The organism is Streptomyces flaveolus (genome assembly GCF_000716535.1).
Taxonomy (GTDB): Bacteria; Actinomycetota; Actinomycetes; order Streptomycetales; family Streptomycetaceae; genus Streptomyces; species Streptomyces flaveolus_A.
The window spans coordinates 1-57,151 of the sequence record NZ_JNWV01000045.1 but is presented as its reverse complement, the minus strand read 5'-3'; the positions used below and the strand labels follow the sequence as shown (position 1 = coordinate 57,151).

General features: G+C 70.0%; 49 protein-coding genes and 4 pseudogenes (1 of these 53 cut by a window edge). 28 read left to right on the top strand and 25 right to left on the bottom strand.

What is annotated here, in order from left to right; genetic code table 11:
- Positions 1-2,345, bottom strand: the 5' portion of a protein-coding gene (locus OO52_RS38820; RefSeq protein WP_030654532.1) for a helix-turn-helix transcriptional regulator. Its footprint begins 469 nt before the window's first position; 2,345 of the gene's 2,814 nt are visible here — the first part of the coding sequence; its start codon is at positions 2,343-2,345; its stop codon lies off the left edge, out of view.
- Positions 2,346-2,560: 215 nt separating this feature from the next.
- On the opposite strand from OO52_RS38820, the gene OO52_RS38815 reads away from it, so the two are divergent.
- Positions 2,561-4,291 carry an FAD-binding protein gene (locus OO52_RS38815; RefSeq protein WP_030654535.1) on the top strand — a complete coding sequence of 577 codons (1,731 nt, stop codon included), beginning with the start codon at positions 2,561-2,563 and terminating at the stop codon, positions 4,289-4,291.
- Positions 4,292-4,368: 77 nt separating this feature from the next.
- On the opposite strand, the gene OO52_RS38810 is transcribed toward OO52_RS38815, so the two are convergent.
- From OO52_RS38810 to OO52_RS38795, 4 genes are all read right to left on the bottom strand, one after another.
- Entirely contained in the window at positions 4,369-5,226 is an 858-nt protein-coding gene (locus OO52_RS38810; protein ID WP_030654538.1) for a helix-turn-helix transcriptional regulator, read from the bottom strand.
- A gap of 273 nt (positions 5,227-5,499) precedes the next feature.
- Positions 5,500-6,966: an aldehyde dehydrogenase family protein gene (locus OO52_RS38805; protein WP_030654541.1), complete on the bottom strand. Its 1,467-nt coding sequence runs from the start codon at positions 6,964-6,966 to the stop codon at positions 5,500-5,502.
- A gap of 320 nt (positions 6,967-7,286) precedes the next feature.
- A complete protein-coding gene (locus OO52_RS38800) occupies positions 7,287-7,679 on the bottom strand; it encodes a hypothetical protein (RefSeq protein ID WP_030654544.1) in 393 nt (130 codons plus the stop codon).
- A 799-nt stretch (positions 7,680-8,478) separates the two neighbouring features.
- Positions 8,479-9,237 carry an SDR family oxidoreductase gene (locus OO52_RS38795; RefSeq protein WP_030654546.1) on the bottom strand — a complete coding sequence of 253 codons (759 nt, stop codon included), beginning with the start codon at positions 9,235-9,237 and terminating at the stop codon, positions 8,479-8,481.
- Between the two features lie 379 nt (positions 9,238-9,616).
- Between OO52_RS38795 and OO52_RS38790 the strand changes: the two genes are divergently transcribed.
- Positions 9,617-10,039 carry an OsmC family protein gene (locus OO52_RS38790; protein WP_030654549.1) on the top strand — a complete coding sequence of 141 codons (423 nt, stop codon included), beginning with the start codon at positions 9,617-9,619 and terminating at the stop codon, positions 10,037-10,039.
- A 27-nt stretch (positions 10,040-10,066) separates the two neighbouring features.
- Here OO52_RS38790 and OO52_RS53325 read toward each other — a convergent pair whose 3' ends face one another.
- The 7 genes and pseudogenes from OO52_RS53325 to OO52_RS38760 all read right to left on the bottom strand — a co-directional run bounded on the left by OO52_RS53325 (position 10,067) and on the right by OO52_RS38760 (position 14,404).
- A complete protein-coding gene (locus tag OO52_RS53325; RefSeq protein WP_030939689.1) occupies positions 10,067-10,363 on the bottom strand; it encodes a helix-turn-helix domain-containing protein in 297 nt (98 codons plus the stop codon).
- A gap of 166 nt (positions 10,364-10,529) precedes the next feature.
- Entirely contained in the window at positions 10,530-10,880 is a 351-nt protein-coding gene (locus tag OO52_RS53320; RefSeq protein ID WP_030654554.1) for a hypothetical protein, read from the bottom strand.
- Positions 10,881-10,923: 43 nt separating this feature from the next.
- Positions 10,924-11,058: pseudogene (locus tag OO52_RS52270) on the bottom strand (hypothetical protein); the annotation flags it as partial.
- An 88-nt stretch (positions 11,059-11,146) separates the two neighbouring features.
- A complete protein-coding gene (locus OO52_RS38775; protein ID WP_030654555.1) occupies positions 11,147-11,488 on the bottom strand; it encodes a hypothetical protein in 342 nt (113 codons plus the stop codon).
- 156 nt (positions 11,489-11,644) lie between these two features.
- Positions 11,645-12,364, bottom strand: a complete 720-nt coding sequence (locus OO52_RS38770; RefSeq protein ID WP_030654560.1) for an alpha/beta fold hydrolase — start codon at positions 12,362-12,364, stop codon at positions 11,645-11,647.
- Between the two features lie 150 nt (positions 12,365-12,514).
- On the bottom strand, positions 12,515-13,465 hold the full coding sequence (locus OO52_RS38765; protein WP_030654562.1) for an alpha/beta hydrolase: 951 nt from the start codon (positions 13,463-13,465) through the stop codon (positions 12,515-12,517).
- A gap of 147 nt (positions 13,466-13,612) precedes the next feature.
- On the bottom strand, positions 13,613-14,404 hold the full coding sequence (locus tag OO52_RS38760) for a DUF427 domain-containing protein (RefSeq protein WP_030654564.1): 792 nt from the start codon (positions 14,402-14,404) through the stop codon (positions 13,613-13,615).
- A 241-nt stretch (positions 14,405-14,645) separates the two neighbouring features.
- On the opposite strand from OO52_RS38760, the gene OO52_RS38755 reads away from it, so the two are divergent.
- The 4 genes from OO52_RS38755 (at position 14,646) to OO52_RS38740 (ending at position 18,394) form a co-directional block, all read left to right on the top strand.
- Positions 14,646-15,116 carry a carboxymuconolactone decarboxylase family protein gene (locus OO52_RS38755; RefSeq protein WP_030654567.1) on the top strand — a complete coding sequence of 157 codons (471 nt, stop codon included), beginning with the start codon at positions 14,646-14,648 and terminating at the stop codon, positions 15,114-15,116.
- Between the two features lie 160 nt (positions 15,117-15,276).
- Entirely contained in the window at positions 15,277-16,242 is a 966-nt protein-coding gene (locus OO52_RS38750; RefSeq protein WP_051818904.1) for an alpha/beta fold hydrolase, read from the top strand.
- Complete coding sequence (locus OO52_RS38745) at positions 16,239-17,774, top strand: MFS transporter (RefSeq protein WP_030654573.1); 1,536 nt, start codon at positions 16,239-16,241, stop codon at positions 17,772-17,774. The genes OO52_RS38750 and OO52_RS38745 overlap by 4 nt, the downstream gene beginning before the upstream one ends.
- A 125-nt stretch (positions 17,775-17,899) precedes the next feature.
- Positions 17,900-18,394 (top strand): cupin domain-containing protein, encoded by a 495-nt coding sequence (locus OO52_RS38740; protein WP_030654576.1) that lies wholly within the window; start codon positions 17,900-17,902, stop codon positions 18,392-18,394.
- A gap of 195 nt (positions 18,395-18,589) precedes the next feature.
- Here OO52_RS38740 and OO52_RS38735 read toward each other — a convergent pair whose 3' ends face one another.
- Positions 18,590-19,057, bottom strand: a complete 468-nt coding sequence (locus OO52_RS38735) for a cupin domain-containing protein (protein WP_030654579.1) — start codon at positions 19,055-19,057, stop codon at positions 18,590-18,592.
- Positions 19,058-19,344: 287 nt separating this feature from the next.
- Between OO52_RS38735 and OO52_RS38730 the strand changes: the two genes are divergently transcribed.
- From OO52_RS38730 to OO52_RS38720, 3 genes are all read left to right on the top strand, one after another.
- Complete coding sequence (locus OO52_RS38730; RefSeq protein ID WP_030654582.1) at positions 19,345-20,085, top strand: SDR family oxidoreductase; 741 nt, start codon at positions 19,345-19,347, stop codon at positions 20,083-20,085.
- 111 nt (positions 20,086-20,196) lie between these two features.
- Entirely contained in the window at positions 20,197-22,884 is a 2,688-nt protein-coding gene (gene aceE, locus OO52_RS38725) for a pyruvate dehydrogenase (acetyl-transferring), homodimeric type (RefSeq protein WP_030654585.1), read from the top strand.
- A 100-nt stretch (positions 22,885-22,984) separates the two neighbouring features.
- Positions 22,985-24,151 carry a 2-oxo acid dehydrogenase subunit E2 gene (locus OO52_RS38720; RefSeq protein ID WP_051847931.1) on the top strand — a complete coding sequence of 389 codons (1,167 nt, stop codon included), beginning with the start codon at positions 22,985-22,987 and terminating at the stop codon, positions 24,149-24,151.
- Between the two features lie 51 nt (positions 24,152-24,202).
- Here the strand turns inward: OO52_RS38720 and OO52_RS38715 are convergent, their stop codons facing one another.
- The 3 genes from OO52_RS38715 to qcrB form a co-directional block, all read right to left on the bottom strand.
- Positions 24,203-24,715 carry a GNAT family N-acetyltransferase gene (locus OO52_RS38715; protein ID WP_030654591.1) on the bottom strand — a complete coding sequence of 171 codons (513 nt, stop codon included), beginning with the start codon at positions 24,713-24,715 and terminating at the stop codon, positions 24,203-24,205.
- A gap of 155 nt (positions 24,716-24,870) precedes the next feature.
- The gene (locus OO52_RS38710) at positions 24,871-25,713 is read right to left on the bottom strand and encodes an alpha/beta fold hydrolase (protein ID WP_030654595.1); all 843 of its coding nucleotides are present in this window, start codon (positions 25,711-25,713) and stop codon (positions 24,871-24,873) included.
- Positions 25,714-25,911: 198 nt separating this feature from the next.
- Positions 25,912-27,531 carry a cytochrome bc1 complex cytochrome b subunit gene (gene qcrB / locus OO52_RS38705; RefSeq protein WP_030654609.1) on the bottom strand — a complete coding sequence of 540 codons (1,620 nt, stop codon included), beginning with the start codon at positions 27,529-27,531 and terminating at the stop codon, positions 25,912-25,914.
- A 501-nt stretch (positions 27,532-28,032) separates the two neighbouring features.
- On the opposite strand from qcrB, the gene OO52_RS38700 reads away from it, so the two are divergent.
- The 5 genes from OO52_RS38700 to OO52_RS38680 all read left to right on the top strand — a co-directional run bounded on the left by OO52_RS38700 (position 28,033) and on the right by OO52_RS38680 (position 33,571).
- The gene (locus tag OO52_RS38700; RefSeq protein WP_037630503.1) at positions 28,033-28,785 is read left to right on the top strand and encodes a class I SAM-dependent methyltransferase; all 753 of its coding nucleotides are present in this window, start codon (positions 28,033-28,035) and stop codon (positions 28,783-28,785) included.
- 139 nt (positions 28,786-28,924) lie between these two features.
- Positions 28,925-30,037: an NAD(P)/FAD-dependent oxidoreductase gene (locus OO52_RS38695; protein ID WP_030654615.1), complete on the top strand. Its 1,113-nt coding sequence runs from the start codon at positions 28,925-28,927 to the stop codon at positions 30,035-30,037.
- Between the two features lie 222 nt (positions 30,038-30,259).
- Complete coding sequence (locus tag OO52_RS38690; protein WP_030654618.1) at positions 30,260-31,003, top strand: PIG-L deacetylase family protein; 744 nt, start codon at positions 30,260-30,262, stop codon at positions 31,001-31,003.
- 76 nt (positions 31,004-31,079) lie between these two features.
- Positions 31,080-32,180, top strand: coding sequence for a phenazine antibiotic biosynthesis protein (locus OO52_RS38685; RefSeq protein WP_030654625.1), 1,101 nt, complete (start codon positions 31,080-31,082; stop codon positions 32,178-32,180).
- A complete protein-coding gene (locus tag OO52_RS38680; protein ID WP_030654628.1) occupies positions 32,180-33,571 on the top strand; it encodes an aldehyde dehydrogenase family protein in 1,392 nt (463 codons plus the stop codon). The genes OO52_RS38685 and OO52_RS38680 overlap by 1 nt, the downstream gene beginning before the upstream one ends.
- A gap of 7 nt (positions 33,572-33,578) precedes the next feature.
- Here the strand turns inward: OO52_RS38680 and OO52_RS38675 are convergent, their stop codons facing one another.
- On the bottom strand, positions 33,579-34,208 hold the full coding sequence (locus OO52_RS38675; protein ID WP_030654631.1) for a DUF5134 domain-containing protein: 630 nt from the start codon (positions 34,206-34,208) through the stop codon (positions 33,579-33,581).
- A 357-nt stretch (positions 34,209-34,565) separates the two neighbouring features.
- Here OO52_RS38675 and OO52_RS38670 point away from each other — a divergent pair, with 357 nt between their 5' ends.
- A complete protein-coding gene (locus OO52_RS38670) occupies positions 34,566-35,462 on the top strand; it encodes an RNA polymerase sigma-70 factor (RefSeq protein WP_030654632.1) in 897 nt (298 codons plus the stop codon).
- Positions 35,463-35,616: 154 nt separating this feature from the next.
- Complete coding sequence (locus OO52_RS38665) at positions 35,617-36,114, top strand: Ohr family peroxiredoxin (protein WP_030654635.1); 498 nt, start codon at positions 35,617-35,619, stop codon at positions 36,112-36,114.
- A gap of 138 nt (positions 36,115-36,252) precedes the next feature.
- On the opposite strand, the pseudogene fdxA reads toward OO52_RS38665, so the two are convergent.
- A pseudogene (fdxA, locus tag OO52_RS48480) lies at positions 36,253-36,561 on the bottom strand (ferredoxin); the annotation flags it as partial.
- Positions 36,562-36,795: 234 nt separating this feature from the next.
- Here fdxA and OO52_RS38655 point away from each other — a divergent pair.
- The 3 genes from OO52_RS38655 (at position 36,796) to OO52_RS38645 (ending at position 40,135) form a co-directional block, all read left to right on the top strand.
- On the top strand, positions 36,796-38,496 hold the full coding sequence (locus OO52_RS38655; protein WP_030654639.1) for an L-aspartate oxidase: 1,701 nt from the start codon (positions 36,796-36,798) through the stop codon (positions 38,494-38,496).
- Positions 38,497-38,621: 125 nt separating this feature from the next.
- A complete protein-coding gene (locus OO52_RS38650) occupies positions 38,622-39,368 on the top strand; it encodes an SDR family oxidoreductase (RefSeq protein ID WP_030654641.1) in 747 nt (248 codons plus the stop codon).
- Positions 39,369-39,538: 170 nt separating this feature from the next.
- Positions 39,539-40,135 (top strand): YceI family protein, encoded by a 597-nt coding sequence (locus OO52_RS38645; RefSeq protein WP_030654643.1) that lies wholly within the window; start codon positions 39,539-39,541, stop codon positions 40,133-40,135.
- Between the two features lie 48 nt (positions 40,136-40,183).
- Here the strand turns inward: OO52_RS38645 and OO52_RS48475 are convergent.
- Positions 40,184-40,448, bottom strand: a pseudogene (locus tag OO52_RS48475) (WhiB family transcriptional regulator).
- A 112-nt stretch (positions 40,449-40,560) separates the two neighbouring features.
- Between OO52_RS48475 and OO52_RS52265 the strand changes: the two are divergent.
- The gene (locus OO52_RS52265; RefSeq protein WP_158965154.1) at positions 40,561-40,995 is read left to right on the top strand and encodes a hypothetical protein; all 435 of its coding nucleotides are present in this window, start codon (positions 40,561-40,563) and stop codon (positions 40,993-40,995) included.
- On the opposite strand, the gene OO52_RS38635 is transcribed toward OO52_RS52265, so the two are convergent.
- Positions 40,952-41,815 (bottom strand): RNA polymerase sigma factor, encoded by an 864-nt coding sequence (locus OO52_RS38635; protein ID WP_030654652.1) that lies wholly within the window; start codon positions 41,813-41,815, stop codon positions 40,952-40,954. The genes OO52_RS52265 and OO52_RS38635 overlap by 44 nt on opposite strands.
- Before the next feature lie 441 nt (positions 41,816-42,256).
- Here OO52_RS38635 and OO52_RS38630 point away from each other — a divergent pair, with 441 nt between their 5' ends.
- The gene (locus OO52_RS38630) at positions 42,257-42,508 is read left to right on the top strand and encodes a hypothetical protein (protein ID WP_030939674.1); all 252 of its coding nucleotides are present in this window, start codon (positions 42,257-42,259) and stop codon (positions 42,506-42,508) included.
- Between the two features lie 193 nt (positions 42,509-42,701).
- Complete coding sequence (locus OO52_RS38625) at positions 42,702-43,253, top strand: hypothetical protein (RefSeq protein ID WP_030654658.1); 552 nt, start codon at positions 42,702-42,704, stop codon at positions 43,251-43,253.
- A gap of 99 nt (positions 43,254-43,352) precedes the next feature.
- On the opposite strand, the gene OO52_RS38620 is transcribed toward OO52_RS38625, so the two are convergent.
- The gene (locus OO52_RS38620; RefSeq protein ID WP_030654661.1) at positions 43,353-44,702 is read right to left on the bottom strand and encodes an NAD(P)/FAD-dependent oxidoreductase; all 1,350 of its coding nucleotides are present in this window, start codon (positions 44,700-44,702) and stop codon (positions 43,353-43,355) included.
- Positions 44,703-45,065: 363 nt separating this feature from the next.
- Positions 45,066-45,800 (bottom strand): alpha/beta fold hydrolase, encoded by a 735-nt coding sequence (locus OO52_RS38615; RefSeq protein ID WP_030654663.1) that lies wholly within the window; start codon positions 45,798-45,800, stop codon positions 45,066-45,068.
- 281 nt (positions 45,801-46,081) lie between these two features.
- Between OO52_RS38615 and OO52_RS38610 the strand changes: the two genes are divergently transcribed.
- From OO52_RS38610 to OO52_RS38595, 4 genes and pseudogenes are all read left to right on the top strand, one after another.
- On the top strand, positions 46,082-46,984 hold the full coding sequence (locus tag OO52_RS38610; RefSeq protein ID WP_030654666.1) for a sigma factor-like helix-turn-helix DNA-binding protein: 903 nt from the start codon (positions 46,082-46,084) through the stop codon (positions 46,982-46,984).
- Positions 46,985-47,237: 253 nt separating this feature from the next.
- A pseudogene (locus OO52_RS38605) lies at positions 47,238-47,897 on the top strand (sigma-70 family RNA polymerase sigma factor); the annotation flags it as partial.
- Between the two features lie 424 nt (positions 47,898-48,321).
- On the top strand, positions 48,322-48,903 hold the full coding sequence (locus OO52_RS38600; protein WP_030654671.1) for a hypothetical protein: 582 nt from the start codon (positions 48,322-48,324) through the stop codon (positions 48,901-48,903).
- 393 nt (positions 48,904-49,296) lie between these two features.
- The gene (locus OO52_RS38595) at positions 49,297-50,253 is read left to right on the top strand and encodes an alpha/beta fold hydrolase (RefSeq protein WP_030654674.1); all 957 of its coding nucleotides are present in this window, start codon (positions 49,297-49,299) and stop codon (positions 50,251-50,253) included.
- 421 nt (positions 50,254-50,674) lie between these two features.
- Here the strand turns inward: OO52_RS38595 and OO52_RS38590 are convergent, their stop codons facing one another.
- Positions 50,675-52,636 (bottom strand): ABC transporter permease, encoded by a 1,962-nt coding sequence (locus OO52_RS38590; RefSeq protein ID WP_158712617.1) that lies wholly within the window; start codon positions 52,634-52,636, stop codon positions 50,675-50,677.
- A 768-nt stretch (positions 52,637-53,404) separates the two neighbouring features.
- Between OO52_RS38590 and OO52_RS50205 the strand changes: the two genes are divergently transcribed.
- Positions 53,405-53,902 carry an MFS transporter gene (locus OO52_RS50205; RefSeq protein ID WP_199820027.1) on the top strand — a complete coding sequence of 166 codons (498 nt, stop codon included), beginning with the start codon at positions 53,405-53,407 and terminating at the stop codon, positions 53,900-53,902.
- Between the two features lie 246 nt (positions 53,903-54,148).
- Entirely contained in the window at positions 54,149-54,901 is a 753-nt protein-coding gene (locus OO52_RS38580; RefSeq protein WP_030654683.1) for an SDR family NAD(P)-dependent oxidoreductase, read from the top strand.
- Between the two features lie 52 nt (positions 54,902-54,953).
- On the opposite strand, the gene OO52_RS38575 is transcribed toward OO52_RS38580, so the two are convergent.
- Together OO52_RS38575 and OO52_RS38570 are read right to left on the bottom strand one after the other, a co-directional pair.
- Complete coding sequence (locus OO52_RS38575) at positions 54,954-56,309, bottom strand: phosphatase PAP2 family protein (RefSeq protein ID WP_051818913.1); 1,356 nt, start codon at positions 56,307-56,309, stop codon at positions 54,954-54,956.
- 315 nt (positions 56,310-56,624) lie between these two features.
- The gene (locus OO52_RS38570; RefSeq protein WP_030654681.1) at positions 56,625-56,954 is read right to left on the bottom strand and encodes a WhiB family transcriptional regulator; all 330 of its coding nucleotides are present in this window, start codon (positions 56,952-56,954) and stop codon (positions 56,625-56,627) included.
- Positions 56,955-57,151: the final 197 nt, after the last annotated feature.

Sequence of the window (57,151 nt, the reverse complement as noted above, 5' to 3'; positions counted from 1 at the left end):
TCGGCCTCGTCGCCGTCGGTGAGGAGGGCCTGGCTGCGGGCGCTCGCGCCGCGGGCCCATCCGGAATCGGCGGCGCGCGTGAGTTCGAGCAGCCGGGCCAGCGAGGCGCGGGCCTGGTCGAGCTCACCGCACCGGGTGGCGGCCTCGATGTATTCGACCAGCGACAGGCCGGTGAAGTTGAAGCCGTCGTGCTCGATGGCCGTCCGAGCGGCCTCCAGGGCCTCCTCGTAGCGTGCCAGGCCGTTGAACAGCACGCCTTGGATGTAGCCCATGGCGCCCAGCAGGGACACCTCGCCGCGCTGTTCGGCCCTCTGCCGGGCTTCCTCGATGATGCCGGCGGCGACGTCCGCCTCGCCTCGCCACGCGGCCAGGACGAGCGTCGCGTACTTGTGCGGGGCGTGGCCCGTCGCGGCGGCGAGCGCGTCGGCTTCGTCGATCATCCGGGCCGCCTCGGCGAAGTCACCGTAGTGGATGTGCACCCCGCCGGCGTAGATGAGGGCCGGTTGCAGCACGCCGAGCGCCCCGATGTCGCGGGCCAGGCGCACCGCACGGCTCGACAGCGTGTCCCAGGCGTGCAGGTCCCAGGCGTAGTGAATGAACGACTCCAGCGCGACCGGTGCCAGCAGGAGCCAGCGCACGGTCGCCTCACGGGTGCCGAGCTCCTCGTGCGTGAGCAGATCCAGCGCGCCGTACAGTGCCGGGACACCGGCCTCGCAACCGTCCGCGAGGAGCGCGGCCACACCGTCCAGGAGCAGGTCGGCGGCCTTGGAGCCCGAAGAGGGCGCCCCGGACCCGCGGGCCGCGATCGCGGCGGCGCGGGCGCCGGTCGGACCGTGGACCCGGCCCGCGAAGATGGTCGCGCTGATCGCCTCCAGGTACGTCTCCCGCGCCAGTGGCGACCCGGCGGCGGTGAACTGTGCGGCGGCCTCGAGGAGCAGGGGTGCCGCCTCGTCGCTGCGGCTTCGGGCGAACAGGATCCTGGCCCGCAGGCGCGCCAAACGGGCGCGATCCAGAGCGCTCAGGGGACACAGTTCGGCCACGGTCGCGAGCTCCGTGGCCCGATCGGGCGCGGCGGCCGAGAAGTGGGCCTCGGCGGCCGCGAGAGCCCGGCGCCCCCGCTGCCAGGGGTCCGGTGTCACCTCGGCCGCGCGCTCCAGCAGTACCGCCTCGGCCGCGATGCCACCGCGCTGCCGAGCACGGTCGGCGGCCTGCTCCAGCCCTGCGGCGACCTCCTCGTCCGGTCCGTCGGCGGCCTGGGCGGCGTGCCAGGCGCGCCGATCGGGGTCCAGCACCGGGTCCGTGGCCTCGGCCAACGCCCGGTGCACCGCCCGGCGTTCCTCGGGGTCGGCTCCGTGGTAGACCGCCGATCGGACCAGCGGATGCCTGAACCGTACGGACTCACCGAACTCGATCAGTCCGGCCGCCTTGGCCGGTGCTGGATTGGGGGTGATCTCGAGAGAGGCGGCTGCGCGCACCAACAGGCGCGCGTCACCGACCGGTTCCGCCGCGGCGATCAGCAACAGGGTCCGGGTCGCCGCCGGCAGCGAACCGAGCCGGCCGGCGAAGTCCCGTTCGACACGGTTGGCCACCGGCCCCTGGACGCTCCGGAAAGTCGACGAGTCCAGGCCGTACGCCAGCTCGGCGGCGCTGCGGCCGCGGGAGAATTCGAGCAACGCGAGCGGGTTGCCGCGCATCTCGGCCGCGAACCGGTCCCGGACCCGTTTCTCCAGCCGCCCGCCGACGGCGGTCTCCAGGAGCTCTCCCGCCGCGACGGCGTCGAGGCCGCCGATCCGCAGTGCCGGCAGGCCGTTGAGTGCCTCCTGTCCCTCGGGGTCGCGTACCGCGAACGCCATCGCGACCGCTTCGGCCAGCAGCCGCCGGGACACGAATTCCAGAGTCTGCAAAGACACCTGGTCCAGCCACTGAGCGTCGTCGACCAGGACGAGCACCGGTCGGCTCTCCGAGGCCCGGGTGAGTAGAGTGAGCACGGCGAGGCCGACCAAGAAGCGGTCGGGCGGGTCTCCGGCCGCCATCCCGAACGCCACACGGAGGGCGTCACGCTGGGGTTCCGGCAACTCGTCGAGCTCGTCCAGGAACGGCGCACACAGTTGGTGCAGGCTCGCGTAGGGCAGCTCCATGTCGGCCTCGATGCCGTGCGCCCAGGCCACTCTCACTCGTGACGCCTGCGCGGCCACGTACTTCAGGAGTACCGACTTCCCGATTCCGGCCTCGCCACGGACCACCAGTACCCGGGACCCGCCTTCGCGCAGCCCGGCCAGCAGGTCGTCGAGCGCCGCGCACTCGCGATGCCTGCCGACCAGGTGGGGAAGCGGGCTGGCGATCATGCGACGCGGCTCCTTGGAGGCATCCGGGGGTGTGAAGCTCCCACGACGGGTTGTCGGAGCGATTCCCAAAACGATACCTGGGACATTCCCACACCTTGTGTCGAATTGTTGTGACGGAGTCCACTTCAAAAGTTGCTCCGACGCTGTCACAAACGAAGCCGCTGTCCGGTCGACCACTGCCTATGATCTCGCCGTCCGCCCTCGCAGGAGGTCCCATGTCTTCGCTCGGACACCAGCTCGCCACGTCCGTCCTCGTGGTGGGAGCCGGTGGATCAGGCCTCCGAGCGGCCATCGAAGTCGCCGAGGCCGGCATCGCGGTCATCGCGGTGGCCAAACGCACGGCTGACGATGTCCACACCGTCACGACGTCCGGATGCCTCGCTGAGGCACCGCCCGCCACCGGACCCGAGGACACGTGGGAACGGCACGCGGCCGACACATTGCGGGAGGGACACCTGCTGGCCGACCCGCGCACCGCGCAGATCGTGGCCCGTCACGCCGCGCAGGGATTCCACGACGTGAGGCGCTACGGCGTGCGTCTGGACCGCCAGGGCCGCGGCGGGACCGCACGGCACGGGTTCGGCGACCACCCGTACCGGCGTACCGCCTTCACCGGCGAGCACGCCGGCCTGGAGGTGCGGCGGGCGCTCCGTGAACGCGCCGAACAGCTCGCCGTTCCCGTCCTGTCGAACGTGTACGTCACCCGGTTGCTGGTCGACGACGGGACGGTCTTCGGCGCCTACGGATTCGATCTCGTCGACGGCTCGCGCTACCTCGTGCACGCCGACTCCGTGATCCTCGCGACCGGAGGGCACACGCGCATATGGCGGCGTACGTCGTCGCGTCGAGGCGAGAACACCGGCGACACGTTCCGCCTCGCCGTCGAGGCCGGCGCCCGGTTGCGTGACCCCGAGCTGGTGCAGTTTCACCCCTTCGGGCTGATCAGGCCGGAGACCGCGGCCGGCATCCCCGTCAGCGAGGCGGCACGCGGCGTGGGCGGGGTCCTCCTCAACAACCTCGGTGAGCGGTTCATGACGCGCTACGACGCCGAGCGAATGGAGCTCTGCGGCCGGGACAGGGTCGCGCTGGCCTCGTACACGGAGATCAAGGAGGGCCGCGGCACCCAGGCCGGCGGTGTGTGGCTCGACCTGTCCCACCTGCCGCGTGAGACGGTCCTGACGCGGCTGCCCCGGGTGCACAAGGCGCTGTTGGACCTGCAGATGCTCGACATCACCCGTGACCCGGTCGAGGTGGCGCCGACCGCCCAGTACTCCATGGGCGGTGTCTGGGTCCGGCCCGAGGACCACAGCACCGATGTCGACGGGCTCTTCGTGGCCGGGGAGGCGGCCAGTGGTCTGCACGGTGCGAACCGGCTGGAGGAGAACGCACTGATCGAACTACTCGTCTACGGCCGAATCGCCGGCCGGGCCGCGGCGGAGTACTCGGCCCGGCTCACCTCCCAGCATCGGTCGCCGGCGGCGGTTCGCGCCGCGGAGGCGGACGTGGATCGGCTCGCGGCCGCCGACGGAGACCAGAACGTCCGCGCGCTGCACCGGTCGGTGCGCCACCTGATGACGGAGCGCGCCGGTGTGGTGCGGGACGAGGCCGGGCTCGCCGCCGGGCTCGCCGAGCTCGACGCGATCGAGGCCCGCATGGCGTGCTTGGGCGTGCACGTCGACATCGCCGGCTTCGAGGACCTCGCGTACGCCTTCGACCTCAGGTCCGCCGTGCTCGCCGCTCGGGCGACGCTCTTGTGCGCGTTGGAGCGGCGGGAGACACGGGGGTGCCACAACCGGTCCGACCACCCCGACGTCGACCCCGACCTGCACGTCAATCTGGTGTGGTCCCCGACGTCCGGGGTGCGCCGCGAACCCGTCCCGCCCGTCCCTACCCACATCGCCGAGTTGATGCACGCCGTCCCGGCCGACGCGCGGTCGATCGAGTAGCGCGTCCAGGGAGCCGACGGGTGGGTCTCGGAGCACGGCGAAGGACGGCTCCACGGCAACCGCCCCGCCCCGTTTCCTCACGGCCTGCCCGGTACGGACTGTCCCTCCGCGTTCGGCAGGAGGGACAGCAGACGGAGGTTGGTGTGGCTCTCGGTGCCCGGTGTCGCGGTGTAGACCACGAGCCGCTGGGACTGGTCGGGGTCGACCAGCGTCTGGCAGTGCAGTTCCAGCGTCCCGACCTCGGGGTGCCGGAAGCGTTTGGAGGCGCAGTAGGGTCCCAGCACGGGGCGCTCGCGCCAGATACCGGCGAACTCGGGGCTTTCCCTGTTCAGTGCGTCCACGAGCTCGGCGGCACGCGAGTCGCCGCCGTCGCGGGTGTAGGCGCCATGGAGGTCCGCCACCATCAGACGGCTCTGCTCGGCGTGGTCGCCCTCGGGGTGGACCAGGCGGGAGACCGGGTCGGTGAACCAGCGGTAGTGGGCACTGCGTGCCAGTCCGGTGTGGCCCGTCTCGTCACCCAGCAGCATCACCGCCGGGCGCGTCTGTCTCAGTGTCTCGCCCAGGTGGTTCATCACCTGGGCGGGGGTGTCCTCCAATCGGTCAAGGATGCGCAGCATCCCCGGGTTGATGTGGTCGCCGCGCCGCACCCGGTGCGGCAGTGCGTGACCGGCGAGCTGGAAGAGGAGGTCGCGCTCCTCCAGTGACAGGTGCAGTCCGCGGGCCATCGCGGCGAGCATCTGTTCCGAGGGGTGGGGGCCTCGGGGCTGCTCCAGCCGGCTGTAGTAGTCCACCGACATGTCGCAGAGTGCCGCGACCTCCTCACGGCGCAGCCCTCCGGTACGTCTGCGGCGCCCGCGGGGCAGCCCGACGTCCTCCGGCTGGAGGGCCTCGCGGCGCGCCCGTAGAAAGGCCGCCAGTGCTGCCCGGTCCGCCATGGCTGTCCTTTCTCACGGGACGGTGCCGTCCCGACGGGATGGCCGGTCCGGATGTGTCCGGACCGGGCTTGCCGGTTCGTGGACGGCCGGGACGGGTTTGCGGGAGGTTGTGCCGCCTCGACCGTGACCTTCACGATGTACTCCGACCATGTGAGCAACGCGGTCAGGATCAGTCATTCCCCGCAACAGTGTGCCGTCCCGCACCCTGGCGGACGGTGGGACGGCATCCCTGACAGCGTTGTTCCGCCACGGGAACGACGGTGCAGCGTCGTGTCAGCGGGTGATCGCCTTGGTCTCGAGGAACTCCTCGAGACCGGCACGGCCCATCTCCCGGCCGTTGCCGGACTGCTTGTACCCGCCGAACGGGGCCTGGAAGTTGTGCTGTCCACCGTTGACGTCGACCTGGCCGACGCGCAGGCGCCGGGCGATCGCCATGGCGTGGTCCTCGTCACCGGTCACCGCACCGTTGAGTCCGTAGATCGTGCCGTTGGCGATCTCGACGGCGTGGTCGTCGTCGACGTAGGGGATGACGACGAGGACGGGGCCGAAGATCTCCTCCTGGGCGATGACGGACTCGGGGTCGACGTCGGAGAAGATCGTGGGCTTGACGTAGGCGCCGGTCTCGAAGCCCTCCGGCCGTCCGGGGCCGCCGGCCACGAGCGTGGCGCCGTCGGCGATGCCGCGCCGGATGTAGCCGTCGACGCGCCGGCGCTGGGCCTCGGAGGCGAGCGGGCCGATCCGTGTGCCCTCGTCCGCCGGATCACCGACGACGTATTCCTCGGCCGCGTCCCGGAGCTTCTCGACCACGGTCTGCTGAAGGCTGTCGGGCACGAGCATGCGCGTGTAGGCGCCGCAGGCCTGACCGCCGTTGGCCCAGGCATAAGCCAGTCCGCGATGGACGGCGAAGTCGAGGTCGGCCTCGGGGAGGACGATGTGGGCCGCCTTGCCACCCAGTTCGAGCGCGACGCGTTTGACCGTGCCGGAAGCGGCCACGGAGACGCTTCTGCCGGCGCGGGTCGACCCGGTGAAGGAGATCATGTCGATCTTCGGATGGCGGGAGAGTGCCTCGCCGACGACCGGCCCGGTGCCCTGCACCACGTTGAACACACCGTCCGGGAGGCCCGCCTCGGTGGCGATCTCCGCGAACATCCGGGCGCTGAGCGGGGAGTTCTCCGAGGGCTTGAGGACGACGGTGTTACCCGCCAGCATCGCGGGGACGACCTTGGTCACCAGTTGCTGAAGCGGAAAGTTCCACGGGGTGATGGCCCCCACCACGCCGATGGGTTCGCGGACGACGAGCGAGTTCTCGACCGCCTCCGTCCACTCGAACCGCTCGGCCGTCGTGATCGCGGCCAGGGTCGAAGCGACCGGGAACCCCACCTGCGCCTGTCGGGAGAAACCGATCGGGGCACCCATCTCCAGGGTGATGGTGGCGGCGAGTTCCTCGGAGTGCTGCTGAAGGCCCTCGGCCAGGCGCCGCATGACGGCCGCACGGTGCCGTGGAGTGGTCGACGCCCATCCTGGGAGGGCGGCCAGCGCGGCGTCCACCGCCCGGTCCACGTCGTCGGCCGTGCCCTCGCGCACCGTGGCGATCACCGATTCGTCGGCGGGATTCACCACGTCGATCAACGGCCCGGAACCCCGGAGAGGGCGGCCGTCGATCCAGTGAGAGGGCGTGGGGAAGGGAACCGCGGTGTTTTCGTTCATGCGGCCAAGACAACATCGGTCGTCGCGAGGCATCCATGCCTTCCCATGCCCATGATCTGCGTCACTTGCATGCCACGCCACGGCGGTCCAGGTCGGAAAGGGTGTTTGCTGCATGCCGGTGCGAATCGGCCTACCCTCCCTGAAGGCGCTGCGTATGGTGGGTGAGGATTGTCGGGGCAGCTACGCGGGCGGCGCAGCGAGTGCGAGGTGCTCGACCGGCTGTGCTCCGCGGTGAAGGCCGGGCACAGCGCCGTCACGCCGGCCTAGGCGGGCGGGACGTGCCTATGACGACCCACCCGGGCTCTTCGCCGTCCTGCGACCTGACCGGCGTCCATCACGGAGACGCCACCAGGTCACCGGCGGCCGTCCAGGCTCGTGCGTCCCAGGGCATCCCGCAGGATCCTCCGCACCTCGATGTGCTCTGCCGTCACGGGCATACCGCCTCGCGCGCGCCGCTCCCGGGCGCTGTTGGCGCGCTCCATGGCCTCGCGCACGGCGTCGGCGACGTCGTGGGCTCCGTCGACCACGTAGTACATCCAGATCACACGGGTCCCGCTGGGCCGGAACGGCACGCCGATCAGCCATTTCACGGGCTGCGTGAGCACGGAGCGCAGGGAGGACCGAGGATCGGGCGCCGTCCGGTCGGCCTCACGGAGATCGGAGCCGGCGACCAGGGCGCCCTCCCCCGCGGTGAGCCCTGCACCGCCGTTCTCCCGAAGGCTGGGATGGTCCATCTCGAGCAGCATGTGATCTCCTCTCCGCGTCCGATGTCACGCCGGTTGACCCCGAGCCGGAACATCAGCGCGAATGCCCGAAAATGCCGGTTCCACCTTTTGACTGAACAGCGCCGCTCCGTGTGACAAGCCGCCCCGGACCGCGAACGGCAGCGGCCCCTCAACATCGGGGTGCGCTCGTCCACGGAGCGTCCGAGCGGAATGCGTCGCCGATCCACCACCCGGGGTATGGGTGCGGTGGCGGGGAACGGACCGGACGCTCGTGCGCAACCCGTAGGCACTGCTCAGGACGACGACGATCCGGCCGGCCGGCCGGCCGTCAGGGTCGTCCAGTCGGCTCGCAGACGCCAGGAGACCTGCGCCGGCGCCTGGCTGCCGAAGCCGACGGACGCCAGGCGTCGCCCCCGGCCCGTGGCCCCGGACGCACATCAACGGCTCGTGAGAACCTGCTTCACAGCGGCCCAGTCGGGCAACCTCATGCCCTTGGCGAGGGTGCTAGCCACCGACGGCGTCCACCGGTCCGCGCCGGCACCGCTGCTGCGTGGGACGAGCGAGTAGAGATGCACTGTTGAGGAGCAGGGAAGAGGGCCGCCCCCCGGCCGCAACCACCCGAGCCGCTCTGGACGTTGTTCTGTTCCCCCGCGTGCGGCTGTGGGGTCGGCGCCGTGAACTTCAAGATCGGCGCCCGTTGTTCCTCACGGGCTTCGCGGAACGGGCGGTCCGGGGGCTGCTCGTCGCCGGCGGACGCCGGGTCCTGCGCCCGCGCACGACGGCGTCTCCTGGACCATAGGGAGCCCACCGTCGTCGTCGGTCACCGGCCGTTTGCCGTGGCCCGTCCCAAGGACGCGAGGTGCTCGTCGAACGTCCGGCGGCACTGGACGTACTCCCCGCGCGGCAGCAGGCCGCCTCCTGACATGGCCTTGCCCACCTTGCCGGGAAGCGTCACCGGCACGACGAGCCGCCGCCGGCCCTGAGCGCGCAGGATGCGACGCGTCATGTCCACCATGTCCAGCCGGTCGGGGCCCGCGATCTCCGGCGCCATTCCGGAAGGGCCCCGTACCGCGTGCTCGACGAGCTTCTCGGCGACGTCCTGGGCGGCGACGGGTTGGGTGAGCATTCTCGGCATCATGACCACCGGTGACCGGTTGGCCAGCAGCGGCTCCGGGAATTCGAAGAACTGGGTGGCGCGGAGCACCGTCCACGGCACGCCTCCGTCGCGGACCAGTTCTTCCTGCACGCGCTTGCCGAAGTAGTAACCGAGATCCACCTCTTCACTGCCGACGATCGACAAGGTCACCAGATGCCCGATGCCCATCGACCGGGCGGCGGAGAGCAGGTGGCCGGTGGTCCGGGAGAAGAAGTCGACCGCGGGCTTCTTCCTCGTCGTGACGATGTTCGTCACATCGATCACCGCGTCACTGCCGGACAACCGCTCTTCCAGGCCGACGCCGGTGGTCAGGTCAACGCCGTGCGAACGGGCGAGAACCAGGGGTCGATGTCCTGCGGCCCGCAGCTCCGCCACTACGAACTTCCCCACCAGGCCGGTCCCTCCGGCCACGGCCACCTGCATGTGATTGCCTCCTCGTACCGACAACGGTTTCCGACTCCCCCTACAGACAAGGCAGGTACTCCTCCTGTGACACGGGGCCAGTCCCGGGACCTGGGCCGGCATCCCGCCCACCGCACCGCACGGCACAGCCGTCGCGTAGTGGGGCAGGCCTCCGGCGCGGGCCGGGCCCGCAGGTACACGTCGGCACTTCCGCCGGCGTGGGTCAGCGGCCTCGGAACACCGCTCGACCAATCTCGCGCGGCAGCGCGGCGACCGCCATTCGACTCGGCGGGCACTGCCCTCCCCGAGCCGGCCTGTCACACGCGCCTGTGCCGCTCGGTCTCTGCGGAAGAGGGATGAGCTACCCCTGGTCCCCGCACCTCGGTCGAGAGGAAGACCCATGATCACGCGCATCGTGTCCATTGCCGAAGGCAGACGGCTCACCCGCTCCATCGCGATCGGGCCTCACACGCTGACGGCCGACGAACCCGAGCCCATCAGCACCGACGCGGGTCCCACCCCGGGTGAGCTGCTCCTGGCCGCGCTGGGGTCCTGCACGTCCATGGCCGTGCGGGCCCTGGCGGACCGACACGGCTGGGCGCTCGACCGTGTCGACGTGGCCGTACGGTTCGGCGATCAGGGGCGCATCGTCAAGAACGTCGGGTTGACCGGCGACCTGGAGCCGGCTCAGCGGGAGCAGTTGCTGGCAGCTGCCGGGCGCTGTCCCGTTCACCGCCTGCTGACCAGGGAGGTCACGATCGTCACCGTACCGGCTCTGCTGGCGGAACCGGACGAGTCCCACGCCCAGTCGCTCCCGCGGTGAGCGGGTCCCGCCCGGAACCCGGGCGGGTCAGGACGTGGTCGGCATGCCTTCGAGTGGCATCGAGCCGATCTCCTCGCGGGAGGAGGTTCCCAGCTTCGCGAAGACCTTGCGCAGATGCCATTCGACCGTGTGAGGGCTGAGGAACAGTCGGGCACCGATCTCCGGGTTCGTGAAGCCGCTCTGGGCAAGTCGCGCGATCTCGACTTCCTTCGCAGTGAGAACCACCGGCGTGACCGAGGCGCGTTTGCGGACCTTCGCTCCCACGGCCTGCAGCTCCCGTCGCGCGCGCTCCGCGAAGGCCTCGGCCCCGGCTTCGCCGAGCATCTCGTGTGCCTCGCTGAGCTGGGAACGGGCCTCCGTCCGTCGCTGTTCCCGGCGTAGCCACTCACCGTAGCGAAGCCGTGCCCGTGCACCGTCCATCCGGGCCTGCACCGTGTCGAGTTGCTCGATCGCTTCCGGTGCAGGTCGTCGGTGGCCTGCCCCTCGCTCATCAGGGCACGAGTGGCGGCGGAGATGCCGAGCGCCAGGCGGTTCCGCTGACCTGGGCCATCTCCTCGATCGTCCGCACAGTCTCGGCCGCATGCGCGGTCCGCCCCAGTCGTACGGCCGCTTCGACGAGTTCGACCCGGGACTGGAGGGACAGTCCCAGTTCCTGCGGGTTCTCGCGGCCACGTTCGGCGGAGGCGTAGGCCTCCTCGTATCGGCCGAGGCCGTTGTAGAGGACCGCCGCCGCCCACTGGGTCGCCGTCGTCGCCTTGCCCTCGTCCCGCAGGAGACGGTCGTGCGTGACGGCTTCGATGGCCTGCCGGGTCGCGGACTCCCGTCCCTTGAAGGGCTCCACCGCTTCCGGTGGCCCGGTCGAGCAGGTGGTTCAGCAGCTCGGTCTTCCCGATGCCCGCCTCACCGCGCACCACCAGGACTCCGCTTCGCCCGGTCCTGGCCGGCGCGAGGAGGTCGTCGAGAAAGCCGCGCTCGTTCCGCCGCCCGAGGAGCCCGGTCCGTGCTCCGTCTCCCGTCATGACAGCCTCCCGGCCGTCACGGTACCTTGGCGTCCAAGGGCGTCGAGTCTGTCCCGAGAGCACCGCTCTCCGTCTCATGTCGCGTGGATCAGGCCACCGATCCCACGACGACCGCCGTGCACACGAACGTCACCAGGGTGATCACGGCCATGGCGATCAGTGTTCCGCGCAGCCATCGCCCGAACCGGACGTTGTTCGCCGCCTCGGCCGCGCCGACACTGTCGGCGATGTACTTCGTCACCATGCGGGCCACGTACTTCTGTTCCTGGAGATACCACAGCTCGATATCCCTCTTCTGCTCGTGGGTCAGCCCGTCCGTCCTCGCGGTGAAGGCGGTCACACGCCGGCGAGCGGCGCTGAGATGAGCCTCGCGGTACAGATAGGCCTCTATGTCGACCAGGCCACGAGCGGCCTGCTTGTTCATGTTCATGATGCGTTCCTCCCAGAGTCGGTGGTGCCGGAGAGGAGACCGTCAGGCACCCGGCGGGCATCGGCCGTCGGTGCGTGCTCCCTCGACGCGTCTCCGGGCGGCCGACCGCTCGTTCGATCGGCCACCCGGCGGTCCGGTGCGCTGGGTGCCGGCCGCTCAGCCGGTCGCCTGCGCCGCCTCGTTGATCAGGCGTGCGACGTCACCGGGACGCGAGACGCCGACCGCGTGGGAGGCGGAGACGCTCACCACGGTGGCCTTCGCGCGCTCGGCCATGAAGACCTGTGCCTCCGCCGGGATGTTCCGGTCCTCGGTGGCCACCAGAACCCAGGACGGGACGCTCTTCCAGGCCGGGGCGGAGGCTCCCTCCGCCAGCGCGGCATCGGCCACGGGTCGCTGGGTGGCAGCCATGACCGCCGCGGTCTCCTCCGGGACGTCGGCGGCGAACTGCTGGTGGAACTTGCTCTTCTCGATGTAGAGATCGGTGACCTGGCTACCGTCCGGCACGGTGACCGGCACCGGGTGGAGCGCCTCCCCGAGGGTGCTGCCCGGGAACTTGCCGGAGAGGGTGACCGCGCTCTCGCCCTCGTCCGGCAGGAAGGCCGCGACGAAGACGAGTGCCTTGACGTTGTCGAGTCCGCCGGCGGCGTTGCTGATGACCGAACCACCGTAGGAGTGGCCCGCGAGGACCACCGGGCCGTCGATGGAGGCCACGAGTTGTCTGACGTACTCGCTGTCTCCGGCCAGTCCGCGCAGCGGATTGCTCGCGGCCACCACCGGGTAGCCGTGCGACTGGAGCCTTTCGACGACTCCGTTCCAACTGGAGGAGTCCGCGAACGCGCCGTGGACGAGGACGATGGTCGGTTTCTGTGCACTCATGAGAGTGGCCTTTCAATTTGCCGGTGAAATACGCCGGTGAAGACGCCGGTGACGTACGCGCCCCATCCGGGCGTGAGGCCGTGCTGAATCGCGGCACGTTCCGATGCATGGGATTTCCCGCGGCATGTCCGCGGGAGAGGGACTAGTCGATCAGTCGGTGCCCAGCGCCTTGCGCAGGACATGGATGGCCTGCTCGATCGCCGCGGTCGAGGCCTGGGTTCCGCGAACCGGGTTCAGCATCATGAAGTCGTGCAGGCTGGCGTTGTAGCGGACGCTGGTGGTCGGCACGCCGGCCTGGATCAGCTTGCGGGCGTACGCCTCGCCCTCGTCGCGCAGTACGTCGTTCTCGTCGACCACGACGAACGCCGGCGGCAGTCCCTTCAGGTCTTCCTGGGTCGCACGCAGGGGGGAGGCCGTGATCTGGTTCCGCTCGGCCGGGTCGGTGGTGTAGGCGTTCCAGAACCACTCCATGGCCTTCGCCGTCAGGTGCGGACCGTGGGCGAAGGTCCGGTAGCTCTCGGTGTCCTGTCCCGCGTCGGTGACGGGGTAGTACAGCGACTGGTGCAGGAAGGTCACGTCGCCGCGCCGCTTGGCCAGGTGGGTCAGGGCGGCGCTCATGTTGCCGCCGACGGAGTCACCGGCGACGACCATACGGGAACCGTCCAGCCCCTCTTCGGCGCCCTTGGTGGAGACCCACTGGGCGGTGGCGTACGCCTGCTCGATGGCGACGGGGTACTTCGCCTCCGGGGAGCGGTCGTACTCGACGAAGACCAGGGCCGCCTCCGCGCCCACGGCCAGTTCACGCACCAGGCGGTCGTGGGTGCCGGCGTTGCCGAGGATCCAGCCGCCGCCGTGCACGTAGAGGATCACGGGCAGGACGCCGGTGCTGCCGACGGGCTTGACGATGCGCACCCTCACGTCACCGACCTCGGCGGGAACGGTGATCCACTTCTCGTCCACGTCGAGCTTTTCGACCGGTCCGGACTGAACGTCGTCGAGCAGCTTCCGGGCGCCCTCGACACCGAGTTCGTACAGCAGCGGCGGCTTGGCGGCCGCGTCGGCGAATTCCTGGGCGGCGGGCTCGAGAACGAAGTCGCTCACGGCATCTCCTTGTGGGTGGTGGGTTTCGGAAGGCTTTACACCCCATGAGACCAGGCCGGGAGCCGATGTGTGACGCACCGGGGAAAGCGACGCGGAAATCGCTCACCGGCCACGGTATTTCCCGAGCGGATCCTGCTGGCCCGGCCGTTACTGGTCGGAGGCCGGCCGGGTGGGGTCGGTGGGCCTCGGCAGCAGGAATCCGTCGACGTACAGATCGACGTGCTCGTTGTAGAAGGCGGTCAGTCCGGCGATGCGGTTGGCGTGGATGGTCGGGAAGTCGTACGTCCAGGCGATGTCCTCGTGGGAGGCGGTGTCGCTGTCGAACGACCAGTAGCTGCTCGTCGTCCCCTTGTAGGGGCATCGGGTCACCGTGTCCGAGTGCCGCAGCCGGGTCCAGTCGATGGTCGTACGGTCGAGGTAGTAGCGGGTCGGGAGGCCGGTCTCGAACAGCTTCACGCAGGTGGGGGCCTCCGCCAGCACGACACCGTCCAACTCGACCCTGACGCCGCTGCTGGAACGGAGGGCGTCCACGCGGGAGTATGGGCTCCTGGGATGGACGAAGACCGGCTCGTCCTCCTCGAACCAGGAGTCCAGCGCCTCCCACTCGAAGCGCACGGTGCCGTGCAGGGGTGCCGGGGCGCCTTCTCCCCAGACCCACGCCGCTCCGGCCCGGACCTGCGAGCCGACGTGCAGAGTGTGACGGTGTGCCGGGCCGGCACCGAGGTGCTCCGTGTGCTTGTCGTCGTGGAGCACACCTTCCACCAGGTCCTCGACCGGGATGCTGAACTGGGGGTAGGCCTGCCACTCCCAGACGTACAGTGCGCGGCGGGTGTCGAAGGCGACACGTCCGCCGATCATGCCCCGGATGCGGCGCGGTACGGGCTCGACGTGCCCGACCGGGACGATGAGGCTCGGGTGCAGAACACTCTCGGTTGCCATGGTGATCACCTTGGATTCGCTGATGGTGCGCTCGCCGTGCCCGGTGTCCACGGTCCCAGGATGACCGCTCTCGGGCCGACGGGCCTCACATGCTTGTCGTCACACGGTGCCGAGGATCGTGTTGCACCGATCCGGACCGTGTCCTGGTCCGACGGGAGGGAATCGACGACCGACGTTGTCACAGATCGAAGGGGCTCCCGGTCAGTCAGCTGTAACTGTTCCACACTTGAGGAGATCCGTCATGGACGCGCGTATCAACTACTTCGGCAACGCCCTTGCCGGCAAGGTCATGAAGCACCTGAACTCGGCCGGCGCGGCGGTGCACGCGGCTCTCCCGGTCGCCACTCAGGAGCTGGTGAAGATCCGCGCCAGCCAGATCAACGGCTGCGGTTTCTGCACCGACATGCACACCAAGGACGCCACCGCCGCGGGTGAGGAGCAGCAGCGTCTGAACCTGGTGGCCGTGTGGCGCGAGGCCACGGTCTTCACGGACGCCGAGCGCGCCGCGCTGGAGCTGGCCGAGCAGGGCACGCGCATCGCGGACGGCGCGGCCGGCGTGTCGGACGAGGCGTGGGAGAACGCCACGAAGCACTACGACGAGGACCAGCTCGTCGCGCTGATGTCGCTGATCGCCGTCATCAACGCCTACAACCGCATCAACGTCATCAACCGGCAGCCCGCCGGTGACTACAAGCCCGGCATGTTCGGCTGAGTCAGCCGCCCCCGGCTCGGCCGGTCGCGGACCGTCCCTCGCCTGGTCGCCCCGACCCTCGACCAGGCGACGGACGCCACCCTGCCCGGCCGAACGGTGTCCGCCCGGCTGCCCGCCGACCGGAGCGACCGCCGCGGGCAACGGAATCCAGAGGACTCTCATGTCAGAACACCACGCACTCGCCCCTCTGCGACGAGTCAGCACCGACGTGCTGGAAGTCGCGTACTACGAGACGGGTTCCGCCGGTGACGACACCGTGCTGCTCCTGCACGGTTTCCCCTACGACATCCACAGCTACGCGGAGGTGGCCCCGCTGCTCGCCGAGAGCGGGTTCCGCGTCGTCGTCCCCTATCTGCGGGGCCACGGGCCCACCACGTTCCGGTCCGCGTCGACTCCGCGCTCGGGTCAGCAGGCCGCTCTGGGCGCCGACGTCGTCGCCTTCATGGACGCCCTGGGCGTGGAGCGGGCCTACCTCGCCGGATACGACTGGGGCGGGCGCGCCGCCAACGTCGCCGCGGTCCTGTGGCCGGAGCGCGTTCTGGGCCTGGTCTCGGTCAACAGCTACCTCGTCCAGGACATCGGCGCGGCGATGGAGCCCGTCGCACCCGAACGGGAAGCGGGCTTCTGGTACTTCTACTACTTCCTCACCGAGCGGGGCCGGGCCGGTCTGGCCGCCGATCCCCGGGGGATCGCGCGGGTCATCTGGAAGCGGAATTCCCCCAAGTGGCCGTTCCGCGAGCAGGACCTGGAGCGGGCCGCGGAGGCCTTCGCCAATCCCGACTACACCGACGTCGTGATCCATTCGTACCGGCACCGGCTCGGTTTCGCGCCAGGTGCCGAGGCGTACGCGGACCTTGAGGCACGTCTCGCCGAACAGCCCGCGATCACCGTTCCCGCCGTCACCCTCGACGGCCTGGCCGACGGCAACTTCCCGGCGGCGGACGGCTCCTCGACCGCCCGACACTTCACCGGCCCCCGACTCCACCGCAAAGTGGCGGACGCCGGCCACAACCTTCCGCAGGAATGCGCCGAGGCGTTCGCGGCGGCCGTGCGGGACGTGCGCGTCCTACGGCAGGAGTACGCCGACCACGACGGCCTCGCCGGGTCGGGCAAGGACACGACATGACGCACTCCCCCACTCCGGACGACTCCGCCCCGCTCCGTCTCGCCAGTGCCCGGGGACGGTGGACCCTGCTGGCCACCGTTCTGGGGTCCAGTGTCGTGCTGCTCGGCTCGACAGTCACCAACGTCGCGCTGCCGCGCATCGGCGACGACTTCGACGCCGACCTCGCCGTGCTCCAGTGGACGGTGAACGCCTACATGCTGACCCTGGCGGGTCTGATCCTGCTGGGCGGGTCCCTGGGCGACCGTTTCGGGCGGCGCCGCGTCTTCGTCCTGGGCGTGGTGTGGTTCGCGGTGGCCTCCCTGCTGTGCGGTCTGGCTCCGGACACCAACACGCTGATCGCCGCCCGAGCGCTGCAGGGCGTCGGCGGTGCTCTGCTCACGCCCGGCTCACTGGCGATCATCGAGGCCTCCTTCCACCCGGACGACCGGCCCCGCGCGATCGGTCTGTGGTCGGGCTTCGGCGGTATCGGCGCGGCCCTCGGGCCGTTCGTGGGCGGGTGGCTGGTGGACGGCCCCGGCTGGCGCTGGACCTTCCTGCTGAGCATCCTCCCGGCGCTGCTGTGCGTGCCCGTCGCGCTGCGCCACGTCCCGGAGTCCGTGAGCAAGCACCGGGCGGCCGGGGACGTCACGGCCGGCACGGAGGGCCGGCGGCGCACCGGTTTCGACGTCCCAGGCGCCGTCCTGGGCGCTCTGGCGCTCGCCCTGGTCACCTACGCGCTGACCGAGGCCCGGGACGGCGGACCGGCGGCCGTCGGCGCGGCCGTCGCCGGTGTCGTGGCGGGTGCCGTGTTCCTCCGCGTGGAGCGGCGCAGCAGCGACCCGATGATGCCGTTGTCGATCTTCTCGTCCCGGCAGTTCACCGCTGTCAACCTGATCACGCTGTGCGTCTACGCGGGCACGGGCGGGTTCTTCTTCCTGACCGCCCTGCAACTCCAGATCGTCGTCGGGTACTCGGCACTGGCAGCCGGAGCGGCCATGCTGCCCAACACCGTGCTGATGCTGCTGTTCTCGTCCCACTCCGGGATGCTCGCCCGGCGGCTGGGGCCGCGGACTCCGCTCACCGTCGGCCCGCTGGTGTGCGGAGCGGGCATGCTGATGATGCTGCGAGTGGGTCCGGGCGCGTCATACGTCCACGATGTCCTCCCCGCCCTGCTGGTGATGGGAGCCGGCATGGTCGTCATGGTCGCTCCGCTGACCGTGACCTTGCTGTCCTCGGTGGATGCCTCGAACGCCGGGCTGGCCAGCGGCATCAACAACGCCGCGGCCCGTGCGGCCGGGCTGGTGTCCGTGGCGGCGCTGCCCCTGCTGGTGGGGATGGGACCGGACACCTACCGGTCGGACGCGGCCTTCGACACGTCGTTCAGCCGCGCCATGCCGCTGTGCGCGGGGCTGCTGGCCGTCGGTGCGGCCGTGGCCTTCGGCACGCTGCGGCAGACCGCCGCGGCTTCTCATCCGCTGCACGGGCGGACACACGGCTGGCTGATGGAGCCGCCGCTGGTGTCCCGCTTCGCCCATCACCGGGCCGCCGAATGACAACCTGCCGGGACCCCCGGCTGTCACACCGGCGGATGTCCGCCGGTCTCGTTGTAGAGAGGACCGCTGCTCAGCGGTTCGCGCCGGCGCGTCGTCACGCGTCGGCCGCAGGAAAGGAGCGAGATATGTCGTACCCGTACCCGGAGCAGAAGTACTGGGGAGAAGACGGTGAGGTCAGCGCTGTCTTCCGGCCGGCCACCACGCCGCCGGACCTCGGTGAGAGCGGTACCGGGAAGGACGCCACCCACTATCTGGCGACCACTGGTACCACGCGGGGTGAGTTCGGGCTGTACCGGGTGGAGATGCGGCCCAGGGCGGGCGGCCCCAAGACGCACTTCCACAAGCGGATCTCGGAGTCGTTCTACATCCTGGACGGCACGGTGCGCCTGTTCAACGGTGTGGAGTGGGTCGACGCGCGCAAGGGAGACTTCCTGCACGTGCCCCAGGGCGGGCTGCACGCCTTCCGGAACGACTCCGACGCCCCGGCCGACATGCTTCTCCTGTTCACCCCGGGCGCCCCGCGCGAGGAGTACTTCGAGCAGGTGTCGCAGCTGGCGCACGCCTCGGAGGAGGAGCGTGCCGCGTTCTTCGACAAGCACGACTCGTACTTCGTGGAGTAGGGGACACCGACGGGCGGGGCCCCGCGACCGTGACACCGGTTAACCACCGGGGTGTCACGGTCGCGGGGCCCCACTTGTTGTGTTGGCGGCCGACACTTCGTGTCACGGAGCACGGTGATCCGGCCCCTGGCACACAGCGCGGGCGTGCCGCCGTCCGCCGCCCCACGGCGGCGGACGGCGGCCGGACCTCCGGGGTCAGGCGGTGGGCCGCGGCGCGCGCAAGTGGGCGCGCTCCTTGAGCTCCTGCTCGTCGACCAGCTCCAGCATGGGCTTGCCGGGGGCGCACATCATGGTGACGACGAATTCGGTCCTCTCATCGGTGAGGGCGTTGCCGTCCTGGTAGTGGATGGCGTCGCCACCCGGCTCCCAGAAGGTGCCGCCGGCCTCGATGACGCGCTCGGGCTCGCCCTCGAGTTCGAAACGGACCGCGCCCTTGACGACATAGCCGAACGCCGGGCCGGAGTGACGATGCGGCGGGGTGCCGGGGTCACCGGGCTCCCACTGGACGTGGATGGTCATCGCCGAGGCACCCTCGGGAACGGTGATCGGCGAGGCGTCCTGGAGCATCTTCGCCGCTCGGGTCCAGCTCGGACCGTCCTCGCCGCCGGTTCCGTGACCGTGCCCGTCGTGGCCGTGGTGGGCGTGCTGTGAGTTCTCCGACACTGAATCGCACCTTCCGTGGTTCCACTGTGTCCGGGCGGCACATCCTCCGCCGTGCACGTGGTCATGTCCGGTCGTGAAGACCGCTCACACCTCCTGACCGGCTGCCCGGCGGTTCTGTGACACCCGGTGGCGGCCGGCGACCTCCGGCACCCGACAGCGGGGAACGGTGTCACAACGAACGGACCCGGCCTGTCTAGGTGTGGTGAGCACGGTGGCACGCCGACGTCCGCCACCGCCTTCGACGGATACCCAGCGGGGTCATCGGCCCCTGGACGGAAGAGACCCAGATGAGAGTCGTCGTTGTAGGTGCCACCGGTCTGATCGGTTCCAGGACCGTCGCCAGGCTCCGGGACCACGGGGTGGAGGTCGTGCCGGTCTCCCGCAAAGAAGGGGTCGACGTCAGCACCGGCCAGGGCCTCGACCGGGCGCTGCGCGCCGCCGAGGTGGTCGTGGACGTCACCGACGCACCCTCACGCAGGCAGGAGGCCGCCACGGCGTTCTTCACCACCGCGACGGGCAACCTCCTCAAGGCCGCGGCCGCGGCGGGCGTCGAGCACTACGTCGCGCTGTCGGTGGTCGGCACCGACCGGGTCGGCTCGGGCTACTTCCGTGCCAAGGCGGCACAGGAGGACCTGGTGCGGCACACCACCCTTCCGTACTCCGTGGTGCGCGCCACGCCGTTCCACGAGTCCGTGGAGGCCGCCGCGACGGCCGGCACCCGGCCCGACGGTGTGCACGTCCCCCCGCTGCTGCTGCGTCCGGTCTCGGCGGACGATGTCGCCACGGCCGTCGCCCATGTCGCGGTGGGCCTGCCGCTGTTCGGGGTGCTCGAGGCCGCCGGGCCCGAAGAACTCCGGTTCGAGGACGTCACCGCCGAGCTGCTGGCCTCCCTGGGCCGGCCCGCCCCGGTGATCGCCGACGCGCAGGCCCCGTTCTTCGGCGCGGTGATCGAGGAGCGGACCCTCCTTCCCGGGCCGGCCGCCCACGTCGGCCACCACGCCTTCAGCCAGTGGCTCAAGAGCCGCTGAGTCCGCCGCGCGGCGACGCGTCGTCGCCCGTGATCCCCACCGACCGCCCTGTGGCGCCCACCGTGTCCACGGCCGGCGTCGCCGGCCCCACGCAGTGACAGGAAGGCTGCCATGAGTGATCCGTCCCGGCCCACTGAGACCTCTGTGATCAGTGAGCTCGACCAGCTACCCGATCGTGACCGCGAGGAGACCGCCGAATGGCAGGCCTCCCTCGACGCCGTCGTGCGGAACGCCGGGCCGGAGCGGGCGGTGTACCTGATGCGGCGGGTGCACGAGTTCGCCGCGGCGTCGGGGACACCCCTGCCCGGACTGCTGTCCACGGACTACATCAACACCGTCCCGGCAGCCGCACAGCCGGAGTTCGACGGTGACCTGGAGATGGAGTCCAGGATCACCGCGCTCAACCGGTGGAACGCAGCGGCGATGGTCACCCGTGGTTCCCGGCTGGGACTGGGCGGCCACATCTCCACCTACGCGTCGGCGGCCTGGCTCTACGAGATCGGCTTCAACCACTTCTTCCGGGGCAAGGACGGTGACGGCTCGGGCGACCAGCTGTTCCTCCAGGGGCACGCCTCCCCGGGCATCTACGCCCGGTTGTTCCTCGAGGGGCGGCTCAGCAGGGAGCAACTGGACGCCTTCCGGCGCGAGGCGGGCGGCCACGGCCTGCCGTCCTACCCGCATCCGCGACGACTCCCGTGGCTGTGGGAGTTCCCGACGGTCTCCATGGGGCTGGGCCCGCTCGGTGCCATCTACCAGGCCCGCTTCAACCGCTATCTGCGGGCTCGCGGCATCAAGGACACCTCCGCCTCGCGGGTGTGGGCGTTCCTGGGCGACGGGGAGACGGACGAGCCGGAGTCGATGGCCGCCTTGTCTCTGGCCTCCCGCGAGGGGCTGGACAACCTGACGTTCGTCATCAACTGCAACCTGCAACGCCTGGACGGGCCGGTACGGTCCAACTCGAAGATCGTCCAGGAGCTGGAGGCACGGTTCCGCGGCGCCGGCTGGAACGTGGTCAAGACGCTTTGGGGCGAGGCCTGGGACCCGCTGCTGGGGCAGGACACCAGCGGCGACCTGGTGCGTCGCCTCGGCGAGGTGCCCGACGCGCAGATGCAGACGCTGGCCGCGCGGGACGCCGCCTACATACGCGAGAACTTCTTCACCGGTGACGCCCTGTCCGCCGTCTCCGCCTCCCTGAGCGACGCGCAGGTGGTCGAGCTGTTCGAGAACTCCCGGGGCGGACACGAGCCGTTGAAGGTGTACGCCGCCTACCGGGCCGCGATGGAGCACCGGGGCGCGCCGACGGTGATCCTCGCCCAGACGGTGAAGGGCCACACCCTGGGGTCGGCGTTCGAGTCCCGCAACGCCAACCACCAGATGAAGAAGCTCACCATGGAGCAGTTCCGTGAGATGCGCGACCTGCTGGAGCTTCCCATCCCCGACAGCGCGCTCGCCGGTGACCAGGTCCCGTACTGGCACCCGGGGGAGAACTCGCCCGAGGTGCGGTACCTGCGCGACCGCCGGGCCGCGCTGGGCGGTCCCGCCCCACTTCGGCGGGTGATCGCCAAGCCGCTGCCGGAACCGCCCGCCAAGCCCTTCGAGGCGCTGGAGAAGGGTTCCGGCCACCAGGAGGTCGCCACCACGATGGCGCTGGTCCGGCTGGTCAAGGATCTGATGCGCGACGAGGAGAGCGGGGCGCGCTGGGTGCCGATCATCCCCGACGAGGCCCGTACGTTCGGCATGGAGTCGATGTTCCCCACGGCCGGCATCTACTCGCCGCTGGGTCAGAACTACGACCCGGTCGACGCCGACCAGTTGCTCCACTACAAGGAGAGCACGACAGGGCAACTGCTCGTCGAGGGCATCACGGAGGCGGGTTCCGTGGCCGAGTTCGCCGCCGCGGCGACCTCGTACGCCACGCACGGCGAGCCCATGATCCCGTTCTACATCTTCTACGCCATGTTCGGCTTCCAGCGCACCGGCGACCAGTTCTGGGCGCTCGGCGACCAGATGGGCCGAGGGTTCGTCATCGGCGGCACCGCGGGGCGCACGACCATGACCGGTGAGGGACTGCAGCACGGGGACGGGCACTCGCACCTGCTGGCCGCCACCAATCCGGCGGCGATCAGCTACGACCCGGCCTTCGCCTACGAGATCGCGGTGATCGTCCGGGACGGTCTGCGCCGGATGTACGGCGAGCGGCCCGAGGACGTCTTCTACTACCTGACCGTGTACAACGAGCCGAAGCACCAGCCGGCCATGCCCGCGGTGCCGGGGATCGAGGAGGGCATCGTCCGGGGCATCTACCGGTTCCGGCCCGCCGAACCCGGCGCGGCCGGACCCCGGCTCCAGCTGCTGTCTTCCGGTACGGCCATTCACTGGGCGCTGCGGGCGCAGGCACTCCTCGCCTCCGACTGGAACGTGCACGCCGACGTGTGGTCGGTGACGTCGTGGACGGAACTGCGCCGCGACGCGATGCGCGCCGACGACGCCCGGATGCGCGGTGAGGAGCGCACCCCCTTCGTCACCCGGGCGCTGGCCGGTGCGCCGGGGCCGGTGCTGGCCGTCAGCGACTGGATGCGGCAGGTGCCCGACCAGATCAGCCAGTGGGTCGAGCAGGACTACTACTCCCTGGGCACCGACGGTTTCGGTCTGTCCGACACCCGGGAGGACGTGCGGCGCTACTTCCACGTGGACGCCGAGTCGATCGTGGTGACCGCACTGGACCGGCTGGCCCGGGCCGGGCAGATCCCCCTGGCCACCGTCGCGCAGGCCCGCACCCGCTACGGACTCGACCGGTGAGCGGCCGGGAAGCGCGACCGATCCCCCATGGCGCAGGCCGTGGACGACAGGTTCGGAGGGCCCCTGCGCCCTGCCGGTCCGTGAGGAGCTGAACGACATCATGACGATCACCGTGACCCTGCCGGCCCTCGGCGAGTCCGTCACCGAGGGCACCGTGACCCGCTGGCTGAAACAGGTCGGCGAACGCGTCGAGACCGACGAGCCCTTGCTGGAGGTCTCCACCGACAAGGTCGACACCGAGATCCCCTCCCCCGCCACCGGCGTACTGCTGAGCATTGCCGTCGCCGAGGACGAGACCGCCGAGGTCGGCGCAGAACTCGCCGTCATCGGTACGGCGGACGCGGTCCCGGCAGCCACACCCGCGCCCCCGGCCGAGGCCCCTCAGGCGGCTCCGGCGCCGTCTCCGGCACCGTCTCCGTCTCCGACACCGGTGCCTGCGCCTGCGCCTGCGCCTGCGCCTGCGCCTGCGCCTGCGCCTGCGCCGGTGTCCCCCGCGCCCGCCGTTCCAACCGCCCCGGCGGCGCAGGAATCCGTGCTGCGCGGTCGGACGGTCCGGATGACCCGCATCCGCAAGGCCATCGGGGACAACCTGAAGAAGGCCCTGCTGGAGCAGGCGCAACTGACCAGCACGGTGGAGGCCGACGTCACCCGGCTGATGCGGCTGCGAAACCGGGCCAAGGACGGCTTCCTGGCCCGCGAGGGCCTCAAGCTGTCCCCGATGCCCTTCTTCGTCAAGGCCGCGGCCCAGGCCTTGAAGGCGCATCCGGTCGTCAACGCCAGGATCGACGAGACCGAGGGGACGATCACCTACTTCGACACCGAGAACGTCGGCATCGCGGTCGACACCGAGAACGGGCTGATGACCCCGGTGATCAAGGCCGCCGGCGACCTGAGCGTCGCCGGGATCGCCCGGGCCGTCCACGACCTGGCCGACCGGGCCCGCGGTGGCCACCTCACTCCCGACGACGTGTCGGGCGCGACCTTCACGATCTCCAACACCGGTTCGCGCGGCGCGCTGTTCGACACCGTCATCGTGCCGCCGAACCAGGCGGCGATCCTGGGCGTGGGCGCGACGGTCAGGAGGCCCGCGGTGGTGCGCAGCGCCGGCGAGGAGGTCATCGGCATCCGGGACCTGGTGCACCTGTCGTTGTCGTACGACCACCGGCTCGTGGACGGGGCGGACGCGGCTCGCTACCTGACCACGGTCAGGGAGATTCTGGAGTCCGCGGCGTTCGACGACGACCTGTACCCCGACGCCGGAACGTGAGCCGTGCCGGCGCCCTGTTGGAGGTGTTGATGGCACAGCCGATGCGGAACATCATGTTCCGCATCGGCTTTTTTTCGGGCTGGCGGCGGGCGGGACGGCCGCCAGGTCACGCGTCTCGACCCAGGCGGTGACGGTGCCGCCCTCCTCCCTGCGGTGCACGGGGACGGGCGCGTGACGCAGGATGGCGTCCATCCGTTCGTCGCCGGACAGGACGAGGCCGTAGAGCGTCGCCCAACCGGCCCCGAGTGCGTGATGGCCCAGGTCCTTCAGCAGGCGGGTACCCAGTCCACGGCCCTGCCAGGAGTCCTCGACGAGCAGCGCGGCCTCGACGGCCGAGTGGTCCGGCATCAGGTGGCCCACGGCGACGATGCGGCCGGTGGTGTCCCGTGCGGCCAGGTGGACCGAACCGGGGCGGGCCAGCAGAGCGGGCAGGTAGGTCTCAGGGTCGGCCATGGCCCGGTGGTAACGGCTCCACAGGGTGTGCGACGAGCAACGACGGTGCATCGCCACGGTGGGAGCGAGGTCGCCGGGGCCGATGCAGGTGATCCGCGGTTCGCGGGGCATGGGCTTGTCCTTGCGCGGCCGGGCCCGGTGCGGAATGTGCGCGGGCGGACCGACGGTCGGGGGAAGGGGGTTCGCACAGTGGGAGCGTGGAACGCCCATGGGACCGACGTGGACCGAACGGTCCGTGTCAGTCCCATGGGCGTCACGCGGAGAGGTCAGCGCACCGAGCGCGCGGCGTCCTCGATGACGTCGGTGACCTTGCCGGGCTGCGAGACGCTCACCGCGTGGGACGCCCGGACCTCCGTGGTGTGTGCACCGGCCCGCTCGGCCATGAACTCCTGTGCCTTCGGCGGGATGTTGAGGTCCTGGGTGGCGACCAGGGCCCAGGACGGGATGGTCTTCCAGGCGGGCTCCGCCGCGCCCTCGGCCAGGGCGGCGTCGGTGACCGGTCGCTGGGTGACGGCCATCAGGTCGGTCTCGTCACGGGGCACGTCCGCCGCGAACTGGTGCCGGAACTTGTCGTTCTGGATGTAGAGATCGGTGCCTTTGGAGCCGTCGGCGTTCGTGAACGGTACCGGGCGCAGTGCGTCGCCGAGGGTGCTGCCGGGGAACTTACCCGACAGGTCGACCGCGCTCTCCCCCTTCGCCGGGAGGAAGGCGGCGAGGTAGACCAGTGCCTTGACGTTCTTGTTGCCCGTTCCGGCATTGCTGATGACCGAGCCGCCGTAGGAGTGACCGGCCAGGACGATGGGGCCGTCTATGCCGGCCAGGACGTCCTTGAGGTAGGCGGAGTCGCCGCTCAGGGAGCGCAGCGGGTTGGCGACGGCGACCACCGGATATCCGTCGTGCCGCAGCCTCTTTATGACGCCGTTCCAGCTCGTTGAGTCGGCGAACGCACCGTGGACCAAGACCACGGTGGGCTTGGGAGCCCGGGAGGGGACACCCTTGTCGGCGGAGGCAGGGGCGATCGTGGTGGCGAGCAGGCCCGCGGCGATCGTGGCGCCGGCCAGAACGGTGAGGGAGGTACGGGCCCGGCGGGCGCGGGAGGAACGGGTCATGTCGAGTGCCTTTCGAACGGGATGGGTGCGCCCGGCTCCCGGAGGAGGTGCGGGCGGTGCTGAGGGTCGGTGACCCCGCGCGACACGCTGCTGCGGTACGGGTGGATCCGCTGTGGCTGCGAGGACGGCACGGTTGGTGCCGCGCGGGGAAGGACGGCCGCTCGGACCGGCGAGCAGTTCCCCGGGGTGCGCCACGGATCAGGACCGGTGGCGGCCGCTGATCTCCGTGTACTCCGACGCGGTGGGCTTGGGAACCTGCGTGCCCGAGCCGTACAGGACGCGGCTGAGCCGGACGCGCAGGCGCTGGCTACGGCGGGGTGTGGCACCGTCCGCGTCCCGCACGGGTGCGGCCTCCAGGGGCCGGTACTGCGTGTGGGCGGTCAGGACGTGCAGTTGGGCCTGGGTGAGCGGCTCGTGAACCTCGACGTACTCGCCGTGCGGAAGACGTTTGATGATGCCGCTCTCACGTCCGTGCAGCACCTTGTCGCGGTCTTGCCGCTGCAGGCCCAGTGCCACACGTTTGGTGACGAAGAAGGCCAGGACCGGGACGACGAACAGGCCGATGCGCACGGTCCAGGTCACCGCCTCGACCGAGACACGCAGGTGAGTGGCTATCAGGTCGTTGGCGGCACCGAGGAGGGCCACCGAGTAGACGCTGAGCCAGGCCACGCCCAGGGCGGTCCGCACCGGGCGGTTGCGGGGGCGGTCCAGCAGGTGCTGTTCGCCGTCGTCGTCCGTGACCCAGGCCTCGATGAAGGGGTAGGCGCCCATGGCGAGGAAGAGCAGGACGCCGATCAGCAGGGGCAGGAAGTTGTCCAGTGCCAAGGTGTGGCCCCAGAACGTGATCTCCCAGCCGGGCATGACGCGCAGGAAGCCGTCGGCGACGCCCATGTACCAGTCGGGCTGGGAGCCGGCGGAGACCTGGTCGGGGCGGAACGGCCCGTAGTTCCACACGGGATTGATCTGCGCGACGGCGGCCATGAAGAAGATCACGCCGGACACGAGGAAGAAGTAGGCGCCGGCCTTGACGGCGTACACCCGGAACGGGATGCCGACGACGTTGGTGTTGGTACGGCCGGGACCGGGGTACTGAGTGTGCCGGTGGCGTACGGCCAGAGCCACGTGTCCGACGATCAGGGCGACCATCAGTGCGGGGATGACCAGGATGTGGAGGGTGTTGAAGCGGGCGATCAGGTCCTCGCCGGGGAACTCGCCGCCGAAGAGGAAGAACGACACGTACGTCCCCACGACCGGGATCGACAGGAGCGTGCCGTTCACGACCTGCAGGCCGGTTCCGGACAGCAGGTCGTCGGGCAGGTCGTAGCCGGTCAGGCCGCCGAACAGGGCCAGGATGAGCAACAGGAACCCGAATACCCAGTTCAGCTCGCGTGGCTTGCGGAACGCTCCGGTGAAGAAGACCCGCAGCATGTGCACGAACACGGCGGCGACGAAGACCAGCGCCGCCCAGTGGTGGGCCTGGCGGACGAGCAGACCGCCGCGGACGTCGAACGATATGTGCAGGGTCGAGTCGAAGGCCTCCGACACCAGCCGGCCCCGCAAAGGGGCGTAACTGCCCTGGTAGACCACGAGGTCGGAGGAAGGGTGGAAGTAGAAGCTCAGGTACGCGCCAGTGAGCAGCAGGATGACGAAACTGTAGAGAGCGATCTCGCCGAGCATGAACGACCAGTGGTCGGGGAAGACCAGGCGCCGAGCGGAACGGGCCAGCCGGCGGTAGCCGAGTCGGCCGTCCGCCCATTGGGCGAGCCTCTCCCCGGTGCGCTCCTGCCCCGGCTCGGCCGGCCGGCTGTCGTTGCCCATCTCTTCACCATTCATTTCTGCATCACCCGAAGCTCGCTGCGTCTGATGGCGCCGCGGTCCCGGGCACTGCCGTGGGTCCGCGGCACTGGCGTGTTGCGAGGGCTCCCGTCGCCGTGGCAGCCGTAGCTGTCCGTGCCGCACCCCGGCCTCGGCACCGGCCGGGGGAACGTACACGTGGCACTGCGGAGCCGACTCGTCCACGGCTGTGCTGTTCGGGCACGGTTCGTGAACTGCTGTCCCCCTCATGACCGGCGAGACGGCTCAGGTGTGACACGAGGCTTCGGTGCCGCCGTGGTCCTCGACGTCCGTGCGCAGGGCTCGGCATCAGCGTGCAGCGAACGGCCGTCCCGGCGGGCCTACCTCAGCCCGCCGGGGAGTCCGGCGAAACCGGTGAACCCCGGGGGGCAGCCATACATGCCCCCCGCAGGTCGGCACCCCGCTCGCCGACATTGCTGTCACAGGCACGGCCCACCCGCGGTCTTGGTGGTCATGCACCCTGTCATGGCAAAAGCACCGACCTACCGCTCGCCAACGGATTCCTACGCCGTCACCGCGGAGTTCTACGACGTCCTCCAGGCCGGCGAGGACGAGACACGGGTCCGTCACCTCTACGGTCGCGAAGTCGCGAAGGCCCGTGTCGGCGTTCTGGACATCGGTGCCGGTACCGGACGGGTCACGTTGATGAGCGTGGCCGAGTCCCAGGTCGACGTGCACGCCGTCGAGCCGGCGCGCGCCATGCGCACCTCCTTGATGACCCGCCTCGCCGCCCTGCCCGCACGGCAGAGGGAGCGGGTGACCGTTCACCCGCACGCACTGGAGGAGGCGGCTCTGTACGCGGTCGCGGACGTGGCCGTCTGCCACAACACGGTCGCCTGTCTCTCGCCGAGCGCGCGGCACGCGCTCTGGCCTGCGATCGGCGCGGCCCTCGTCCCCGGCGGTTCGCTGTTCCTGCAACTCCCGCCTGCCCGGCTTCCCGCCCGGAACGTTCTGCGCGTCCTGCCCCAGCAGCGGATCGGCGAGCACGCGTACGGCGGACGCATGGTGATGTCCACGGCCGGGAACCGCATCCGCACACGCGTCGACTACTGGGTCCGGGGGGTGGAAGGTGTGCTGCGGGAGCACTCCGAGACGTTCTGGATGTGGCCCGCCTCGCGCTCCCAGGTGATCGACGACCTGGAGCGGCACGGATTCGTCCCGTTGCCGGGACACGATGATCCGGCCGTCCTGGCGGTGACGCTCCGAACTCCCTGGTGAGACGACGTGGTGACGCCCACGACGGTCGCCCTGGCACACCGACGCCGTGATGTCACAACCCGTGTCGCCGCCCGGTCTCATGGATGACCGCACCACACGGCTCGCCCTGTGTGCCTCACAACCTGGGACGGGAATCATCATGGCGCCTGCGAATACGTTCGTGATCGTCGGAGGCGGCCTGGCCGCCGGCAAGGCCGCGGAAGAACTGCGCGAGCACGGCCACGACGGGCCGCTCCTCGTCATCGGAGACGAGCGGGAGCGCCCGTACGTTCGACCGCCGCTGTCCAAGGGCTATCTGCTCGGCAAGGAGGACCGCGAATCGATCCATGTACATCCCGCGGGCTGGTACCGGGAACACGAGGTCGACCTGCTTCTGGGCACGAGCGTGACGTCGGTCGACGCGCAGGCCAAAGAGGTGACATTGGACGACGGTCGTCGCGTGCCCTACACCAAGCTGCTGCTGGCGACCGGTTCCTCACCTCGCCGCCTGTCCGTCCCGGGGGCGGACCTGGACAACGTGCTGTATCTGCGGCGCGTGGGCGACAGCGAGCGTCTGAAGTCCGCCTTCACCGAGGGTGCGCGGATCGTGGTGGTCGGCGGCGGATGGATCGGCCTGGAGACGGCGGCCGCGGCCCGGACGGCCGGGGCGGAGGTGACCGTGCTGGAACACGCGGAGCTGCCCCTGCTCAAGGTTCTGGGACGGGAGGCGGCCGAGGTCTTCGCCGGCCTGCACCGGGACCACGGCGTCGACCTGCGTCCGCACGCCGAGATCGAGCGCGTCACCGGAACCGGCGGCCGCGTGGACGGGGTCCAGCTCGCCGACGGCGGTCACCTGCCCGCGGACGCCGTGGTGGTGGGTGTGGGCATCACACCCAACGTCCGCCTCGCCGAGGAGGCGGGCCTGGACGTGCGCGACGGCATCGTCACGGACGAGCACCTGCGGACCTCGGTGCCCGACACGGTCTACGACCGGCTGCCGTACTTCTACACCGATCAGTACGACCTCGGGATGGAGTACACCGGCTACACCGAACCGGGCGGCCACGACCGTGTCGTCTTCCGCGGGGCACCGGACGAGCGGCGGTTCATCGCCTTCTGGATGTCCGGAAACCGGGTCGTGGCGGGAATGAGCGTCAACGTGTGGGACGTCATCGACACGATCCGTTCCCTGATCGAATCCGGCGTGGAAACGGACGACGCCGTCCTCTCCGATCCCGCGGTTGCCCTGGAGAGCCTTCTTCCGCGCGTCTGAACCACTCCGGCGACACGGGCGGCCCCAAGGTGCCCAAGCACATCGACCTCGGCCGACGAGGTGCTCTCCGCACCCGTCGCTGCCGCGCGCGTGGCCGACGGCCGACGAGGTGCTCTCCGCACCCGTCGCTGCCGCGCGCGTGGCCGACCCGACGTCATCTCCGGTCCGGCAACCCCCTGCCGGCCCGCCACCCCACCACGCGACACCGACGAGAGCAGACACATGACCGACAGCCCCTTTCCGCCGCTGCGCCCGATGCCGGACGACTGGCGACGGGCACTCGCCGTGGTAGCCCATCCCGACGATCTCGAGTACGGATGCTCGGCCGCCGTGGCCTCCTGGGTGGCCGACGGCCGGGAGGTCACGTACGTACTCGCCACTCGTGGTGAGGCCGGTATCGACAGCCTCGCCCCCGATCGCGCCCGGTCGTTGCGCGAGGCGGAGCAGCAAGCCGCCGCCGCGGCCGTGGGTGTGTCCACGGTGGAGTTCCTCGACCACCAGGACGGTGTGATCGAGTACGGCGTGCCGCTGCGTCGCGACATCGCCGCGGCCGTTCGGCGTCACCGGCCCGAGTTGGTGATCACGCTGAACCACCGGGACACCTGGGCCCACGGTGCCTGGAACACCCCGGACCACGTGGCAGTGGGGCGCGCGGTGCTGGACGCGGCGGCGGACGCGGGCAACCGCTGGATCTTCCCGGACCTCACCGAACGAGGACTGCGGCCCTGGAACGGCGTGCGGTGGGTGGCCGTCGCCAACTCTCCGACGCCGACTCACGCGGTGTCCGCCGAGCCGGGTTTCGAGCAGGGCGTGCGGTCCCTGCTGCGGCACCGCACCTACATCGAGGCGTTGACCGAGGAGGACCCGGAGACGTACGCGCGCCGTTTCCTGACCGACAGCACCAGCGTCCACGGCCCACGGTTCGACGGCCGGCGCGCCGTCGCCTTCGAACTGTTCAGCCGGTGACCGAACGCCTCCGCAACTCACACGCCCGGCGGAACCTCGCTCATACGCACGAGACCGTGCCGAGAAAGGACCATCCATGACGTACGAGTCCCCCACCGTTCTGGACGCCGGACCGTCCGACGGCGTCGATCCGGACGAGTTCGTGCGAGCGGCCATGCGCTGGCACTTCGACCCGGCGACAGGCTCCCGATACTGGCTCGACCGGGCCGATCGGCTCGCCTTCGATCCGCGGCAGGACGTCAAGGGCGTGGACGACCTGATGCTCTTCCCCGACCTGACCGACGAACTGCGGGACGTCCCGGTGGCGGACCTGGTCCCCCAGGGCTACGGGAGCGGCGCCCGGCTGCTCAACGTCTTCGACAGCGGCGGAACGACCGGGGCGCCCAAGCGAGTCGTCCAGCTCGACGACTGGATGCGGCACAGTACGGAGCAGGTCGACAAGCGCCTCCGGGACCACGGCCTGCCCGTCGGAGCCCAGTGGCTGACGGTGGCGCCGACGGGCCCGCATCTCGTGGGTGACGTGCTGCAGCGGGCGGCAGGCTCCCTCGGCGGCCCAGGACTGAGCATCGACATGGACCCCCGCTGGGTGAAGAAGCTGGTCGCCGCGGGCCGGAGCGACGAGGTCGAGTCCTACACGGACCATCTCGTCGAACAGTGCCGGCGGATTCTGCTGACCCAGGAGATCGGGGTACTCGCCGCCACCACCCCGCTGCTGGAGCGCTTCGCCCGCGAGGACGACCTTCTGGAGCGGATCAACGACTCCGTCGAGGCGATCATCTGGGGCGGCACGCACATGGACCCCGACACCCGCCACCTGCTGGGCACGGAGGTCTTTCCCGACGTCCCCCTCATCGGCATGTACGGCAACACCATGATGCTCACCGCACTGCTCGAACGGGTCGGTCTCAGCGCCTCGGAACCCTGCGTGTTCGACCCGGTGTCCCCGTACGTGTTCCTGTCGGTCGTGGACCCCGACACCGGGGAAGGGGTCGAGGTCGGTGAGCGGGGCCAGGTGATCGTCAGTCACGTCAGCAAATCCATGCTCGTCCCCAACAACGCGGAACGGGACACGGCCGTGCGCGTGCGGCCGGCCGACGGCCAGGCGGGCGACGCCGTCGCGGACGTGGCGCCGGTGCGAACGGTGAAGGGCGAGACGGTGATCGAGGGCGTGTACTGATGACGGTTGCCGAGGTCGCCGGCCCGGTGTACCTGGACGCGCTGGGTCCCCGCGGTCCGTACCGGACGCGGGTGCCGAGCGCGGTGACGGACGTGTCCGGTGCCGAGGTGGCGCGGCTGAGCCTGGTGCCACCGGTGTACGCCGGCCGGGCCCTGGCCGCGCTGCGCAAGGCCGAGTCGGTGCCGGCGGCCGACATCGACGCACTTCTGGCGGCGGCCGGCGAGGAGTTCGCCACCGGCACCATCGGCGGACTGGGCGTACGCGAGTACGAACACCTTGTCAGCCGTACCGCCGGCACTCCGCTGACGGTGGTGCGCGCGGCGACACGGGGCACGGCACGGTTCGTCGCCCAGGCCCGTTCCTCCGCCGAGCAAGGCAGGCCACGCGGGGCGGTCTCCGACCGCCGGGACCCGGCCCTGTATGCCGGACACGCCGTCTGGGCCCGCCGGGGAAGCGTGTTCGCCGTCAACGCCTCCGGAAACCATCCCGGTGTCCACCGGTTGTGGCTGGAGGCACTGGCCATGGGCTACCGCGTCGCCGTGCGTCCGTCACGGCGGGAGCCGTTCACCCCGCACCGGCTGGTCGGGGCGCTGCACCGGGCGGGCGTCCGGGAGTACCAGCTGATGTTGCTGCCCACGGACCACCGGACCGCCGACGTGCTCATCCGCGGTGCCGACCGCGCGGTCGTGTACGGCGGCGACGAGGTGGTCGCCCGGTACGCCCACGATCCGCGCGTGCTGGCCCAGGGGCCGGGCAGGACCAAGATCCTCATCACCGCGGACACCGACTGGCGGGAGCACCTCGACACGATCGTCGGCTCGGTCGCCGACGAGGGCGGCACCGCGTGCGTCAACGCCACCGCCGTCCTCGTCGAGGGCGATCCGGCGCCGCTCGCCGAGGCCGTCGCGGCCCGCCTGTCCCGGCTGCCCGGTCTGCCGCCCCAGGACGCGCGTGCGGTGCTCCCGGTGTGCCCGCTGGACCGGGCCCGGGCCCTCGACTCCTACCTGAGGTCGGTGGCGGCGGGGACCCGTGCCTGGCTCGGTGGTGAGGGCGTCGTCGACGACCTCGGTGACGGAAGCGCCGTCCTGCGTCCCGCCGTCCACCAGGTCGGCAGCTCCGGTGCCGCGCAGCTGCGGACCGAACTCCCCTTCCCCTGCGTGTGGGTGGCGCCCTGGAACCGAACGGACGGTATCGCTCCGCTGCGGGACACACTCGTGCTCTCGGCGCTCACCCGCGACGGCGCGCTGCTCGACGCGCTGCTGGCGGAACCCACCATCGCCAATGTGTACGTCGGTGACCACCCGACCCACTGGATGTCCCCGGGTGTGCCTCACGACAGTTACCTGTCGGACTTCCTGATGCGCAGCAAGGCCGTGGTCGGCGCCCTGTGACAGGTGATCAGTGGGGCATGAGCAGCATCAGAGCCGTCCCCAGCGCCGTCGCTCCGTCGCGGACGTGACCGTACGGGTCCGTCCCGGCGGCGCGGTGCGCGGCGCCGGTTGCTGGCCGCAGTGACGGCATGGAACGGGTCAAGGACCACACGCCGCACGCCAGGAGACACACCGTCAGCAGCCCGGTGATCCCGGCAGCCGGCATCGATGCGCCGGTGGCATGGCCGAGAGCCGTGGTGTCGTGCGCGGCCGGGACGCCACCGGCCGCAGCCGGGTGGGACGGCACCGCCCGGCCGTGGTGAGAGCGGAGCATCCAGGCCATCGCGGCCATGCCGACCGCGGGCGGCATCCGGCCGGCGATCTCCGCCACTCGGTTCGCCGTGCGGCGGAGGGCGGTCAGCGGGAACCACAGTGCGGCGACCGTGCAGAGGACCGTCATGGCCGGGCCGGGCAACGATCGGCCGAGGCTCCAGGGCATCACCGCCATGGCCACGGACATGGCGGAGTGCAGGAGGTGGTCCACCCGGTCACGGCGTCCCGTGCCCGGTTTCCTGACGCCGTGCCACAGCGCGTGCACCGCGACCAGGGCGAAGAGCAGCGTCAGCATGGAGCGCACGACGTCGACGGGCGTATCCATGGGCGGGTTCAGGCGGTGGGACGCGGGGCCACGTCACCGCCGCCGTCGCCGTCGCCGTGAGGGGAGTGGGCGCGCGCTGGCCTCCTGACCGACACCGTGTGCACCTTTCCTGGTCCATGACTGTTCGCAGTCTTGACCGGGCGTGCGGGTGTTCCGTGACATGGCACGCTCCGTGAGCGGGCGGGTGGCGGGCCCGGTGCGGCGCCGTGCCGGGCCCTGCGAAGTGGTGTCCCGGAGTCATCGAGTGCCACCGTGTGCGACCTGGCCGGCATCGGGGACGGTCGTGTCAACGACCCCCGACGCGTCCCCCCTCGAGCACTTGTAGCATGGTGCGCACGAAGCCAGAAGGGATGATCCATGCACGCTGGCGGCCGCCCCGACACCCTCGATCAAGCGACGAAGGACTTCCTTTCTGCGCGCCCGCGACTCTTCGGCATCGCGTACCGCGTCCTGGGCAGTGCGGTGGAGGCCGAGGACGTCATGCAGGAAACCTGGCTGCGGTGGCAGAACACGGACCGCACGAAGGTCCTCGAACCGGCCGCCTTCCTGACCACGGTGGCCACCCGGCTGGCGATCAATCTGGCGCAGTCGGCACGGGTGCGCCGGGAGTCCTATGTCGGCCCCTGGCTTCCCGAGCCCGTCGACACCACGGAGGATCCGCAGCTGGGCGCGGAGCGGGCCGAGGCCCTGGAGATGGCGGTTCTGCTGCTCCTGGAGAAGCTCAATCCCGTGGAGCGCACCGCCTACGTGCTGCGGGAGGCGTTCGACTACCCCTACGGGCGGGTCTCCGAGATCCTGGAGACGAGCGAGGCCAACGCCCGTCAGCTGGTGAGCCGGGCACGCAGGCACCTGGCCGCCGAGCGCAGGGAGCGCGTCACGCCGGCGGCGCATCGGCGGCTGCTGGAGGTGTTCCTCTCGGCGGCGCGGACGGGCGATCTGTCGGTACTGGAGGACGTTCTCACCGCCGACGTCGTCAGCTACTCGGACGGTGGCGGGATCCGCGGCGCGTCCAAGATCCCGGTCATCGGACGGCCCCATGTCTCGCGGTACCTCGTGGCGTTCGCCCCGCGCTTCTGGCCGCAGGCGGACATCCGGTGGGTCGAGGCGAACGGCCTGCCGGCCGTGCTGATCTCGGCCGGCGGGAACGCTGTCGCCCTGCTGTCCGTGGACATCTCGACGGAGGGCATCGACCGGCTCATGTGGGTGATGAACCCGGCCAAGCTGGCGCCCTACGTGGCCTCCCTGCGCGACTGACCCGCCGACCGGCTTCCTCCCCGGCCGTCGGCGGGCAGGCGTCACAGGAACGGTTACTTGTCGGTCAACCAGTAGTCCGGACCCGGACGCCCCCGGGTACGCGCTCCCGGACGTCCGCCGGGACGCCGTACCACGACGACATCGGAGTCATGCTGTGACCGAGCGGATCCAGTTGCCCACCCTGTCGACCGAGAAGGACTACGACGGGAACGAGTTCTCGCCCATCTACACGACCACCGTGACCGTCGAAGGCGGTGTGGCCTCGCACGGGCGGGCCTCCGGCCGGGCACGCTCGTCCGACGGCGCCCTGGACCTCGATCTGCGCATGCCCGCCGAGCTGGGCGGCGACGGCCAGGGAACCAACCCGGAGCAGCTTTTCGCGGCCGGCTTCGCCGCGTGCTTCCACGGCGTGCTGAGCCTTCTGGCGCGGCAGGAGGCACTCGACCCCGCGGCCATCTCCGTCGTGGCGACCGTCGCCTTCGGGCGGGATCCGCAGGACGGTGGCTATCTGCTGCGCGTCGACCTGGTGGTGCGGTGGCCCGGCGTCGCTCCCGAGGCGGCAACGGCTCTGATGGAGAAGGCCGACGCGCTGTGTCCCTACGCGCGCATGGCATGGAGAGGTACGCCGACCACCATCACGCTCGCCTCCTGACCGGCACGTCCGGCATGAGCGGGCGTCGCCCCCGGCGGCGGCCGCTCATCGCCCGCCCGGTCAGGAAGGGAACCACAGGTCCGCGTCGGCGGTCTCCTCCTTGCGGACGGCGAAGACGGAGATCTCCTTCTTGCAGAGGCTCTGCGGGGGCAGGGCCACGACCAGAGGATGGTCTCCGGGCGAGTCACGCCGATGGTCCCGTTCCGGGGTCGCGGCTTCGAAGAACTCCGCGTTGACGGACCGGTAGTGGGCCCAGTGCCGCGGCAGGTCGTCCTCGTGGAAGATGGCCTCCACGGGGCAGACCGGCTCACAGGCGTGGCAGTCGACGCACTCCGCGGGGTTGATGTAGAGCGTGCGTGAACCCTCGTAGATGCAGTCCACGGGGCATTCCGTGACACACGCCCGGTCCTTGATGTCGACGCAGGGCTGCGCGATGACGTACGTCATCCCTCTCCTCCTCCTCGGACCCGTCACGGGGCCGACTCGGCGGGCCGCCGGACTCATGGATACGACCGGGGACGCCGTCACGTTGTGACACGTGCGCTCTCCCCGGAGTCACCCCGTGTCGGACGTCCGGAGCGGCGCGCGCGTGTCACAAACCTCCGCGTGGCCTGGTCGTAGTCAGTGACACCCACAGCGACGGGAGCAATCGTGGCTATCACCGAACAACGACTTTCGACCATGGTGCTGGTGATCGGCACCGGCGGGGCCGGCCTGCGGGCGGCGATCGAGCTGGCCGAGGCCGGCGTCGATGTCGTTGCCGTCGGCAAGCGGCCCAAGGAGGACACCCACACCTCCCTGGCCGCCGGCGGGATCAACGCGGCCCTGGCCACGATGGACCCCGAGGACAGCTGGCAACAGCACGCCGCGGACACCCTCAAGGAGAGTTACCTGCTCGGCGACCCCCGCACGGCGGAGATCGTCACCCAGGGCGCGGCGCTGGGCATCGACGACCTGGAACGCTACGGCATGGCCTTCGCCCGGGAAGAGGACGGCCGCATCTCGCAGCGTTTCTTCGGCGCCCACAAGTTCCGCCGAACCGCGTTCGCCGGCGACTACACCGGCCTGGAGATCCAGCGCACGCTCATCCGGCGCGCGAGCCAGCTGGACATACCCATGCTCGACAGCGTCTACATCACCCGTCTCCTGGTCCACGACGGGGCCGTCTTCGGGGCCTACGGCTTCGACCTCAATAACGGCACCCGTCACCTCATCCACGCGGACGCCGTCATCCTCGCGGCCGGCGGGCACACCCGCATCTGGCGGCGCACCTCTTCGCGGCGGGACGAGAACACCGGCGACTCCTTCCGCCTGGCGGTCGAGGCCGGGGCCCGCCTGCGCGACCCCGAACTGGTCCAGTTCCACCCCTCCGGCATCATCGAACCGGAGAACGCCGCCGGCACCCTCGTCAGCGAGGCGGCCCGCGGCGAGGGCGGCATCCTGCGCAACGCCCTCGGCGAGCGGTACATGAGCCGCTACGACCCTCAGCGGATGGAACTGTCCACCCGTGACCGCGTGGCCCTCGCCTCCTACACCGAGATCAAGGAAGGCCGCGGCACCGCCAACGGCGGGGTCTGGCTCGACGTCTCCCACCTGCCCCGCCAGACGATCATGAACCGGCTCCCCCGGGTCTACCAGACGCTCCTCGATCTGCAGATGCTCGACATCACGCGCGAACCCATCGAGGTCGCCCCGACCGCGCACTACTCGATGGGCGGCGTCTGGGTCCGCCCCGAGGATCACAGCACCGACGTCCGCGGCCTGTACGCCATCGGCGAGGCGTCCAGCGGCCTCCACGGCGCCAACCGCCTCGGTGGCAACAGTCTCATCGAACTCCTCGTCTACGGCCGCATCACCGGCCAGGCCGCCGCCGCCTACTCGGAGTCACTCACCGCGCAGCCCCGCTCCGCGGCCGCGGTGGCCCAGGCCCGCGCCGAAGTCGACGAACTGCTCGCCGCCGACGGGCCCGAGAACGTGCGCGCCCTGCAGCGCGCCATCCGCAACACCATGACCGAACACGCCGGTGTCGTCCGTGACGAGCAGGGGCTGCGCACGGGCCTGGCGGAACTCGACACCATCGAGAAGCGCATGGAGAACGTCGGGGTCCACCCCGACATCGCCGGCTTCCAGGACCTCGCCCACGCCTTCGACCTCAAGTCGGCCGCCCTGGCGGCCCGCGCCACCCTGGAAGCGGCGCTGGAACGCCGGGAAACCCGCGGTTGTCACAACCGCAGCGACTTCCCCGACATGGATCCAGCCTTCCGCGTCAACCTCGTCTGGTCCCCGACGACCGGAATCACCCACGAGAGCATTCCCCCCATCCCGGACGAGATCGCGTCCCTCATGGAAGACGTCTCCACCGACGGAAAGCTCGTCGAATAGCTCGCCGAACAACTCATCGGACTTCCTGCTTCACAGCGTTTGTCTCAATTCCTGTCACAGAAAGCGTGTGCACCCGGTCTTACCTGGTGCACACCACATCACACATCTCCGAAAGGATCCCCACCATGAAGGTCGTAGTGATCGGCGGTACCGGACTGATCGGCTCGAAGCTGGTCGCCAAGCTCAAGGAGCACGGTCACGAGGCCGTACCGGCCGCCCCCAACACCGGCGTCAACACGCTCACGGGTGAGGGCCTGGCCGACGTCCTCGAAGGCGCCTCGGTCGTGGTGGACGTCTCCAACTCGCCCTCCTTCGCGGACGACGCCGTCATGGAGTTCTTCCGTACCTCGACCACCAACCTCCTCAAGGCGGAGGCGGACGCCGGCGTGACCCACCACGTGGCCCTGTCCGTGGTCGGTACGGAACGGCTCCAGGAGAGCGGCTACTTCCGTGCCAAGCAGGCGCAGGAGGCGCTGATCAAGGACTCTGGAATTCCGTACTCCATCGTTCACGCCACCCAGTTCTTCGAGTTCATGAAGGGCATCGCCGACTCGGCGACCGACGGTGACACCGTCCGTCTGGCCCCGATCAAGATCCGGCCCGTCTACTCCGACGACGTGGCCGCCACCGTCGGCCGCACCGCTGTCGGCACCCCCGTCAACGGGGTGGTGGAGGTCGCCGGCCCCGACGTGTTCCAGCTGGACGAGCTGATCCGGAAGGGTCTGGCCGCCAAGAACGACCCGCGCACGGTCGTGACCGACGTGCACGCCCCGTACTTCGGTGCGGAGCTGCAGGAGACGACCCTGCTCCCCGGCCCGGACGCGCACATCGCGGAGACCCGTTTCGCCGACTGGCTCGCGCAGCAGCACTGAGCCACCGGGCGGGTCGGCCCCTGGGGCAGTGGCCGACCCGCGAGGGGCCTGTCATCCGCGCACCGCGGCACGGCAGGCCCCTTCTTCATGCCCGGCGCGGCGAAGACCGAGACGCCGACACGCCTCGTCACACCCACAGACAGCAACCGCAGAGAAAGCCACTCACCATGCTGATGCAACGCGATCAGACCGTTCCTCCCCGTTCAGGTTCGTACCCGGCGGTGACCGGTGTGTACACCATCGACCCGGTCCACAGCTCGATCGGTTTCTCGGTCCGGCACGCCATGATCTCCAACGTTCGCGGGAGGTTCGAGCGTTTCGAGGGCCTTCTCAAACTCGACGGCTCCGACCCGTCCCGTTCCGAGGCGTACGTGAGTGTCCAGACCGACAGCCTGGACACGGGAGTGCAGGAGCGCGACGCGCACCTCGGGGGGCCCGACTTCTTCGACTCCGTGACGTTTCCCCTGATGGCCTTCCGCTCCACCGGCGTCGTCCCGCTCGGCGACGACGAGTTCCGCCTCACGGGCGGTCTGCGCATCAAGGACATCGAGCTGCCCCTGGACATCGACGTCGTCTTCGGCGGAGCGGGCGAGGACGCCCACGGGCAGCACCGGGCCGGCTTCGAGGGAACGGCCACCCTACGGCGCTCGGACTGGGGGCTGGCCTGGAACACACCGTTGGCGAAGGGGGGTGTCCTCGTCAGCGACAAGGTGACTCTGACACTGGACATCTCCGCGATACGGGTCGACCGGGACGCGGCGGCCTGATCGGATGCCGGTTGAGGGCGGGGCCGAGTCCGGTCACTCGGCCTGCGCTCACGCGGCGGTTTCCGTCTCCCCCGGCGCGCGCGCCGTACGCCGACGCATGGCGGCGCTCCCCTTCCGTCGTACCGCCCCAGATGCCCTCCACGGGGTCCGCGTCGACGGCCCACGCCAAGCACTGCTCCCTCACGGGGCAACGACGGCAGACGGCCTTCGCCTCGTCCGTCTGAATCGCCACCGGGCCACTGTTGACGTTGCCTATCGGGAAGAAGAGATCAGGGTCTTCTTCTTGGCAAAGTGCCCGTTCGCGCCAATCCATGGAACACCTCCTGCGGTGAGGGACGGATACGGTCTCCGGGGGCGGCTCGTCGTGACGGAGTGCGAAGGCGAGGGTGGGCGATACGTCACCGCTCGTCACTTGAGATGACCGAATGGCCGGCGTGTCTGTGACATGGAACCGGTGCCGGGGCTCGCTTTCTCCGAAGGCCGGCGAGGAATCCACCCCGATACTGATCGCGTATCGCGTGCTGGGCGGTGCGGCGAAGGCCGAGGACGTCGTCCAGGAGGTGCGGCTGCGCCGGCAGAGGACCGACCGTACCGCCGTCGTCAGTCCCGGAACGTCCCTGTCCGGCACCACCTGGACATCGACGTGGCCCAGTCGGCCCGCGTCCGCAGACCGGATACCGCGGCTCAGCCCCGTCGACGTGAGGGAGACCGTGAGTCGGGCGCGCGAACACCTGACCGACGACCAGCGGGACAGCGTCGACGGCACCGAGCACCGCAAGCGGCTCGATGCCTTCGTCGCCGCTGCTCGACGACCCGTCAGGGGCCAGGGCGATTCCAGCGGCGCAGTTTGTCGGGGTTGAGGACGACCAAGACCTGGACGACGCGGGAGCCGGCGATGTCGAGGGTGATGACCGCGGCGACCTGGTCGTCGTGGCGGACCACGAGACCGGTGCGTCCGTTGACGGGGTGGGTGTGCAAGGTGGTGCGGGGGTGCCCGGCGAGCAGGGTCAGCAGGCTCCGGGCGACGCGTTCGCCGCCGGTGACGGGCCGCGTCAGCGCGCGGACCTTGCCTCCGCCGTCGAAGTATGCGGTGGCCTCGGGGGCCAGCAGGAACGCCAGGCGGTCGGCGTCCCCGTCGGCGCACGCGTGTCGTACGGCTCGGGCGATCTCGTCCTGCCAACGTGGCGACGTCGGCTGTGCGCGCCGAGCCCGATGGCTTTGACGGGCCCGGTCCGCCGGATCGACGCGTTCCGCCCCGGACTGTCCCACGATGTCCGCAACCGTGCCCGGTGTCATTCCGAAGGCGTCGTTGAGGACGAAAGTCGCCCTCTCGGCCGGTGACAGCGTGTCCGACGTCCGCAGCAACACCGCGCTGGCCTCCCCCTCCAGGCCGCTGACGCGCTGTCCCCTCCCCGACAGGGAGCCCTGGGCGTCCTCCCGACGGCCGGACAGGGCCAGCCGTCCCAGGCAGATGCCACCGACGACCTGGGTCAGCCAGGCCCGTGGTGCCGTTATCCGCGCCCGCTGGTTGTCGGAGAGCCCGTACCACCGCCGGTACGCCTCGTCGGCGACGCGCTCTGCCGCAATGCGGCTGCCCAGCATCCACTGAGCGACCTCCAGCAGATGCCGCCGCTCGTCGAGCAACTCCGCGATCGGCAGGGTGTCACCGACAGGTTCCATACCGCGTCCTCCTTGCGAACGTCCCTCCGGCACCAGGGTTGCCGCTATGGCGTGCGCATCTCTCGGATCCCGAAACCGTGTCACTGAAACACACTGTTATGCGGCCTCGCCGTCGATGTCATTCTCCACGGCAATACAGTGAGTGGTGTCGAACGGGCCGCTCACGAGGTGCCCTTACCCGGGGCGGCCCGTCACACACTCACCTCCTCTCTGGGCGGCAGGGAGAACGCGGTAACAGGGCGCGCTGGACCACGGCTGTCACAGCTCTCCGCACTGCCTGGTCTATGCGGTGTCGACGGCTTGCGGCGCCATTCGCTCAAGCCCTGCGGCGAAGAAGGAGGAGCATGGCAGGGACACACGTCAGGCGACGCGTTCGGGTGATCGCTGCTGGAGACGAGTCCGTGCCCAGGCTTCCGGCACAAGCCGAGGAAGGACGAGAGAATGCCCCGAAGCACTGACCGGCAGACCGATCCCGCCGCCGCCACCGCGTCGCTGGCGGCGGAGGCGGCGCTGCTCGAGGGACGGCTGCGCCTGCTCCGAGAGGCGATCAACACGGTGGACGCTCGCATCGACGCGGTCTCCGAGACCCTACGGCGACTGCAGCACTCGGTGGCTGCGCCCGCTGACGGCCAGAAGCACCCTGGCGGGGCAGGCGACACACGGCTCGATCACTCGACGACCGGCCGCCCCTGACAGAGCACGCGGGCGGATCCGGTGAGTCGTCTCGGCAGTCGACGCGCGCTCTCCGGTGTCCGCCCGCTCCGTTCCGGACCCGCGGGGGCCGCTGCATATGATGTCCGGGTAGCATCCCGCCGGTGTGGGGCCGGGCTGACGTCGCCGGCACATCGGCGGCCCGCCGGAAAAGGGTTGAGGACGAGAGGAACGCATGGGCTCCGTGACTCCCACGGCTCGCAACATCGAGATCACCGCCGAGAGCCTCCGGGAGGACCTGGCCCGGCTGGAGGTTCAGAAGCAGGCCCTGGAGAGGGAACTTTCCGCGGTCACCGCTCACCTCGACTCCGTGCAGCGAGCCCTCAGCGCCCTTCAGGCCCTGTTGCCCATGGCCGCTGCGTCGTCCGCGGCACCCGGTCCTGTGGAGGTACGGCCCTCGGCAGAGCCGGCGCCCGAGCGGCGAGCGACACCGGCGAGCCCGACACAGGACGCTGACGAGAGCCGGGGGACGTCCGACCGCACCGACGCGGAGGCCGAGGCCGAGACCGACAGCGCCTCGAAGTACGGCAAGCTGACCGAACAGATCCTGGCGTACTTCGCCGAAGTCGCGGACACCGACGTCCGTGCCCGCGATGTCGCCGCCGCTCTGGGCCGTGACACCGACAGTGGCAGCATCAACGCCGTCCGGAGCACGCTCGACCGTCTGGTCGGTGCCTCCCGCATTCGCCGTGTCGGCCGCGGCCTGTACCGCGCCGCCAAGCCCTGACCCGGAGACCGTACTTCCCCACGCCGGGAGGCAGTGGCCCGCCCCCGGGCAACGGGTGCTCCTGGCGAAGCGCCCGCCGCCCGGTACGTCACCGCCGGCTCATCCGGCGACGGCGTCCTTGGGCTCCTCGCTGCGGCGTGGGGCGCCGCTGGAGACGAAGGCTTCTCTCGGGTGCTGGACCGAGACGAGGGAAACGATGTCGCGGCCGTAGAAGGCGGCGGTGGCCCACACCGCGAAAACGCGGATCTTACGTTCCCAGCTGGGAACGGCCAGGACGTGGTAGCCCCGGTGCATCAGCCAGGCCGGGAAGCCCTTGATCACCAGGCGCCGGTACTGGAAGATGCCGCGGCCCAGGCCCAGCGTGGCCACCACCCCCAGACTGTGGTGCACGTAGTCCTTGGTCGGCCGGCCACGCAGTGAGGCCAGGATGTTCTTCGCCAGACGCTTGCCCTGGCGGACGGCGTGCTGGGCGTTGGGCACCGTGCGGGCGTCCGGTCGTCCGGCCGCGAGGTCGGGCACCGAGGCGTCGTCGCCGGCCGCCCAGACGTCCGGCACCACCTCGGTGTCCGTACCGACCCGGAGATCCGCACGCACCGTCAGCAGGCCACGTTCGTCGACCGGGAGGTCGGTGTGGTTGTGCACGATCGGATTGGACGCGTTGCCCGCCGTCCACACGATCAGGCCCGAGTCGTACTCCTCACCGTCGGACAGCACGACGCGCCCGTCCTGAGCGGAGACGAGCTGGGTGTTCAGATGTACCCGCGCACCCCGCTTCTCCAGCGAGCGCACCACCCATTCACCGGGCCGGTCGGTGACCTCGGGAAGGATCCGGTCGCGCGCCTCGATCAGGTGGAAGGCCAGTTCTCCGGCATCGATCTCCGGGTAGTGCTTGAGCAGGGCCGTCGCCAGTGCCAGCAGCTCGCCGAAGCCCTCCACTCCGGAGAATCCGCCTCCGATGACGGTGACGGTGAGCAGCTTTCGGCGCTCGGGCCCGCGCGGAAGGGTCGCCGCGCGGTCGAACGAGGTGAGCAGCCGGTCGCGGATCGCCACGGCCTCCTCGACATGCTTCAGTCCGTACGCCTGGTCGCTCAGCCCCGGGATCGGGAACGTGCGCGTGACGGCTCCCGCCGTCACCACCAGCACGTCGTAGTGGAGATCGAAGTCCGGCCCGGTCTCCGGCCGGACCGTGACCGTGCGCGCGCTGTTGCGGATCTCCGTCACCGTGCCCGCGATCAGACGGGTCCGGTGCAGGTGCCGCCGCAGCGAGACCGCGGCATGCCGGGCCTCCACCGACCCGGCGACCACCTCGGGGAGGAACGGCTGGTACGTCATGTACGGACGAGGGTCGACCACGGTGACGCGTGCCTCACCTCGTCGCAGCTTCTTCTCCAGGCCCCACGCGGTGTAGAAACCCGCGTAGCCACCACCCACGATCAAGATCTCACGCACGGTGTCCTCTGTTCCTCTCGGCTTCACTTATGAAGACCGGTCAGAGCCTCGTGGTGTGACATGGCCGAGGGCCGCGATGGGGATTCGCGCGTGGATCCGGGCCGATCTGGCCGTACGCGCCCAGCGTGAGCTGTGCGAGGTTCGGGACGGTACTGTCCGCAGCACCCTCAGACCGCATCGCCCCCATCACGTACCGTTGCAACCACCAGTGGGATTTACCCAGCCGGACACCGCGGCTCCTTCACCGCCGACTCAGAATGCCTCGCCAACGGTGACGTGTCCGCTTCCATGGACCGCGGCACGGACGGATGGGAGAACGGCGCCCGCGCACAGGGCCTTTCCTTCGGCCCGACGACGCGATCGTCACACGCCTGCGTGCCGGCTCCAGTGCGTCTCCAGGATCTCGGCCACCTCCGCGGGCCGCTGAAGCAGAGGCCAGTGATTACAGTCCAACTCGAGCACCGCGGAGGCGTGCAGGGAGGCGCCGAGCCTGCGCCCGAACTCGATCTGACAGGCGGGGTCAAGCGCACCCCAGAAGACCAGGCACGGCGCGGACACCGCGGACAGCTCCGGCTCCCACTCCGCTCCCATCGTCACAGCCGACCGGTACAGCTTGAGGATGGAATCCTTCATCGGGCCGTCCACGCGGCTCGCCATTTCCCGGGCCAGGTCGATGGGCACGTCGAAGCCGGTCGCCAGGTCGTCGGCGAACGGTTCCCTTTGCAGTTCCTCCATGAAGCGGTCGCCTTCAACCTGGTCCTGCCAGATCTTGGCCAACGGGTGCCATTCGTACTCCGAGTTGATCGGCCCGTTGCCTCCCGCCCAGGTACGAACCAGATCGGGACGCAGACAGGCGACGCGGGCGGTGAGTATGCACCCCCAGTCGTGACCGACCAGGTCCACCGGCTCCCCGATCCGCTCCAGCCGTTCGACGAGCCAGTCCACGTACTCCTCCTTCGTGGAGCCGAAGCCGGCCGGGCGTGCCGCACCGAAACCGGGCAGGTCCCAGGCTTCCACGTCGGTCCGGGTCAGGTGCCGCCGCACGCCGTCCCACACTCGGTGGGTGTCGGGGACGCCGTGGATCAGGATGGCAGGCATGAACAGGTCCCTTCGTTCAGTGGACGACGCCTCGCAATCGGGGTCGGAACAGCATCCTGTCACACTGTTGTGTTTCACGGATTCCCTCGTGTCGGTGGACAGTGCGCGTCCTCATGTCACATGATCCGCGCCTGTCCGGTCTGCACTGCTGAGGGCGCCGAGGACGAGCCCGTGGGCCAAGGCATCCCGGGACCGGGTGCTCCGTCCGCCGACCGTCACGGACGTCGCTCCAGCCGATCTCGGTTGTGGCGTGTGGTGCCGTGTGAGAGGGAGGATGCCGTATGGACCAGGCCGATGACGCGGTGCCCATCGCGGATCTGCTCGACGAACGACGGCATCTGCTCAATGTCGCCTACTGGATGCTGGGCACAGGCCCCGAGGCCGAAGACGTCGTCACCGAGACCTATCGGCAGTGGTACGGCTTGTCCGATCTCCAGAGAGAACGCATCACCGACCCCTATGCGTGGCTGACGGAAACCACGGGCTCCATCTGCCTGGCGCGCCTCGTCCTGCCCGAGCGACGGCCCGCAGGCTCGGGCGGGGAAGACGGCGATACGGCGGCGGGACTCCACCGGGCCCTGGAGGAGGAGATCAACGACGCCCTGCTCAGCGCCCTGGGCGCCCTGCCCCCCGTCGAACGGGCGGCGTTCGTCCTCAACGACGTCTTCGCGATGCCACCGCGAGCGGTCGCCGACATCGTGGGACGGACACCACGCGAATGCGCCGAACTCGCCGACCGGGCCCGCCGCAGCCTGCGTGCCAGTCACGCACACCCCACCACACCACAACAGCACGACAGGATCGTCCGCGCGGTCCGGCGAGCCTGCGTCACAGCCGACGCCGCCCACCTGGCGTCCCTGTTGGCACCGGACGCCACCGCGTTCTTCGACGGCGGCGGCAAGGTCCGCGCCCTCACCCGACCGGTGCGCGGCGACCAGCACGTCGCCCGCACCCTCCTCACCCTCCTCACTCCCCGCCGCGACACCACCCTGCACCTCGGCCCCGCCAACGGCCGCACCGCGATCGTCGTGCGCCACAACGACCAGGTCGCCGCCGTCATCAGCTTCGACGTCACGGGCCACCACGTCATCCAGGTCTGGGCCGTCCTCAACCCCGACAAACTCCGCACCTGGAACCGCCCCCACGCCCCCGGCACCCCCAGTTCCACAGCAGTCGAAGACTGAGACGCCCACACACCGTGTACCCGGCCCGCGCAGGTCGCACAGCACAACACTTTTCGACTGCCCGCGACAACTTTTCCTGATCGATCTGTAACAGATCGAGGATGGCCCCGGTCTATGAAGAAGACACGGTTGAAGTCGTTGTGACTTGTTGTGACGTGCTCGGGGGTCGGCCGATGGGGCGGACCGGTGCACGGCAGTCGCACGAGCGCGCCCGTCGGCAGCACCGGTACACGGGGAACGGAGACACAGGATCATGCATCGTGAGACGCCCTCCACTGAGGGCACCCTGGACGAGGCCGTTTCCGTCTTCGTGGAGGTCCGCCCGCGCCTGTTCGGTATCGCGTACCGCGTGCTGGGCAGTGCGACGGAGGCCGAGGACGTGGTCCAGGACGTATGGCTGCGCTGGCAGAGAACGGACCGCTCGGTGGTGGTGAACCCAGTGGCGTTCCTGTCGAGTGCGACGACCCGGCTGGCCATCAACGTGGCCCAGTCCGCCCGAGTACGCCGCGAGACCTACATCGGCCCCTGGCTGCCCGAGCCCGTCGACACGAGCAGCGACCCGGAGGTCGGCGCGCAGCGGGCCGAGGCCCTCGAGCTGGCCCTGCTCCTCCTCCTGGAGAAGCTGAACCCGAGCGAGCGAGCCGCCTACGTACTACGGGAGGCGTTCGACTACGGCTACGCCGAGATCGCCGAGATACTGGGCCTGACACCTGTCAATGTACGGAAGATCGTGAGCCGGGCCCGCAAGCACCTGTCGGCCGAGCAGCGGGAGTCCGTGGATGCGGCTGAGCACCGACGTCTCCTCGATGCCTTCGTCACGGCGGCGCGGACCGGAGACGTCGCGTCGTTGGAGGCTCTTCTGGCCTCGGACGACGTCCGTCCGTCCGGTGGCAAGTCCTCCGGCGCCACTCGCCGTCGAGAAGACAAGACGCTGGGCGCCCCGGTACCGGTCCCGGAGTTCAGGGCGTTGCTGGCAGCCGGCTGACCTGCGGGGCGACGACGGTGATCGTCTGTCCATGGCGCCGGTGCCGACCCGCCCGCGATGTAGCGGCGGCACTCCGCGGCGGTCGCGAGGGTCCGGCGAGCGGTCGCGACGCTGCAGAGGTCGTTTGTCGTTGCGTTTTGAGCAGGCCAGTGGCAACAATTGGTGGGCAAGCTTTCACCGAGACATCACTGCGTCTTCTTCGCTGTGACTACGCTGGTGTCCCCGGATGCGAATGCATCGGCAGACCGTGTTCCGCATATGATGCACCGAAGCGCCCATCCCGGCGTCCGAGTCGAACGCCACCCCAGGTGAACTGGGCCGGGCGCGGCAAAGCTGAGGATGAGAGGAAGACATGGCCCAGGCAACTGGCGCGGCGCGCGACATCGAGGTCACCGCTCAGAGCCTGCACGAGGATCTTGCGCGTCTGCGGCTCCAGAAGCAGGCGCTGGAGAGGGAACTGGCCGCCGTCATGGCCCATCTCGACACCGTCCAACGGGCTTTGGGCGCACTCCAAGTCCTGATGGCGGATCCGGCGAGTGGATCGTCGGCCCCCGCGGACACCGTCGAGGCGGGCCGGCGCCGTGCGCCAGAGCCAAGGCCGGCGCACACGGACATTCCTCCGGCCGGACCCCCCGCCGTGGCGGAGGTCAGCCGAGACTCGAGGCAGCCCAAGAAGCGGCGGGGACCGGACAAGCGAGCTTCCCGGCCCGAGACCGAGGGGAAACGGACCTACGGAGAGCTCACCGAGCAGATTCTGGAGTACTTCTCACAGGCCGGCGACGCCGACGTACGCGCCCGCGATGTAGCGGCGGCACTGGGCCGCGACACCGACAATGGAAGCATCAACGCGGTCCGCAGCACACTCGACCGTCTCGTCGGTGCGTCCCGGGTCCGGCGGACCGGGCGCGGTCTCTACCGGGCCCAGCGGTCCTGAGCGGCTGCGCGGTTGCGACTGTGGTTGGCCCCGGACGCCGATTCGCGGGGGATCGATTGACGTCCGGGGCACTGCACCCGCCCGGCTCCGTGCAGCGGGTGCGGAAGCGCTCCTGAGCTCATGGGTTACCACCCTGCGCCGGGAACACTGTGATCACTCTACCGCATTCCCACAGCACTGAAGCTGACAAAGGTGTGTGTGCAGCCCCTCCCAACACAATGTTGTGACGAGTACGCTGACGCCCTTAACGAAACCGTTCTGGCGAGCGCCCAGGACTTCCCTGCTCACCTGGCGCCGCACCGGTCGTTCGCATCGTGCCCGCCCGATAACAGTGTGATGACATGTTGCGTATCTTCTTGGAGGAGATCGCCCCGCGACGGATCATCGGAAGATGTGAAGCACTCGCAGCAGCCGCAGACACTCCCCCGGACGACGGACGACGCGTCATCGCCGCTGTCCCCAGGCACCCACACGATCACCGTCCCTCACGGCGCCGCCCGCGTCGAACAGCGGTACCACGTCGCCGGTACCGGCCCTGTATGCATCGCTCACTCGGGCGGACCGGGCATCGGCTGGGAATACCTGCGCATGACCGCGCTCGAACGCAGCCTGACCATGGTGTACATCGAGCCGGTCGGCACCGGCGTTTCCGGACGACTCCCCGATCCGCACGACTACTCCGTGACCACGTACGCGCGTCTCCTGCACCATGTGGTCGAACACCTGGAACTGCCTGAGGTCACCCTGCTCGGCCACTCCCATGGTGGTTTCGTCGCCCAGCAGTACGCCCTCGACCACCCCGAGCGGCTCGCTGCCCTGGTCCTGTACGACACGTCACCGGTGGCGGACGAGCAGTTCTGGTCCGCGGCGGTCGCCGCCATGCAGCGGTTCGTGGATCGTCACCTCGACGACCATCCGGAGGTGGCCGATTACGTAGCTGCCCTCACGACCCGCCTCGACCTGCTCAACGACGACGGCGCCACCGCCGTCCTGCGCACGATCATGCCCGCCTATCTGTTCGACTACTGGGGCAGGGAGCACGAGTTCGCACCCGCTCGTCAGGCACTTCGGATGTATGCGGCCCCCACCCGGGGACAGGGCACTCCGTTCGACGTCCTGGACGCCCTGCCCGGGATCACCACACCGGCACTCGTCCTGGCCGGCAGGGACGACTTCATCTGCGGACCGCGATGGGGCCGCCTCCTGCACGAGGGCATGCCCGCCGCCGAGTTGTCGATCCTCGAGGACACCGGGCATCTCGCGCATCTCGAACGGCCCGCACAGTTCAGCGCTGCGGTCCTCGCCTTCCTCCGCGCTCACGGTGTGCTCGGGAGCCGACAGAATCCGTAGCCGTTCCGTCGGACACGAGGTCACGAACGTGTCGGCCACGGATCTCTCCTGAAGAAGGCGATGCGCGGCAGCGGTGACGTCGTCCGTGTGATGGCGATGGTGTCCGACAGCAGCGCGTAGGGGGCTCGGTCCGGCCGGCACCGGGGCGGACACGGTGGTGTCGCCTCAGGACGGTACTGAAGGCGACCGCGCCGACCGGGCCGGAACTCCCGCGAGCGGATGATCGGCGGGCAGCGCGAACAGGGCGACAGCGGCGGCGAGGGTGCCGTCCGCCCGCCGAGCGGCCGAGCCGACCAGCTCCCGCGCAGCCCCTTCCAGACGGCGTCCTGCGCATCCTGCGGGGTGATCCTGGAGCGTTCGAGACGCCGTTCATGACGCGGCCTCGCCGTCGTCCGGGTCGAGGACACCCGGATTGCGTACATCACTCGTGGCGAATGGCCTCCGCGCGGGTGACCTGCCGCAGGGTCGGCAGCGTCAACACGGTCACCAGCAGGACCGCTCCTGCGCCGATGCCGGTCATCGCCAGCATGCTGATCCAGTCGAATACCGCTGTACGGCCGACGAGGTGGAGGAGGGCGCCGCCGAGCGCCGTCCCGACCACTCCTGCGACGAGCATCCCGATCGCCACGGGCAGCGCGGTCTGCCACAGCACCGAGCCGCTGAGGGTTCGCCGAGGCGCGCCCACGGCGACGAGCATCGCCATGACCCGCTTCTGGTCCCTCAGTTGTTCGACCGCGCCGATCAGCATGCTCGTGGCGATCAGAAGCAGGACGACGGCAACACCTGCGAGCAAGGCGCGCCTGATGCTTCCCAGAGCCGTGTCCTCCTTCCGCTCCCCCGGGAAGTCGACCTGGAACTGCGGGCTCAACCGGGCCGCGGCAGTGCGGATGTGTTCTTGGACGTCTTCTTGGGAAGTGCGGTACGCGACGCTCACGACACGGGTCGCGTGTGCGACCGCGGATGCGCCGGCGGCTTCGGGCGTGGCGCGCAACATCGTCTCGGGGAAGGCCCCTTGAGGGTTTCCCGGCCTGGCGCCAACCGTGGCGGTGATCCGGGGGACCTTCCAGTCCAAGCCACTCATGTCCATGCGCATCCTCGTGCCCGTCTTCCACTCCGACGTGTCGTCAGTGCTCCCGTTGCGGGGGACGACCAGGAAGGCGTCGCCGCCTGAGCACGTGGGCACGGAGGCCAGGTGACGAAGTTCCGCGCAGTCGGCGATGCGTACGGTCTGCAGGATCCCGTAGGGAACTTCGCTCACCTGCACTTCGCTGAAGCCGACGACCTGGGTCACCCCGGGGGTCCGGGCGAGCTGGGAAACGTACGGTTTCTCGCCGTCGGCTCCGACAAGACGCACCACGCCGACCTGCGTGTCCGGCGCCGACCGCACCTGTGCCGTGGACCGGTGGTCGCCCGTATGGCCGTTGGAGATACCGGTGAAGAGGGTCTGCAAGGCGATGGCCCCGGCGACGGCTACCACGATGCCGTTGACCGATCGGGTGGCCGCTTCGCTGTGCGACCGCAGCCTGCGCATCGCGAGTTGCCAGGAAAGGGGGCCCGACCCGCCGGCCCGTTCGGTGAGCCGCTCGAGGAGCCAGGGCAGGACAGCGGTCACACCCACGAGCAGCGCGAGCATACCGGCGACCACCGTGAGGACACCTGCGGTGCTCTGAACCGCCGATGCGTCCCGGAGGGACGTCCGCAGGAGCAACAGGCCGAACAGCGGCAGGGCGACGCGCCACCACAGTCGCCGCTTGGCGACGGTGGACCTGCGTACCACTCCCAGCGGTTCGGCCACCACCTTGTTCATCGCCAGGTGAGCGCTGACCAGGGACAGGCAGGGCACGGCGACGACCACCACGGCCGCCAGGGCCGGATCGGGGGTGAGGTCCTGTGCGAAGACACTGAGTCCCTGGACGTCGACCATTTCGACGAACCGGCGTCCCACGGCGAACAGGCCCGCGCCCACGGCGACGCCGACGAGGGAGCCGGCCAGTGTCTCACCGGCGGCGATGCGGGCCGTCATGCCGCGGTCCGCGCCGATCAGCCGCAGCGCGGCCAGTCGCCGGTCGCGGTGTTCACCGCCGAACCTGGTGGCGGCTGCGATGAAGACGGCGACCGGGGTGAGCAGTACCACGATGCCGACGACGGTGAGCAGGACGAGATCGGGGGCCAGGGGCTTGTCCGGATAGACCTTGCCGAAGTGGTCGAGCCGCCGTGTGCCCGCTACGCCCGTCTCCAGGTGCTCGCCGCCCAGGAAGAAGACGTACTCGCCGGGGCCGAGCAGGCCCGAGTCGTTCACCTCTCCTACGACCGGGTGGTCGAGGCGGGCACGCAGCAGCCCGTTTCCGGGCTCCGCGAGCAGTCGTTCGAGAGCCGGCGACACAACCATTTCGCCTGGCCGCGGGTACCTGTCGAGTCCGGGCGGCAGAGGGGCGTCGGCCCCCTCCGGTTCCACCAGCCGGCCGCGGATCGAAGCACCGCGGAACACGGTGTCGATGTCCCTGACCAGTACGGTGCGTCGGGACGCCGGTACGGTCCGGTCGTCCAGGTTGACGTCGATGCGGCTGTGAATGCGCGCGTCGCGATGATGCCGGGCCGTGGGGACCGATGCCGCAAGGAGGACCACGGCTACACCGATTCCGATCCCCGCGGCCATGAGAACGGTTCGTACCACGCTCCCCCGGCCGCCGGTCAGGGCGAGTCTTGCTCCGAGGGCGAGTGCGCTGAACCGGCCGATGCGCCTTCGGCCGTGCGGGGCCGGGGCCGGTAGGGAACCGTGCTGATCTCGTCTGCGTGAGCTCACTGGCTTCCTCTCATGCTGCAGCAGGGCTGTACCTGGCCCGACGGCAGGGAGCAGGCTGGGACCGGAAGGCCGGGTCGAAGCCTGCTGGGACGGCCCACGAGAACGGTCGCCCACTGCGCATGCGACGCACGGCACGGCAGCCATGGACGGGAGTGCGTCCGGGCGCCGGCATGACTATACACAGCGTGTGTAGTGGGTTGTGACTCAACGGTGGCAATTGAGGTTGCAGGCGATGCCCGGCGAGGAAGACATCAGCCTTACGCTTCGACGGTACGCCTATGGTTGCGGGAGCGTTGAAGCCCGTGCGATGAGGCGGGGGCGTAGTCGCTTGGAGCGAACGTCCTCTCCCTGGAGCCGCCGCAGCAACAGGGCCATGGCCTGGCGGCCACCAGGCTGCCCGAGTCGCCGGCGTACGCGGCCCTCGCGCAGATCCGCCGGCGGAAGGCCGACGGGGACGTCGCCGATGCCGAGGAACTCAGCAGACGGGTCGGCCTGACGGTGTCCGGGGAGGCCAAGGCCACCCTGCGCGACGTCTTCGCGCCGGGGCTGCGGCGGCACACGATCTGCCTGTCGCTGGCGTGGCTGTTCAACTGGATGGCCATCCAGGTGTTCTCGGTGCTCGGCACCACCGTCCTCACCCAGGGCAAGCACGTCTCCTTCAGCAACGCCCTGCTGGTCCTGGTCCTGGCCAACGCGGTCGGCTTCGCCGGCTACCTGTTCCACGGCTGGGTCGGCGACCGCATCGGCCGGCGCACCACCATCATCGTCGGCTGGTCCATCGGGGCCGTTCTCACCGGCGTCATGCTGCTCGGTCCCTCCAGCAGCGTCTTCGTCATCGCCCTGTAGGCGCTGTCGCTGTTCTTCCTGACTGGTCCCTACGCGGCCCTGCTGTTCTACATGGGTGAGTCGTTCCCCGCCCAGGTGCGCGGGCTGGGCCCGAACGTGGCGCACACTATGGGCCCCGTCGGCGCGATCGTGGGGTCAGCGCTGCTGACCGGCCTGCTCAGCGCCGGGGTCCGCCTACGTGACCGGGCAGCAACTCATCGTCGACGGCGGTCTCACCGTCCGCTGGCCAAGCTGAAAGAGGTCACCATGCGTCACTCACTCCAGCAGCGTGTCGCCGTGATCACCGGCGCCGCCGGCGGAATCGGCGCGGCGATCGCCGACGCCTACGCGGCTCAAGGGGCACACCTCTTCCTGGCCGACCGCAACCGTCAGGGCGTCGAGGCGACGGCGGCCCGGGCACGGGCGACGGGTGCGAGGGCCACGACCCACCAGATCGACCTCACCGACGCGGACGCCACCCGCGCGATGGTCGACTCGGCGCACCGGGAATTCGGACGCATCGACATCCTCGTCAACTGCGCCGGACTGCTCACCGAAGTGCCCTTCGTCGACATGCCGGTGCACATCTGGGACGAGATGATCGCGGTCGACCTGCGCAGTGTGTTCCTCTGCTGTCGCTGGACGGCACCCATCATGGTCCGCCAGGGTGCCGGCCGCATCATCAACGTCTCCTCGCAACTCGCGCTGAAGGGCGCGGAGAGCCTGGTCCACTACTCGGCGGCCAAGGCCGGGGTCGTCGGCCTCACCAAAGCCCTGGCCCGCGAACTCGCCCCGTACGGTGTCCTGGTGAACGCCATCGCGCCCGGCCCCATCGAGGCGCCGCTCGTGGCCGGGATCAGCGAGGAATGGAAGAAGGCGAAACGCGCCGAACTTCCGCTGGGCCGCTTCGGTGTGCCCGAGGAGGTGGCCCCGACCGCCGTACTGCTCGCCGGTGATCCCTCGGGCAACCTGTATGTCGGTCAGGTGCTCGGCCCCAACAGCGGCGACGTCATGCCTTGAGAGGGCCTGATGTGAGGGTTCTGGGTCAGGGTGCCCGTGCACGCCGCTTCGATTACGGCGTTTCCGCGAGAGCGCGTGGAGCGGCGTGTCCACTCGGCTGGAGCCAGCTCAGTTGTTTGGTGGTCCGCACGTAGCCGTAGATCACCGAGGTCATGGCCAGAAGGAGGAGTGGTCCGAAAATCCCTGGATGTCTGGCCAACTCCATCGGCAGATAGCGGTACGACAGCAAGAGTGCGGCAAAGACCGTGGTGCCGTAGGTGACCAACTGGATTTGCGGTCGGTTCCAGCCATGGGCGAGCGAGCGGAGCGCTGCCTCGATGGTGAGCGCGAACACTACGCCGGCGACGAGATCCGCGCCGTAGTGGTAGCCGAAGCCCAGTGTGGCGCCGAGCGTGGCGATCAGCCAGAACGTCCCTGCGAAGCGCAGGAGCCGTGGTCCCTTACGGGTATGGATGAAGATCGCGGTAGCCCACGCGGTGTGCAGGCTGGGCATGCAGTTGCGGGGGGTGATGTCGTCGTACGACATCAGGTGCGGGGTGGTGATCGACGGGGGCGTGTTCGGCCACAGGTTGGCCACCGCCCACTGCACGCCGCCGGTGCCGGAGGCGCCCGGGCCGTAGGCGAAGACCGGTCCGACCACCGGGAAGATCATGTAGATGCCCGGTCCGAGGAGGCCGATCACCAGAAATGTGCGCACCAGATGGTGGCGCGGGAAGCGGCGCTCGACGGCCACGTTACGCAGCTGGTACAGCGCGACGACCACCGCGGCCACCGCAAGCTGCGCGTACACCAGGTGGAGCAGATGCGTGCCGATCGGGTCGGTGGCTCTGAGGATCCGGCCTGCCAGCCACGACGGGTTGCCCAGCGCGTGATCGGCAGTTGCCACGTACTGGTCGAGCACCATCGGGCGGGCCTTCGCCGTCAGGAACAGCCAAGTGTCGCCGATCCTGCGGCCGGTCACCAGGAGCAGGCCCAGCCCGACGCTCTTCAGCAGCAGAATGCGCTCCGGTCCCGTGCGGCGCGTGACAGCGACGACCGCGAATCCCAGCATCACCCACAACGCACCGTTGCCGAAGAGATGGCCATCGGTCACCCTGGCGTCGACCGCCCACCGCACCAGTACCAGGACGGCGTCCATCCCGATCGCGAGCCCGGCGGCGATGAACCGTTGGCGCCAGGTGAGCACTACCATCATCAGCGCCAGACCGCCGTACACCGGTCCCGGTTTCGGGGCGAATATCAGCTCCCTCACCTGGCCGGTGACAGGCCCTGGTTGACCGTAATGCCGAGCGGCGATCTCCAGCTCGACGAGGAATCCGAGGGCCGCCAATCCCGCCGCGGCCCACACTATTGCTCGCCGTCGACGCCATGCGGCCGGCACGGTTCTGCCGTCTTCTCGCGAGAACACCCGCGACGCTATGGATTTCAATCGTTTTGGCCGTTTTCGAATGAGTCCGACAGATGGAAAGCGATGTGGGTAAGCACCGCGAGTTCGAACATGCTATCGGAGCAACGTGCGCGGCTTGCGGGGGTCGAGGGATCACGAGATTTTCGCTGCGCGGTCGGCAGTCAGGCCCTCCGGGTCTTCGAGCAGGCTGCGGCTACCGACGGCGGCACGCCATCGTGCCGGCCGCCTCCTGCCGCCTCCCGACTCGCAGTCCGTCGCCCCTCGCCTTGGCCTTTCTGCCGACGTGCCGCACGCGGCGCAGTCCCGATCCGCTGTTCAGGCGGTCCGATTGCGGTGTGTGGCCTGGGCCGGGAGGAGCCGGTTCGGGCCCGCGTGCTCGGTGCGGGCAGCCTCCAGCAGCAGGCGCCAGGAAGTCACCGTCGGGCGGCGCCGCAGAAGACTGCGGCGTTCACGCTCGGTCATGCCTCCCCAAATGCCGTGTTCGATCCGGTTGTCGAGAGCGTGGGCGAGGCATTCGGTCCGGACCGGGCAGCCGCTGCACAGCGCCTTCGCCCGATTCTGAGCCGCACCCTCGACGAACAGGGCCTCAGGGTCCGCGGTACGGCACTTCGCCTGCGTCTCCCACTCCAGATCGCCCGTTGCCATCGCCGGCGGCCCCTCCCCTACTGGTGCCCCCTTACGCCTGCGGGGGGCTTGGTGCAGACCGTATGCCCACGACATGGCATGGTGATCCTCTCCACTACCTTGATCTTTAACGGCCGACGTCGAATGGTGCGTCGAACTTGATCACTCGGTCCGGTATCCGCCGTACATGGAAGCGGCCTTCGCCTGAACATGTGCTC

Bases quoted from the DNA above. Each gene is read 5' to 3' on its own strand.
- OO52_RS38790 (WP_030654549.1), top strand. From the start codon at position 9,617: ATGATCACGCGCATCGTGTCCATTGCCGAAGGCAGACGGCTCACCCGC.
- OO52_RS38810 (WP_030654538.1), bottom strand. From the start codon at position 5,226: ATGGCGGACCGGGCAGCACTGGCGGCCTTTCTACGGGCGCGCCGCGAG.
- OO52_RS38670 (WP_030654632.1), top strand. From the start codon at position 34,566: ATGCACGCTGGCGGCCGCCCCGACACCCTCGATCAAGCGACGAAGGAC.
- OO52_RS38610 (WP_030654666.1), top strand. From the start codon at position 46,082: ATGGACCAGGCCGATGACGCGGTGCCCATCGCGGATCTGCTCGACGAA.
- OO52_RS38680 (WP_030654628.1), top strand. From the start codon at position 32,180: ATGACGGTTGCCGAGGTCGCCGGCCCGGTGTACCTGGACGCGCTGGGT.
- OO52_RS38635 (WP_030654652.1), bottom strand. From the start codon at position 41,815: ATGGAACCTGTCGGTGACACCCTGCCGATCGCGGAGTTGCTCGACGAG.
- OO52_RS38695 (WP_030654615.1), top strand. From the start codon at position 28,925: ATGGCGCCTGCGAATACGTTCGTGATCGTCGGAGGCGGCCTGGCCGCC.
- OO52_RS38750 (WP_051818904.1), top strand. From the start codon at position 15,277: ATGTCAGAACACCACGCACTCGCCCCTCTGCGACGAGTCAGCACCGAC.
- OO52_RS38690 (WP_030654618.1), top strand. From the start codon at position 30,260: ATGACCGACAGCCCCTTTCCGCCGCTGCGCCCGATGCCGGACGACTGG.
- OO52_RS38770 (WP_030654560.1), bottom strand. From the start codon at position 12,364: ATGAGTGCACAGAAACCGACCATCGTCCTCGTCCACGGCGCGTTCGCG.
- OO52_RS38685 (WP_030654625.1), top strand. From the start codon at position 31,080: ATGACGTACGAGTCCCCCACCGTTCTGGACGCCGGACCGTCCGACGGC.
- OO52_RS38570 (WP_030654681.1), bottom strand. From the start codon at position 56,954: ATGGCAACGGGCGATCTGGAGTGGGAGACGCAGGCGAAGTGCCGTACC.
- OO52_RS38795 (WP_030654546.1), bottom strand. From the start codon at position 9,237: ATGCAGGTGGCCGTGGCCGGAGGGACCGGCCTGGTGGGGAAGTTCGTA.
- OO52_RS38720 (WP_051847931.1), top strand. From the start codon at position 22,985: ATGACGATCACCGTGACCCTGCCGGCCCTCGGCGAGTCCGTCACCGAG.
- OO52_RS38700 (WP_037630503.1), top strand. From the start codon at position 28,033: ATGGCAAAAGCACCGACCTACCGCTCGCCAACGGATTCCTACGCCGTC.
- OO52_RS38730 (WP_030654582.1), top strand. From the start codon at position 19,345: ATGAGAGTCGTCGTTGTAGGTGCCACCGGTCTGATCGGTTCCAGGACC.
- OO52_RS38650 (WP_030654641.1), top strand. From the start codon at position 38,622: ATGAAGGTCGTAGTGATCGGCGGTACCGGACTGATCGGCTCGAAGCTG.
- OO52_RS52265 (WP_158965154.1), top strand. From the start codon at position 40,561: ATGGCCGGCGTGTCTGTGACATGGAACCGGTGCCGGGGCTCGCTTTCT.
- qcrB (WP_030654609.1), bottom strand. From the start codon at position 27,531: ATGGGCAACGACAGCCGGCCGGCCGAGCCGGGGCAGGAGCGCACCGGG.
- OO52_RS38625 (WP_030654658.1), top strand. From the start codon at position 42,702: ATGGGCTCCGTGACTCCCACGGCTCGCAACATCGAGATCACCGCCGAG.
- OO52_RS38600 (WP_030654671.1), top strand. From the start codon at position 48,322: ATGGCCCAGGCAACTGGCGCGGCGCGCGACATCGAGGTCACCGCTCAG.
- OO52_RS38655 (WP_030654639.1), top strand. From the start codon at position 36,796: ATGGTGCTGGTGATCGGCACCGGCGGGGCCGGCCTGCGGGCGGCGATC.
- OO52_RS38630 (WP_030939674.1), top strand. From the start codon at position 42,257: ATGCCCCGAAGCACTGACCGGCAGACCGATCCCGCCGCCGCCACCGCG.
- OO52_RS38805 (WP_030654541.1), bottom strand. From the start codon at position 6,966: ATGCCTCGCGACGACCGATGTTGTCTTGGCCGCATGAACGAAAACACC.
- OO52_RS38580 (WP_030654683.1), top strand. From the start codon at position 54,149: ATGCGTCACTCACTCCAGCAGCGTGTCGCCGTGATCACCGGCGCCGCC.
- OO52_RS38760 (WP_030654564.1), bottom strand. From the start codon at position 14,404: ATGGCAACCGAGAGTGTTCTGCACCCGAGCCTCATCGTCCCGGTCGGG.
- OO52_RS38710 (WP_030654595.1), bottom strand. From the start codon at position 25,713: ATGACCCGTTCCTCCCGCGCCCGCCGGGCCCGTACCTCCCTCACCGTT.
- OO52_RS38715 (WP_030654591.1), bottom strand. From the start codon at position 24,715: ATGCCCCGCGAACCGCGGATCACCTGCATCGGCCCCGGCGACCTCGCT.
- OO52_RS38615 (WP_030654663.1), bottom strand. From the start codon at position 45,800: ATGCCTGCCATCCTGATCCACGGCGTCCCCGACACCCACCGAGTGTGG.
- OO52_RS38745 (WP_030654573.1), top strand. From the start codon at position 16,239: ATGACGCACTCCCCCACTCCGGACGACTCCGCCCCGCTCCGTCTCGCC.
- OO52_RS38800 (WP_030654544.1), bottom strand. From the start codon at position 7,679: ATGCTGCTCGAGATGGACCATCCCAGCCTTCGGGAGAACGGCGGTGCA.
- OO52_RS38675 (WP_030654631.1), bottom strand. From the start codon at position 34,208: ATGGATACGCCCGTCGACGTCGTGCGCTCCATGCTGACGCTGCTCTTC.
- OO52_RS38815 (WP_030654535.1), top strand. From the start codon at position 2,561: ATGTCTTCGCTCGGACACCAGCTCGCCACGTCCGTCCTCGTGGTGGGA.
- OO52_RS38755 (WP_030654567.1), top strand. From the start codon at position 14,646: ATGGACGCGCGTATCAACTACTTCGGCAACGCCCTTGCCGGCAAGGTC.
- OO52_RS38740 (WP_030654576.1), top strand. From the start codon at position 17,900: ATGTCGTACCCGTACCCGGAGCAGAAGTACTGGGGAGAAGACGGTGAG.
- OO52_RS53325 (WP_030939689.1), bottom strand. From the start codon at position 10,363: ATGCTCGGCGAAGCCGGGGCCGAGGCCTTCGCGGAGCGCGCGCGACGG.
- OO52_RS38775 (WP_030654555.1), bottom strand. From the start codon at position 11,488: ATGAACATGAACAAGCAGGCCGCTCGTGGCCTGGTCGACATAGAGGCC.
- aceE (WP_030654585.1), top strand. From the start codon at position 20,197: ATGAGTGATCCGTCCCGGCCCACTGAGACCTCTGTGATCAGTGAGCTC.